The organism is Litoreibacter meonggei (assembly GCF_003663885.1).
GTDB classification, from domain to species: Bacteria; Pseudomonadota; Alphaproteobacteria; order Rhodobacterales; family Rhodobacteraceae; genus Litoreibacter; species Litoreibacter meonggei.
Genome location: NZ_RCCE01000005.1, coordinates 54,400 through 110,138 on the forward strand (window position 1 = coordinate 54,400; position 55,739 = coordinate 110,138).

A 55,739-nucleotide genomic window follows, 5' to 3' on the forward strand; every position below is an offset into this window, starting at 1 on the left:
ACAGGCCACTCGGATACGACCGGCAGTGATTTCATCAACTTTGACCTCAGCTGGAAACGTGCGGATAGCACCTTGAATGCCATCGCGCAGCTAGGGTTGAACACCGCACAATTCGAACCCGTGGGCTTTGGCGCACGCACGCCGCTCTCTCAGGGCGACGCCTCTGACGATGACCGCAATCGTCGCGTGGAATTCGTGGTTTTGCGCAACGAGTTAGACAACTAGGAAAGGGAGACCGCATGCTGAACTTCCTGATCCTTCTTTTCGCCATGAGCGCCAGCGGCGCAATCGGCTTCTATCTGGCTCGCGACCGCTACTTGGACCAAAGAAACAAGCAATTGCATGTGCTGGGATCGGAAATCCTGCGGATGCGCCGCCGCACACGCGATGCGGAGGCCCAGAGCGCCCGCTTCAAATCAGAGCGTGACCGGATACGCAAATCCAGCACACGGCGCTGAGGCGCGGCTAAACAGAAATCGTCAACTTGGTCGGCGTTTCCATCATCATATCTTGCAGTGCATCAAGCAGCGTATCGACGTTCACAGTCTCGGGGTTGACCATATCCGTCGAGAAGTAGCGCAGGAACGCTTTGCGTGTTTGCGCATTCATGCCTTGATGTAGCGCCATGGACCAAGTTGGGAACATGCGCTCGCGGACATCAGTGCAGGACAGCAGGATAATGTTGGCGTGACGTGGGTCGCGGGCGATGCGGTGATACAGTTCCGACACGTCGATCCGCCCACCTTCAATCACCTGAATAAAGTGATCGCCATTGTAATGGAGAAGGCCTGTCAGGTGCAGGCGCGCGTTGTTGCGTTTGCACGTTTCGATCAGGGACTTGGTGTCCAATTCCTCGGACGGGTTCCGCTGACTGTAATACACAAGGCGGGTGAGGTTCATGCTGGCCTCCCAGGTAATCGTTAAACAACATTTAGTATGTGTTGCGAGTAGCATACGGAATATCAAGTGAAACATGCCCGTTTGACCTGCTTATCCACAGATAAACCAGCCAAGCCCACTCAACAGAAAACGCCGCCCCAGTTTCCCGGAGCGGCGCATACGCATCTGTTTTTCAGATGGTATAGATTTTAGGCCAGCGCAGCCTTGGCTTTTTCGACCACTGCCGCAAATGCGTCAGGCTCGTTTACGGCCAAGTCAGCCAGAACTTTGCGGTCAACTTCGATGCCAGCCAAAGACAGGCCGTTGATGAAGCGCGAGTATGTCATCGCTTCGTCGATGGCACGGCAGCCAGCGTTGATCCGTTGGATCCACAGCGCGCGGAAGTTACGCTTGCGGTTCTTACGGTCACGTGTCGCGTATTGGTTCGCCTTGTCCACGGCTTGGCTAGCAACGCGGAACGTGTTCTTGCGGCGACCTTGGTAGCCTTTAGCGGCTTTGATGATTTTCTTGTGGCGTGCGTGGGTTACGACGCCGGATGTAACTCTGGACATATCAAATTCTCCTTAGCGCGCGTATGGCATATATTTTTTAACGATTTTCTCATCTGCTGCGCAGAGAAGAGTCGTACCGCGCGCGTTGCGGATAAACTTGGTAGAACGCTTGATCATGCCGTGGCGTTTGCCCGCTTGACCAGCTTTGACGCGGCCCGAGGCCGTCATCGAAAAGCGCTTTTTAGCGCCTGATTTTGTCTTCATCTTCGGCATTTCCATCTCCTCAAAGATACGAGTGGTAAAACGCGCGACTCGGCATGCCATTCGCCGGACGCACGGGTTGAGTGCGCTTCGTAGGACCAAAGCGCCGGCATTGCAAGCTATGGAATCGTGCTTGTGGCCTGTTTAGCGCACAAACCCCGCGACAACCCCGGTGAACACTTCGGGAAGGTCCGCAAATGTGTAGCCGCCCGGTGCATTATAAGCGGCATAGATGATCATCCCGCCAGACACGACAGCCGCGATGGTTGCGACCCTAGGTGCGCTCCCGTCTAAAAAAGCCGAAAGCATGGCCGGAACCGTCAGCACGCCAATAACAATACCAAGTACAAGGATCAGGTCGTAGTCCAAATTCGCCTCCTAAAGCAGGAATGAGACGATTTACTCAGGGTCGGAGCTGTAAATCAACCTTTCCTCGCACGGAGCCACACGAAGAATGTTGGTTGTGCCCGGTTGGTTGAACGGAACGCCGGCGGTGACCACGATCTGGTCTTTCTCGGTTGCAAAGCCATCTTCGCGCGCAGCGCGGGCAGCGCTTACCACAGCGGTCTTAAACCGCTCCACCACGCCTGCGGTCACGACACAATGGGTGCCCCAACTTAGAGAAAGGCGCCGCGCAGTGCCCACCAAAGGCGTAAGAGCAATGATCGGCACATGCGGCCGCTCCCGCGAGACCAGCAGCGCAGTCGTACCGGACTGGGTAAAACAGCAGATCGCTTTGATATTGGTAGTCTCCGCAATTTCGCGGGCCGCAACAACAATACCGTCGGCAATCGTCGTTTTCTTGCCTCCGCGCTGCGACGCAATTATTTCGAGGTAGTTCGGATCGCTTTCCACCTCGATGGCCACGTTGTTCATGGTGGTCACAGCTTCGATAGGGAAGCTGCCAGCGGCAGATTCAGCGGACAGCATGATGGCGTCTGTGCCTTCATAGATTGCGGTGGCCACGTCAGAAACCTCGGCGCGGGTGGGCATCGGGCTGTCGATCATCGACTCAAGCATTTGCGTCGCAACGATCACCGGTTTGGCAACGATACGGCAACGGCGGATCAGGCGCTTCTGGATCGGCGGCACGTTTTGCACCGGCAATTCGACACCCAAGTCACCACGGGCAACCATGATGCCGTCAGAGACAGCAAGGATTTCGTCAAACGCCGTCACGGCGGCAGGTTTCTCGATTTTGGACAAGATCGCCGCGCGACCATCGGCCAGCGCACGGGCTTCAAGCACATCTTCTGCACGCTGCACAAAGGACAGGGCAAGCCAATCGACACCCAGCTGGCAGACAAATTCCAGATCCTTGCGGTCTTTTTCAGACAAAGCAGCAAGAGGCAGCACCACATCCGGCACGTTCACACCCTTGCGGTTGGAGATAGTGCCGCCAACGACGACTTCGCAATTTGCGAAGTCCGCGCCGCAGTCTTTCACTTTCAGACGGATTTTGCCGTCATTCACCAGCAAGCTGGAGCCCGGTTCAAGGGCTGCGAAAATCTCTTTATGCGGCAGCTGTACGCGGGTCACATCACCCTCTGCGGCATCAAGGTCCAAGCGGAACGGCGACCCGACCATAAGTTCTTCTTCCTCGTTCGCAAAAACACCAACACGCAGTTTTGGCCCCTGAAGATCGGCCAAAATGGAAATCGGACGCCCCAGATCCTTCTCGATCTGCCGGATAATCTGGTGACGCACGCGAATTTCGCTGTGGTCGCCATGGGACATGTTCAGGCGGAACACATCGGCACCAGCTTCAAACAAGGCGCGGATCATATCGTAGTCATTTGACGCCGGACCAAGGGTGGCCACGATTTTCACTTTGCGTAGTCGTCTGCTCATAATTGTCCCTCGGGTGATAAATGTTAGCGGTATCATATGACGTATTCCGCACCATCCCGCAACTGGCGCTTTGCCACATTCAAGGCTATTCTACGGAAAATTGTAACAGGCAAAATACCCGGTGAGTGCTGAAAGCTATGAAATAGTGGGCGAAGCCCGCCCCTCGCGCATGATTTGCCTCTGTGACCATGCGACAAATACCGTACCCGCAGGTCTTCCGGCGCGCCTTGGCCTTCCTCAGGAAGATATGGCCCGCCACATCGCCTACGACATCGGTGCAGAGGGCGTGACACGCGCCTTAGCAGATGCGTTCAACGGGCCAGCGCTGATGTCGCGGTTCTCCCGGCTGGTCATCGACCCGAACCGTGGCGAGGACGACCCGACGCTTTTGATGCGCCTCTATGACGGCTCGATCATTCCAGCCAATCGCACCGCCTGCCAACTGGAGCGCGAGCGCAGGCTCGACGCCTATCATCGACCCTATCACAACGCCGCCGCCGCCCTTGTTGCCCAACGAGAGACGCCAGTGATCGTGTCCATCCACAGCTTCACGCCACAATTAGCAGGCCGCCCACCGCGCCCTTGGCATGTGGGTGTCCTTTATGCCCATGACGAAAGGCTGGCTGCACCGCTGCTGCTACGGTTACGCGCCGAAAGCGATTTATGTGTCGGCGACAACGAACCCTATACTGGCCGCCTGCCCGGCGACACGATGGAGCGCCACGCTTTGACGCACGGGCACCTGCATGTCTTGATTGAATTGCGCAACGACCTCATCTCTACTGAGACACAACAACAGGCATGGGCGGCGCGACTTGCACCGATCATTACAACCGCCGTCGCGGATGCCGAAACTTGAAGGAGCTTTGATCATGGACGCCCAAACCAAACTGGAAGTGGAAGCCGCTGCCTTTCGCACCTTGCAAGCCCACCTGCAAAAACGCACCGACGTGCAAAACATCGACATGATGAACCTTGCGGGATTTTGCCGGAATTGCCTGAGCCGCTGGTATCAGGAAGCCGCCGCCGAGCGCGGCATCGAGATAAGCAAAGACGAGGCGCGGGAAGACTATTACGGGATGCCATATGGGGAATGGCGCGAGAAGTATCAGACGGAAGCCAATGACGCCCAGAAAGCAGCGTTCGAGATTTCGCATAAAGACGCCACTTAAACGACGCCACGTAACTGTGAATTGGGCCTCTGCGCGCTTATGTGCTAGGATATCGCCCAAAGGAGACCAAGATGAAACGCCTGACCCTGATCGCCATTCTGGCCGCTTTGGCCCTGCCCGCAGCCGCCAGCCAAGCGCCCATGCGCGAGCACCTGAAGCAAGAGCTGCCCACATGGGGCTACTCCGACGTGAATGTAGATGGGCTGACCCGCGCGCAGGTCGTGCATATCAACCACCTGCTGCATAGCAACAAATCACCCTCGCAAATTCGCGGCAATATCGGAGCTATCTTGGGAGACAGTCTATTGAAGACGCTGTTCGGACGCCAATGATCCGCGCAGGCCTCATCGCCACGCTGCTGGCGCTGGCCTCACCTGTGAGTGCCGCACCGAACGAGCAATTGCTGCGCTCTATCGAGCATCGGTTGGCGTTTTGGAACGTCGGCCCTGTGGACTACAACGCGCTGACGACCTCACAGGCGGCAGCTTTGCACATGAAGCTAACCAACGCCCCGTCGCGCTTCTCCGGGCGGTCACATATGTTCCGCCAGGAGTTGCTGACGATCCTAAGTTGGGACGGCAGCGAGAAGAACTACTCGCTCAACAAGTCAGACTAAAGCGCCTGCTTCATGCTTTCCTCAAGGTAGATTTCGCGCAGGCGCAGGGCTGACTTGCCCGGCTTTCCGTCACCCAAAGCAACCCCGTCAATTTCCACCACCGGCATAACGAAGGTCGAGGCCGAGGTGATAAACGCCTCGTCCGCATTCTTGGCCTCTTCAATGGTGAAGGGCCGTTCTTCGATCTGCATCTGCGCCGCTTCGGCGTAGGCCAACACGGCAGCGCGGGTGATACCGTGCAGGATTTCGTGACCCAGATTGCGGGTGATGATCTTGCCATCCTTCACGATATAAGCGTTGTTGGAGCTACCCTCGGTGACGTGCCCGTCTTCGACCATCCACGCATCATCGACCCCAGCAGCCTTGGCCATCATCTTGGCCATGGACGGAAACAGAAGCTGCGTCGTCTTGATGTCGCGGCGCGCCCAGCGTTGGTCTTCAACCGAAATCACCTTCATGCCGGTCGCAACCTTGGGGTTGTTTAGCAGGTTGGCCGTCTGGGTGAACAGCACCACCGTCGGCGTCACGTCCTCGGACGGGAATGCGAAGTCACGGTCGCCGGGATTGCCCCGCGAGATTTGCAGATAGATCATGCCTTCGGTCAATTCGTTGCGCTTGACCAGTTGGTGATGCACCTCCAGCAGATCCTCGGTCGAGATCGGGTTCTGCATCTGCAACTCATCCAGCGAGCGTTTCAGGCGTTTGGCGTGACCGTCAAAGGCGATGATCTTGCCGTCAAGGATCGACGTCACCTCATAGACCGCATCGGCAAACAGGAAGCCGCGATCAAAGACGGAGACCTTGGCCTCTTCTTCCGGCAGGTAGTCTCCGTTCACGTAAACGATGCGGCTCATGTATTTATCCCCATAGTTCGGGCTTGGGCGCGTGGACCCCAGCCTTGTCAAAAATCAAAGGTTCATCGCGGTCTTCTGCCAGAAGCAGCGGGCCGTCAAGGTCGGTAAACGCCACGCCCTGCGCCAAAATGGTCGCCGGAGCCATCGCCAGCGACGATCCGACCATGCAGCCGACCATCACGCCATAGCCCTGCGCCAGCCCCGCGTCCTTCAAGGCGAGCGCTTCTGTCAGGCCGCCGGTTTTGTCGAGCTTGATGTTGATGACATCGTATTTTCCCTTGAGGGACGGCAGCGACGCGCGGTCGTGGCAAGCCTCGTCGGCGCAGACAGGCAGCGGGCGATCGATCTCGGCGAGCATGTCGTCTTTGCCTGCGGGCAAGGGTTGCTCCACCAGCTTCACCCCAAGGCGCACCAGATGGGGGGCGAGGTCGGAATAGACCTCCGCCGTCCAACCTTCGTTGGCATCGATGATGATCGGCGTGTCGGGCGCGCCGCGACGCACGGCCTCTAGGCGGGGCATGTCGTCGGGGGTGCCGAGTTTGATTTTGAGCAGCGGGCGGTGACTGTGCTTGCGCGCGCTGGCTTCCATCGCGTCCGGCGCGGCCAGTGACAAGGTGTAGGCGGTGATTTCCGGCTTCGGCGCAGGCAAACCCAGCAAGTCCCAAACGCGGACGCCAGCTTTCTTGGCCTCCAAATCCCACAACGCACAATCGACCGCATTGCGCGCCGCCCCTGCGGGCAACGCACCTTGTAAGGCAGTGCGCGTGATCTCGGACGGCAGCGACAGAATTTCCGCGATCACGGAATCCAGTGTCTCGCCGTAGCGGGCGTAGGGCACACATTCCCCCTGCCCGACCACGCCGTCGCGCTCCACGCGGACGGTCAGCACCTGCGCCTCGGTGCGGGAGCCGCGCGAGATGGTGAACACCTCCGCCAGTTGGAACACGTCCTTGGTGACTGTGATGCTCATAGCCGCCTCCCTTACAGTGCTTCCAGCGCATCCACGAGACGCTCCGCCCCGAAGCGGAACGGGTCGGTGGTGGGCAAGCCCATCCGGTCCTCGACTTGCTTGATGTAGGCGCGGGCTTCGTCCTCGGGCATGTGCTGCGTGTTAATGGAAATGCCGGTGACCTGACAGGCAGGATTGGCCACCCGCGCCATGGTCAACGCGGTTTCGCGTAGGGTTTCCAGCGAGGGTTGTTGATAGTCAGGCAGACCGCGCATGTGCTTGCGGGTCGGCTCGTGGCACAACACCAGCGCGTCGGGCTGGCCGCCATGGATCAGCGCCATGGTCACGCCGGAATAGGACACATGGTAGAGCGAGCCTTGGCCCTCGATATGATCCCAGTGGTCGTCGTCATTGTCGGGCGTCAGGTATTCCACAGCGCCCGCCATGAAGTCTGCGATCACCGCGTCCAGCGGCACGCCGCCACCGGTAATCAGGATGCCGGTTTGACCTGTTGGGCGGAAGGTGGATTTCATCCCGCGCTTGAGCATTTCGGCGTCCATGCACAGGCCGGTATACATTTTGCCGACCGAGCAATCGGTGCCGACAGCAAGGCAACGCTTGCCGGTACGCTTCACACCATTGGCGATGGGGTAGGCCACAGATGGAATACGCACGTCGTGCAACGTGCCGCCATGGACCTTCGCCGCACGCTGGATTTCGTTCTCGTCACGCAGCAGGTTGTGCAGGCCGGAGGCGATATCGTAGCCCATTTCCAGCGCCTGAACGAGCACCTCTTTCCATGCGTCGGAGATATAGCCGCCGCGATTTGCCACGCCGATCACCAGCGTTTTGGCCCCTGCATCCAGACCCTCTTGCAAGGTCATGTCGGTCAGACCCACGGTGGTGCCGCAGCCTTCCATGCGAAACTGGCCGACGGCGTTTTCGGGGCGCCAGTCCTTGATGCCTTGAGCGACTTTTGCGGACAGGGCGTCAGGTGCGTCGCCGAGGAACAGGAGGTATGGGGTCTGGATCATGGCAGGTCTCCGTATGCGTGCTGATTTGCAGGCAGCATAGGAGGGCCTGCTTCGAAATTTGTCCGTGATATCCTGACTTGTGGTGTGGACGTAGAAGAAACCGCCGTTTGTGCGCCAGTTTGTCGAAGATTATTCGTCGCCACCCAAGTCGGACCAGATATCTTCGACCCAGCCTTTGATTATCAGCGATTCTTCCCAGCGGTTGGACAGCTCTTTACCGTCCGGCCCCGTCATCGCGTATTCGGGCGGGCCAAGCTCGCACAGGAAGATGCAGTCGCCTGTTGCGTTGCGGTCGCGCCAGCTTGTCATGCCCTCGCGCCACCAGCCCTTGAACAGCTCCACCCATTTCTGGTGCTGCGGGAAGTCCAGCGGCAGTTGGACTTGCTGGCGCGACGCGACGCGACCCTGAAAGCTGTCGGAGCGTTCCAACACGCGGCTGATCAAGCCAAGGTCGTGGTCGGACAGCGGATACCAGAATTCGCGGTCGACAACATAGTGGCTGAGGTCGGCACAGACCCGCATCTCGGGGATGCGGTCCAGAAGTTGCAGCATGGTGTAGAGGTCGTTGGTGATGCAGTTGCGGTGCGTCTCGAACTGGATCGGCATGCCGATTTTGTCGGACATTTCCATCCACGTCTCGATCACCGGCACCATGTCATCAAGTGCAATCGGCATCACCTGCCCGATCACGTCCACAAACGGCGCGCCGAAGTCCTTGGCCATTTTTAGCGTGTCTTCGAGGCTTTCCACCGTCTTGGGGAAGGCGACGATCAGCGGCGTCAGATCGTTGCGCTCCATATGCGGGCGGACGGCGTGGGCAACGGCCACATCGGACGCGCCCAGATCAATCGCCATGCCGTCGAAGCCCGCGCCCGCGACCATTTCGCAGACCTGATCGTAGGGCAGTTTCACCCCCGACTGGTCATGCGGCTGCATCGCCCAGAGGGAGGTGTAGGTCTGGAGCCGCCTCATTCCGCGGGTATCCGCGCAGCGCGGCCGCCGGACATGGGCACGACCCAGACCTCGTCCATCGGGTATTGGCTTTCGTCTTTTGCCATCAGCTTACGGATCACTTCGATCTGGAACTCGATCCAACCCATGCGGTGAACCTCGCCCGCTTGCGCTTCGATCTTTTCGTTCAGATCCCGCAGCTTCCAGAACGGCACGGCGGGGAAAACATGGTGCGCGGTGTGGTAAGGCATCTGCCAGCACAGCCAGCGGATCAGTGCGTTGGTGCGGGTAGATCGGGTGTTCTCCAGAATGTCGTCCTCGTGGCTGAGGCCCAGATGCTCGATGGTATTTTGCAACTGGTGGATGGGCTTGGTCAGCACCATTGGCAGCAGCCAGAAGGTGACGGCAACCCACGAACCTGCGGCGATGGAAAGGACGGCGATCAGGCCATAGAGGACGACGTGAATACGCGCCTCGCGGATGATCTTGGCCTCTTCCTCGGCACGAATGAACGGCTCCAGAATGATGCCGCGGGCGCGACGGATATTGCCGAAAACGCGGTTGCGCCAATAGGTGATGCCGCTGAGCCAAAGCAGGTAGCTGGTGAGCGTGTAGGGCTCGCGCACCAGTTCGCCGTCGCGTTCCCAATCTTGGGTGTAGGTGTGGTGGGCGAAGTGCATCACCTGATCGAAGTCGCGGGGGAACAATTGGATGAAGCCGATGATGCGCCCGAAAACCTCGTTCGCCTTGCGGGTTTTGAACACGGTGGCGTGGCTAAGCTCGTGCTGCGCGGCGTAGAGGAAGTTCAACAAAATGCCGAGCGCCGCGCCGGTGATCCACACCCACGATGTTCCCATGGCTTGCGCGTGGAGGATGACCACAAAAGCGATCGCACCGACATGGCTGGCCATCTGCATGGCACCTTTCAGGTCGGAGCGTTCATTCAACGCGCGCAGTTCCTGCGGCGTCACGAGTTTGCGGCGTGAAAAGCTGGCTTCCATGGATTGCTCCCCATCTAAAAGTAAGACGGCAGTTTGACCTGTATTTTTTCTCATGTCATACGATTATTATTCACCTATTGCATGAATTGGATTCATATGCCGATCCCCTCGACCTCTGCCCTACGCGCCTTGGTGACGCTGTCTCGTACCGGCTCCATCACCGGCACGGCGGAGGCTTTGTCAGTGACGCAATCCGCGATCAGCCATAAGCTGAAGGCGCTGGAGGAACAGCTTGGCTTCCCGCTGATCCGCCGCGAAGGGCGCGGGGTGCGGCTGACGGAGCGCGCGCGGCACTATGTGGCGGAGATCGGCCCTGCTCTTGAGATCCTCGCGCGCGCGTCTGAAACGCAGGCTTTGTCGGGGTCGTTAACGCTAAACGTCGCCTCCGGCTTCGCCGCAAGCTGGCTTGCCACGCGCATCGGCAGTTTTCTGGCCAAGCATCCCGGCGTTGCGCTGCGGATCAACACCCCGCGTGGCTATGGTGACTTGGGCGCGCGGCGAAACGATCTGTATATCAGCTTTCTGCTTCCAGACGAGGTGCCCGCAGCGTCGACCAAACTTATGGATGTCGGGTTCTTTCCAGTCGCCGCCCCGTCCATGGTCGGTGGACAAATGGTGCATGACGCCACTGCCTTAACCCGATTTCCCATGCTGCATCTCGACAACCGACAGGACTGGCAACGCTGGATCAGCGCGGCAGGTAGCACTAACACACCCGATGCCGGTGTGGTGTTTCAGGATTTGCAGATCATGGAGATGGCCGCGAAGGCTGGACAGGGTGTGTCGCTGGGCGATCACCTGACCAGCCGCGCAGCGATGGAGCGGGGGGAGTTGATGCAGGTGCATCCGTTCGAATTGCCGTCGCCCCGCGCCTACTGGCTGGTGCATGGCCATGCACTGCCCAGCGAAAGTGCGCGGGCGTTCGAAGCGTGGTTGCTGGCGGAGCTTTAGTGGCTCGGCAAAAGAGCGACCGGCGCGTCCTCTTCCTGCACGAAGTCCAGCGCGGGGCCTTTGGCAGTTGCGGTATTGCGCTTGAATTCGAACACAACGGCTTCGCCGTCGAATGACGTGGCGACAACCAGAGCCTGATACAAATGACGCGACCCATCGTAGATGTCGACAAGACCACGCAAGCGCGGCGCAAGCTCCCGCTCGATCGCGAAATGACTGTCAGTCAGGCGCACCAAGGGGATCATATCTTCCCCCGATTGCACGCGAAGGCGGATCTTTTTGGAGGCGGCTTTCAATCGCGCACGGGCAAGCCCATCGGCAACTTCTTTGGGTAAAAACTCGATCACAACACTGATTCCTTTTACTTTCCCCAAGGGAATAGTGAGCATGGAAGACGTTAACATCAAGTTTTTAAGACAGTTTTATGAAGCCTTCACCTTAGGGCGCAGCACATGGGGTGTCTCAGGATCGTATAAAGCGCTGTCGCGAAAATCCTTAACTTCGGCCAAGGCGGGGCCGACGAGAATCAACGCGGTGCGGGTAATTTTCTCGGCCCGGACCTTCTCGCGGATGTCTTTGAGCGTGCCACGCAAGTAAAGCTCGTCGGGCCAAGAGGCGCGGTAGGCGACGATCACGGGACAGTCCTCGCCGTAATGGGGGATCAACTGGCGCTCGATCTCGCGCAGGGCGCGGATGCCCAAGTGGATCGCCAAAGTAGCCCCTGTGCGGGCGAAATTTTCCAGCGTTTCATTTGCGGGCATGGAGGTCGATTTCATCGACATGCGGGTCAGCACGATGGATTGCGCGATTTCCGGCACGGTCAATTCCTGCCCCAAAGCGGCGGCGGCAGCCGCATAGGCGGGGACACCGGGGATGATCTCGTAAGGGATGCCCTCGGTTTTCAAGCGGCGGATTTGCTCGGCGATGGCACCATAAAGCGACGGGTCGCCGGAATGGACGCGGGCCACGTCTTGGCCTTTGGCGTGGGCGGCAACAATTTCCGCATGGGTATCGTCCAGCGTCATGGGCGCGGTGTCCATGACCTTTGCGCCGTCGGGAGCGCCCGCGACGACCTGTTCCGGAACCAGCGAACCTGCGTAGAGGCAGACAGGGCAGCGGGCGATGGTTTTCTGCGCTTTGATGGTCAGCAGCTCGGGATCACCGGGACCTGCGCCAATGAAGTATACGGTCATAGGTCAGTTCCTGTTTTGGCGAGGTCGCCGTCAATCTTTCGCGCATAGCCGCGCGGGGTATACATGCGCGGGCCTTCACCCAATTGCGCCAGTTTTGAGTGGCTGGAGCCGATCAGCACGACGGTCAGCATGTCGACCTCGTCGACTTCAAGCTCGTCCAAACGGCGGTAGCGGACGTGTTCTTCGGGGCGGCCCAGCGACGACGCCAGCATGACCGGCGTATCGGCGGGGCGGTGTTGCAACAGAATGTCGCGCGCCTCGGCCAAAAGCGTGCGGCGGCGCATGGAGACCGGGTTGTAGAAGGCGATGACGAAGTCGCCCTCCGCTGCCGCATGCAGGCGTTTGATGATGTCCTCACGCGGGGTCAGCAGGTCTGACAGCGAGATGGCGCAAAAGTCGTGACCCAAAGGTGCGCCCGCGCGGGCGGCAGCGCCTTGCAGGGCGGAGACGCCGGGGGTGGAGACGACTTCGACACGGCGGGCGGCGTCGGTGACGCCGAGGTCGTAGGGGCTGCGGTCGAGCAGTTCGAATACCAGTGCACCCATGGCGTAAATGCCCGCGTCGCCGGAGCAGATCAGGGCCACATTGCGCCCCTCGCCCGCGCGTTCCAGCGCGTAGCGGCAGCGGTCTTCCTCGCCCCCCAACGGGAAGTCGGAGCGTTGTTTTCCGTAAGCAAGCGGGCCAAGCAGGTCGATATAGAGGCCGTAACCAACGAGTTCTTCGGCCTCGTTCACCAGTTGCGAGGCTTCGGGCGTGCGCCATGAATGCTGACCCGGGCCGATGCCGATGATCGACAGTTTGCCGCGCGCGCGGCCATGCAGTTCGGTGATTGGCTGGGGGGCCAATGCGATGGCGCAGGTGGCGTTTTTTGTTTTCTGTTTGGGGGCGATTAGGGTGGCTGTGTCGCCCGCCCCTGCCAGTGCTGCCGCCTCAGACACGCCATGCGTGCCGACCTCGGCGAAGACCACATCGGACGGGTTTTGCAGGCGCGGGGTTTCGGCCTCCAGCGTCGCGGCATCAAAGACCCGCACAGGGATGTCGAGGGCGCGGGACAGGGCGTGAACTGCGGGCTCGTCGGCTTTCAGGTCCAGCGTGTAGATCGCCTTAAGTGCGGCTGGTGCGATGTCGGCCTCTGTTAGGGTTTTCATAACGAGATCGTGCAATTCTTCCGGTGCGCAATTGCGGGCGCAGCCTACGCCAAGGGTGGCCTGCTGCGGGTGGAACACGAGGTCTGCCGTGGCGGGTGCGGTGGTGCAAGCGATGGTGACGGCGTCGCCTTTAGGCAGGTCTGCCAGCCATGGGGCGTTGCCTTCTATGGTTGCACCTGCGCCGGAGAGCAGTTTGGCCATGACCTCCTTGGCGTTTTCGGGGTTGGCGAGACGGTAGCCTGCTGGTGGCTCGTCCAGCGCCACGCCAAGTGCCACGTCGCCAGCGGTCGTGACAGCGGCAATGGCGTCTAAGGCTTCGGCGATTTGCGCGGCCAGACGGTTTGCGCCACGGTGGCCACCCAAGAGCGGGACCACCACCGCGCCGTCGTCCGAGACGGACAGCACAGGCGGCTCTTTGGTTTTATCAGCCAGCACTGGGGCGACGGCGCGGATCAGAATGCCGGAGGCGCAGACGCCGATGACGGGCGTGCCCGCTTGGAACAACATCCGCGTGTGGTCGAGCGCGTTGGCGAAGAACACATCCGCTTGGTCGACGCGGGTTTCGCGGCCATGCACGGGGGCGTCCAGCAGCTTGGCGATACGCTGCGCGGTGGCCTCGCCCGCGCGGTTGAGGCACAGGATGACGGGTTTTACAGCCATGGATCGGCCCCTTTGGTCAGCAGAATGATTGAGAAATACGGCGCTTTTTCAGGCGCTTGGGAGAGCGGCAGAACCACCTCTTCCGGTAGCGTGGCGCGTTCGACATACATGGCTTGGTCTGTCAGCCCGAGATCGTCGATCACGGCGCGGATTTTGGGCAGATGGCGACCGACCTTCATGATGACGACGCTTTCCGCCCCGTCGATGCGCAGACGCAATTCGGCTTCGGGCAAGGGGCCCGGCAGGATCGTGAGGCGCTCGTTGCGGGCAGCCAAGGGCATTGCGGCGCGGGCGGCGCAGGCGGTGACGGAAGTGACACCGGGGATGATTTGCGTGTCAAAACGACTAGAGAGGCGCGCGAAGAGGTACATGAAGGAGCCGTAGAAGAACGGGTCACCTTCGCAGAGGCAGACGACGTCCTCGCCGGTTTCCAGAACCTTGGCGATCTCTGCCGCGCCAGTGTCGTAGGCGTCCTGGGCGGGCTGGCGTTCGGTGCTCATCGGCACGTCCATGCGGATTTCTCGGATGCCTTTTGCAATGAGGTTCGTCGCGATTGAGCGGGCGAAGCTGTCGCCGCCTGCCAGCGTCGGATAGGCGATGGTAGTCGCATTTTCGATTAGGCGCGCGGCTTTGAGGGTGATCAACTCGGGATCACCGGGGCCGAGGCCCACGCCATAGAGCGTGCCGCTCATCGTTTTACGAGGCTCCATTGGGTGACGGTCATCGACGGGCGCCAGCCTGTCAGGCGGCCCACGGGTTCGGCGCGTTGCACGCTGATTTTAACCAGATCGCCGCCGTGTTTCTTGTGCAGGTCGATCAGAATCGCCTCGCTTTCCAGCGTCACGGCGTTGGCGACCAAACGGCCCAAGGGACGCAGGTTGTCCCAAGCAATGTCGAAGGTCTCGTGGCTGAGGCCACCGCCGATGAAAATCGCGTCAGGGGCGTCGAGGCCGTTCAACGCGGCGGGCACCTCTCCGTCGATGAGTTCCAGCTTGGGTGCACCGAGGGCCAGCGCGTTTTCGGCGGCCATGGCGCGGCGGTCGGCACGCGGCTCAATCCCCAGCGCGCGGGCGTAGCGGGCAGCGCGCATCCATTCGATGGCGACGGAGCCGGAGCCTGTGCCGATATCCCAGAGCAGCGCCCCGCGCATGGGCATCAGCTTGGCGACGGTGGCGGCGCGGACCTCTTGCTTGGTCATGGTGCCGTCCGACTGGAACAAGCTGTCATCAAGGCCCGGCACACGCGGCAGAAGCGCCGCGTCAGGGGCGGCGACGCAGTGCACGGCGAGAGTGTTGAAAGCGGGAACTTCATGGAACCAGTCGGCGGCGGTGCCGTCGAAACGCTGTTCCTTTTCGCCCCCCATGGAGGCGAGCACTGTCATCTGCGATTTGCCGAAACCGCGCTCTGTCAGAAACTTGGCGATTTGCGCAGGGGTCTCCGCACCAGTGGTCAGGATGATCAACCGCTGATCGGGCTGGATAAACGCCACCATCTGCTGCACGGGGCGGCCATGCACGGTGAGGGTCTCGACATCGGCGAGGCTCCAGCCCATGCGGGCGGCGGTGAGCTGGAAAGCCGACAATTGCGGGTGGTAGACAATTTCAGACGGGTCGATAGACCGCCCGATGCGTGCGCCAATGGAAAACCACAGCGGGTCGCCGGTAGCGAGGACCACGACGCGCTTGCCCTTGTAGCTTTGTAGCGTTTCGATCAGCGCGTCGAAGGGTGAAGGCCACGCCACGCGGATGGCGGTGATGTTGTCGGACAGCTGGTGGTGACGGTCGCCGCCGATGATCACCTCGGCGGCTTCGACAACGGTGCGGGTGACGGGGGTGAGGCCGTCCATGCCGTCTTCGCCTATGCCGACGATATGAAGCCATTTGTTACTCATGAGCGGTCCTCCGGCAGGCCAGCGGCCAAGGCGTTTACGGCTGCGGCCGCAAGGGCGGAGCCGCCTTTGCGGCCCCTGAGGGCGACGAATTCGCAGCCGCGTGGGTTGGCGGCAAGCTCTGCCTTGGACTCCGCTGCGCCGACGAAGCCCACGGGGAAACCGAGGATCACGGCGGGCTTGGGGAAGCCTTGGTCAATGAGATCCAAGAGGTGAAACAAGGCGGTCGGCGCGTTCCCGATGGCGACGACCGCGCCTGCGATATGCGGCTCCCACAACTCGACCGCCGCGGCCGACCTTGTGTTGCGCATCGCGGTAGCGCGGTCGGGGGTGGAGGGGTCGTTCAGGGTCACGATGACCTCGTTTTCCGCGGGCAGGTAGCGGCGGATGATGCCTGCGCCGACCATTTCGCAATCACACAGGATGGGCTTGCCTGCGGCGAGCGCATGGTGACCAACGGTGTAGGCGTCTTCCGAGAATGCCAGACGATCCGCGATTTCGACCATGCCACAGGCGTGGATCACCCGTGTGGCAAGGCGGTCGAGGCCGTTCGGGAAACGGTCGAGATTGGCCTCGGCGCGGACCGTGGCGAAGCTTTGGGCGTAGATTGCCGAAGGGTCTTTTTCGTAGGGTCTCACGGGCAGCCTTTGGTTGCGAAGGGTGGAGCCTCCGGCGGGAATATTTTCGCCAAGATGAAACAGTTAGACCTTGGCCTTGCGCGCACTTTCCGGCCCGTGCGGGTGTTTGGCATGGGGGTAGGGTGCGTGATGGTGGTGGTCGTGATCATGATGATGGTGATCGTGGCCATGCGCATGGTCGTCATGATGATGATGGTGGTGGTGACCTGCATCCTGAAGGCGGCACATGCCGGTGCAGAAGGTATCGCACAGCGCGCAATCTGCGACGTTAGAGCCGGGGGCGTTAGCGCCCTGGCCTTCGACATGGTGATGGTGCGATTCCTGCACTGCGCCGACTTCGCCTTCGAAGCCCAGCACCTGCACGCGGTACTTGCACAAAACGCAGGTCGGCGGCGGGGTGTCGGAGAAGGCCGGGTGGCCTTGACGTGCCTCGGCGGGGATGGTCACGGACGCACCGTCCTCACCTGCGAGAATTTGGGTGCGATAGGCGCATATTCCGCAATTTGGCGGCGGGTTGGCGCCCATCTGTTCGGTGATACGTTCTGCAAAAGTGGCCAGCACGGAGGCATGGTCGTTCAGGTAGCCCGCCTTGACGAACGCGATGTCGGGATGCTGTGCCGCGACTTGATCGGTGAAGCCGTAGATGCGGTCAATCAGGATGCCGGTGAACAGGAAGTAAGGGAACACCACGATGCGCTTGTAGCCGAGCTTGGCGGCGTGGGTCAGGCAGGGCTCGACCAACGGGAAAGTGACGCCGGAATAGCCGACCTCGACCCAGCCGAAGCCCATGCCTTCATGCAGCATACGGGCGATTTTGGCGACGTTGCCATTGGCGTCAGGATCGGAGGCTCCACGCCCGATGACGACGAGGCAGGTTTCCTCGTTCGGCACATGCTTTACCGCGTTGGCAGCATCGACGGCCTCTTGAATGCGTGCGCCGGCGGCGGCGATCATTTTGGGGTCAACGCCCAATTCGCGACCATAGCTGACTTCGATGTCATGCTTGGCGGCATAGGTATTCAGCACGGTGGGAATGTCGTTCTTGGAGTGCATCGCGGCGAACAGCATGCCCGGCACGGCCAGAATTTTGTCGCAGCCTTGTTCGCGCAGCTTGTCAAGCCCGTCGCGGATCACGGGGTTGGCGAATTCTAGATAGCCGTATTCCACCGGCCAGTCCGGCGGCAGGTAGGATGGCAGCTTTTCTGCGAGGACGGAAAACTGGTCCACCGCTGCCTGAGAGCGCGAGCCGTGGCCGCAGATCATGACGCCAATCTTGCTCATGCTGCTTCCTCTTCTGCGTCGTCGGACGTGTCCGCCTCTGCTTCGTCGGCGTCTTTCTTGCCCTTCAAGGCCCCCCAGATGGACACCGCCAAGGCGGCCCCCAAAGCGGCACCGGCGACCCAGTGATCGTGACCGGCAAACTCGCCCACATGGCCCACATGGGCTGAGGCGGCGGACCCCGACAGCATTAGAATTGAGGTGAAAATCAGTCGGGTCATTGCGGCGCCTTTCATCCAAACTTCCATAGGGGAGAGATCGGGGCACGCACCCGCATCGTGACGATGCAACCGTTGGACCCCCTATCTGGGTCGATCCGAAGGCCGCCAACCTCTCTGGGCTTCACGCCCTCGTCTTTCGAGTCGAAGGTATATGGGGCAAGACCGCCCGCCGCAATGGGGCAGAGCGGCGGGCGACGTTCCAAAACCGGCGTAACGCGCAGTTTCTGTGCATTCACGCGAGGTGACGGGTGCGGCGGCGCGGGCTAGCGTGCGGGTCGAAAGCGGAGGGAATTTTTTTGGGACAGCTCGTAGACGGCGTTTGGCACGACACTTGGTATGACACGAAATCGACGGGCGGGGCGTTCAAGCGCTCGACAGCCAGCTTTCGCAACTGGATCACCGCGGACGGCGGTGCAGGCCCATCCGGCGGGGACGGTTTCGAGGCGGAGGCCGGTCGCTACCATCTTTATGTGTCCCATGCGTGCCCTTGGGCGCACCGCACGCTGATCTTTCGCAAGCTCAAAGGGCTGGAAGAGCTGATCGACGTGTCGGTCGTTCATCCTGACATGATGCGTGACGGCTGGACCTTTGAGAGTGACAGCCATGGTGCGACGGGTGACAGGCTCTACGGGCTACCCTTTGCCCGCGATATCTACCTAAAAGCGGACCCGCAGGTGTCTGGCCGCGTCACTGTGCCGATCTTGTGGGACAAACAGCGCGAGACGATTGTCAGCAACGAATCCTCCGAGATTATTCGGATGTTCAATTCGGCCTTCGACGGGATTACCGGCAATACGCTGGACTTCTGGCCCGACGCGCTGCGCGACGGCATCGAAGAGGTTAACGATCGCGTCTACAGCACGGTGAATAACGGGGTCTACAAATCCGGGTTTGCGACCACCCAAAGTGCCTATGACGAGGCTGTCGGCCCGCTCTTTGACAGTCTTGGCTGGCTGGAGAACCGGCTGAGGGGAAACCGCTATCTGATGGGCGATGTAATCACCGAAGCGGATTGGCGGCTGTTCACCACGCTGGCGCGGTTCGATCTGGTGTATCACCTGCATTTCAAATGCAACCGCAAGCGGCTGATCGATTATCCCAACCTGTGGGCCTACACGCGCGAATTGTATCAATGGGAAGGGGTGGCCGAGACGGTGAACTTCAATCACATCGTGCGCCATTACCACTACAGCCACGACACGATTAACCCCAACCGCATCATTCCCATCAATCCGGTTCTGGATTGGCAGGCACCACACGGTCGGGGCTAGGGCCTAGCGGCCATGATATTCCACCAGCGCCGCCAGATCAGACGGCAACGTGCTGGTCGGGACCATCGCACACGCATTTGGCATGTAGCGGAAAATTGACCCGTCGGAAAAGAAGCTGTTGCTGGTCACAAAGACCACCTTGGCTTCCGGCCGCCGGAAATTTGCATAATCCGCGATGGCTGACGCATCACCCGCACGCGGGTGAAGGTTGAGATTTATGACGAGAACATCGAACGACTGCTTTCGCAAAAGCGCCTCTGCTTCCGTTTGGGTGTGGACCAAGGACACTTCGCAGCCGAGCCGACCAACATGATCAGCCCAGAGTTGTCCAAGACCATCCCCATTTTCGACAATGAGAACTTCCATATAATACTCCGACCGTAGGCGAGGATTGGCCGGTACGCTTCCCGCAAAAAATTGTTTTTATTGGTCACCGTGCTGGGTGACGGCCCATACTGTCCTGTAATTCCCTAACGAATGATTAATAACCGGTCCGTCGGAACATAAAGCCGTGAGCTTCTTGCGTCTTTGGCAATTTTCCGCTTCATGGTCGCCTGAACCGACCTGCAATACGAGACCCGCGATGACAACTTGGATCACCATCTGCGACACCTGCAAACGTGACGATTGGGAAGCTCGCGCGCCCGGCGTGACCGATGGCGAAACATTCGCGGACCTAATCGAAGCCGCCGCCACGAGGACCGCAGGCGTCCGCACCCGTCGCCATTCCTGCCTGATGGGCTGCACCCGCGGGTGTAATGTCGCGATCCAGGGATCGGGCAAGTTGAACTACACCGTCGGTGAGTTCGAGCCGTCGCAAGAAGCGGCTGAAGCCGTCGTGGGATATGCCGCCCTGCATGCGATAAGCGAGAGCGGACAGGTGCCTTACAAGCAGTGGCCTCAGGCCATTAAAGGCCATTTCGTAACCCGCCACCCACCTTTGCCGACCGATGAGTAACGCCCACCGCGACCACGGTGGCGGGCTAGACGCCGCCGTTGCACATTATGGTGGATCACGGGCGCAATGGCTGGATCTGTCGACGGGCATCAACCCCGTTCCCTACCCGATAGGCACCATTCAACCCGACGCTTGGACCGCCCTGCCCGACCGCGCTGCGCAAGACCGGATCATTCTGGCCGCACGCAGGTTTTGGGGCGTGCCGGACGAGGCGGAAATTATCGCGGCCGCAGGGGCCTCGGCCCTGATCGCACGCGCACCGCATCTGTTTCAGGGCGCGACCGCCACCATCCCGACGCCAACCTATAACGAGCACGCCGCCGCCTTTCGCGCCGCCTCTTGGAGGGTTCAGGATCGCGACGCGTCAGACGTGACGGTCTTGGTGCATCCCAACAATCCCGATGGACGGGTTTGGGGTGCCGAGGACATCACCGGCAACACCATCATCGACGAAAGCTTTTGCGACATCATGCCAGAGGTGAGCCATGTCGCCGACAGTTGGCGCAGCGACAGGGTTGTGCTGAAAAGCTTCGGCAAATTCTGGGGGCTGGCAGGGTTGCGCCTTGGCTTTGCGATTGCGCAGCCCGCGACCATCGAACGCTTGGGCGATCTGCTGGGGCCTTGGGCCGTCTCGGGGCCTGCCTTGGACATCGGCGCACGGGCGCTGGAGGATCCGGCTTGGGTAGACGCCACGCGGGCGCGTCTTAGTAAAGATTCGGCGCGGCTGGATACGCTGATGGCCAAGACCGGCGCCAAGCTGGAAGGCGGCACCACGCTGTTCCGCCTCTATGATGTGGGCGATGCGGCGGCGTGGCAGGACAAGCTTGCGCAAGGTCACGTCTGGTCGCGCATCTTCCCGTACTCCGACCGCTGGCTGCGGCTAGGACTGCCCGCGCCGGATCACTGGGACCAACTGGAGGGCGCATTGTGACTGTCGTATTTGCGATGCTTCTCGACGCGCTTTTGGGCGAGCCGAAATGGCTTTGGGACCGCGTGCCGCACCCTGCCGTGCTGATGGGTCAGGGGATTTCATGGCTGGAGACCCGGCTGAATACCGGCAAGGACCGTCGCGCGAAGGGCATCCTTTTGGTGATCGTTCTGGTCGCCAGCGCGCTGATTGCGGGCTCGGTCTTGTCCACATTCGGGCCACTCGTTGAAATCATCATTGGCGCCGTTCTGCTCGCGCAGCGGTCACTGGCCGACCATGTCTCCGACGTCGCGCGCGCCTTGCGCCTGAGCCTTGGCGACGGGCGCATGATGGTTGCCCGCATCGTCGGGCGGGATGTAAACGCATTGGATCGCTCGGGCGTGGCGAGGGGCGCGATTGAAAGCGCCGCGGAGAACCTGAGCGACGGGGTGATCGCGCCGGTCTTTTGGTTTGCGCTACTCGGCCTCCCCGGCCTGCTGGCCTATAAAATCATTAACACAGCTGACAGCATGGTCGGCTATCGCAACGACCGGTACGAGGAATTCGGCTGGGCCGCCGCGCGTCTGGATGATCTGGTGAACTGGCCTGCCGCGCGCCTGACGGCGGTCCTGATCACGCTGGCCCATTTCCGCCCCGAAAACATGAAAGCTGTGCTGCGTGATGCAGGGCTGCACCGCTCCCCTAATGCGGGTTGGCCGGAGGCCGCGATGGCGTCGGTGCTGGGCATCTCCCTTTCCGGCCCACGCAGTTACGACGGAACCCTGCGCGACGAGCCTTATGTAAATCCCGAAGGCCGACGTGATCTTGGACCCGATGACATAGATGCGTCGGTATCTGTGCTTTGGCGGACATGGGGCCTCACGCTTGTGTTCGTTGCCCTCTGGTGGGTGATTGCATAGGCTGCGCCGATATCATTTTCGGAGCTTTCAATGCGTCACCTGTTTCTTGCCCTTGCCCTATCCCTGATCGCACCCGCTGCCTTTGCCGCGTGTGGCGGAAGTTGGAATTCCTTCGTTAGCGAAATGAAAAACGAAGCCATCGCCAAGGGGCATTCGAAATCCAGCGTCGACCGTTTCTTTTCCTTTGCACGCCAGGACCCGAAAGTTCTGAAAGCTGACCGCGCGCAAGGTGTGTTTAAACGCGATTTTATCGACTTTTCACGACGCGTCATTTCTCAGTCTCGAATTAACAAAGGCCGCGCAAATGCAAAAAAATACGCCTCCGTTTTCAAACGAGCCGAACGCGAATACGGCGTTCCTGCCGGCGTTCTTTTGGCATTCTGGGCGCTAGAGACCGACTACGGTGCGGTGCAGGGCAACTTCAACACGTTCAACGCGCTGATGACCCTAAGCCACGACTGCCGCCGCCCAGAATTGTTCCGCCCGCAGGTTTTCGCAGCTCTGGAATTGTTTGAACGCGGCAATTTCGACCCAAAAACCACCAAAGGCGCTTGGGCCGGCGAGATCGGGATGGTCCAGATGCTGCCGGAAGATATTATCGAAAACGGCGTCGATGCGGATGGTGATGGAAAAGTCAGCCTGAAAACTTCGGCACCAGACGCATTATTATCCGGCGCAAAAATGCTGCGTTCTCTGGGATGGCAGCAGGGCCAAGCATGGCTGCAAGAGGTGCAAGTTCCCGCCCGAATGGATTGGTCAAAAACCGGATTGAACAGCACGCTAAGCGTAGATGAATGGGCCATGATGGGTGTGAAACCCAGATCGGGGAAATTCCAAGGCGGCACCGGCTCCATTCTTTTGCCCATGGGTCGCAAAGGTCCCGCGTTTATCGCCTACCCGAATTTTCGCGTTTATTTCGAGTGGAACCAAAGCTTTGTCTACGTGACGACTGCCGCTTACTTCGCGACCCGCCTTTCTGGCGCGCCTGTCTATAATCCCGGCAACCCTGATCCCAGCCTGTCCGACGCCAATATGAAATCACTGCAAAAGAAATTGGCATCCCGTGGATATGATGTTGGAAAAATCGATGGAATATTGGGGTCCGGCACGCGCGCAGCGGTGCAGGCAGAGCAAAGGCGTCTTGGCCTTCCGGCAGACGCTTGGCCGACCATTGAACTTCTCCGAAAGCTGTAAATCACGAAGCGCTTGGTTTTATGTTAATTCTGCGTTAATGCCTTTGCTATTCGAAAAAAGCTGGGGAACTAAATAGAAAAAATGGCAAAAATAGATCTGAAATCACTGTCTCTGACAGAACTAAAAGCCCTGAATGCCCGTGTCGAAAAGGCTATCGAGCGTCATGGTAAAAAGCAAAAGGGCAAGGCCCTGGCGCTGGTCAAGGCAAAAGCAAAAGAGCTGGGTTTTTCGCTGGACGAGTTAACTGGTGGTGCACCCGCTAAGAAAACCACTGCGAAAAAACCCGCGAAAGCCGCCTATCGTCATCCTGACGATGCGAGCAAAACCTGGGCTGGCCGCGGCGCGCGCCCGCTTTGGTTGAAGGATGCCTTGAATTCCGGAAAATCATTGGAAGACTTCAAAGTTTAATTTCAATGATATCAGGGGCGTCTGACTCACTTTCAGATACCCCTGATGAAGCCTTCCAAACGCCTAACCTGCATTAAAGTTCCGCAAATAATTTGCGCATTTGTCGGGAACAAGCAGCGCCCATTCACGTTCTTCTATCAGACACGCTTCAAGCGTCGAAACTGACAAAGGAGAACAGACTGATGAAAAAATTTCTCATTACAACCGCCCTCGCTACTGGCCTTGCTCTGCCTGCGCTTTCCGATGCCCACTCTGGCAACACGGTGTTCCTTGATAGCGCCCACGAAAGCACCATGAGTGCCGCCGAGCTTCGCGTTTCAGACCTGATCGGCAAACGTATTTATACAGCCGAAGCCGATGTCGACACTGTCGCGAATGACGTCTCGACCGAATGGGATGACATTGGTGAGATCAACGATGTCATCATGTCCCGCGACGGCGAAACCCGCGCAATCTTACTAGATATTGGCGGCTTCCTTGGCATTGGCGAGAAAACCGTCGCTGTGAATATGGACGAGCTGAAGCTCGTCGCCGACGGTAATGATGCTGGCGACTACTTCGTCGTGTTCACGTCTAACCGCGCTGCGCTGGAAGGCGCCCCTGCGTTTGACAGCGATACCATCGGCGGCTGGACAGACGCCAAGATGGACATGGAAACCGATACCGCTGGCCCTCGAATTGGTATGGAGCGTGAAGGGTATGAAACCTATGACACATCCAAACTGACCACAGAAATGGTCACCGGTGCAGCCGTATATGATCAGAACGATGAACATATCGGCGAAGTATCTAAGCTCATTTTGAGCGACGCTGGTGAGATCACGGAAGCTGTGATCGACGTAGGCGGGTTCATTGGGCTAGGCGAAAAACCAGTTGCACTGAAGATGCAGGAACTGGACATTCTTCGCCAGACCGATGGCGATGATCTACGCGTCTATGTGAGCCAATCCAAAGAGGCTTTGGAAGCCTTGCCGGAATGGAAGAACGAAGGATAACTTAACCACACTCTAGCATGGGGCGCGCAGCATGGCTGCGCGCCTTTTTCGTCTCAGGCGACCAGCTGCTCTGCTTTTTTCAGATCAACCGACACCAGTTGAGACACACCCAGCTCCGCCATGGTTACCCCGAACAACCGATCCATCCGCGCCATCGTCACCGCATGGTGGGTGATGATCAGGAAGCGCGTGTCGGTACGGCGGGCCATTTCGTCCAACAGGTCGCAGAACCGCGTCACGTTGGCGTCGTCCAGCGGCGCGTCGACCTCGTCAAGCACACAAATCGGTGCTGGATTCGCAAGGAACACTGCGAAGATAAGCGCCAGAGCCGTCAGAGTTTGCTCGCCCCCGGACAGCAGCGACAGGGTCGACAGCTTCTTGCCGGGTGGTTGGCACATGATCTCCAGACCGGCCTCCAGCGGGTCGTCACTTTCGACCATGACCAGCTTCGCCTCGCCACCGCCAAACAGGTGCTTGAACAAGGTCGAGAAACTTGAGTTCACTTCTTCAAACGCTGTCAGCAGACGCTCACGACCCTCTTTGTTGAGCGAGGCGATACCGGTGCGCAGGGCAGAAATTGCCGCTTCCAGATCGGTCTTTTCACCGAGCAGGTTGTCGTGCTCTTCCGAGACCTCTTTGGCGTCTTCTTCCGCACGCAGGTTCACGGCACCCAACGCATCCCGTTGGCGTTTCAGACGGTTCACGTCGGCCTCGACCCGCTCCGCCGGGGGCATGTCATCCGGGTTAGTGTCCAAGGTTTCGAGCAACGCCTGCGGCGTGGTTTCCATGTCCTCACGAATACGCTCCACCGCGTAGGTCACCGTTTCTTTGGCGGCCTCGGCACGGGCATCCGCGCGGGCGCGGGCTTCGCGGGACTCGGAGGCTTCGCGTTCGGCATCGCGTTCTGTTTGCACACCTTCACGCAGGGCCGTTTCGGCCTCGGCCAAGTTGTCAGCGGCGGTTCTCCGGCGCGTCTCAGCCTCGTCAATCGCAGAAGTCAGCTCATCACGTTTGGCGGCCAGCTCAGACGGCGCGGCAGAGGCTTCTTTCAACTCGGCCTCGGAGGTTACCTTGCGCTCCTCCAACTCGCCGATCCGTTTGCCAGCGGTTTCCAGACGATGCTTCCAGCCGCTGACTTCGGTGGTGATTTCTTGGCTGCGCTTGGTCCGCGCCTCGCCCTCGCGGCGCAATTCGTCATGCGAGGACCGCTTCGCCAGCATGGTCATGCGCGACGCCTCGACGGTCATTTTGACGTCTTCGACTTCGGCACGCGCCGCGTCCAGATCGCCCAGATCAGCCACGCCTTTATCGGCTTCTCGCAGACGTTCGCGGGCGGCCATCGCCTCTTCTTCGTAGCGGGTCACGGCCAGTTCAAGGCTTTCGACGCGACCAGCCGCAATCGACTTTTCACCTTCGGCACGGGATACGGCGCGTGACGCATCAGCCATCGCACGATCAGCATTTTTGCGGGCCTCACGCGCGTCCCGATCCGCTTGCGCCGCCTCCGCCAACTCTTTGGTGAGCATCTCATGCGCCTGACGTGCACCATCGGCACGTGCCGTCGCGCCCTCCAGCGCTTGCTTCAGCTCTTCCAAACGGTTGAGCTGTTGCAGACGCATCGCAGCCGCGGATGGCGCGTCATCGGCCCCCGTGCGGAACCCGTCCCAGCGCCAGACGTCACCCTCCACCGAGACCAAACGCTGCCCCGGCAACAGGGATTCTTGCAGGCGGTTGCCGTCATTCGCGTCGACCAATCCCACCTGCGACATCCGGCGGGCCAGCACGTCCGGGATCGTCACATAGGTGGTCAGTGGGTTGACGCCCTCTGGCAGGCGTTGTGGCTGCGGATAGGCCGCAAGGCGCGCCCAGCCGGTGACTTCATCGTCGTCAATTTGCGGCGCCCGCAGGTCGTCGGCCAAGGCCGCGCCGAGCGCTTTCTCGTAGCCGGATTTCACCTGAACCACGTCCAGCAGCTGACCTTGCTCCGAGGTATCGCGGTCCACCAAACGCGACAGCGCGGTGGCCTCCGCACGCAGGGCGTTTGCTTCGCCCTCAGCCTCAGAGCGTTGCGAGCGGGCGTCGCTTTCGCGGTTCTGCGCTTCGGAACGCGCCGCTTCGGCGGCGGTCAAATCGGTGTCGGATTTTTCAGCCTGAACCGAGGCTTGGGACAACGCCGTTTGCGCCGCGATCAGCGAGGTATCCGCGTTGGTCGCAGCGGCCTGCGCGTGATCAACCGAGGCGCGGGCTTTGTTCGCCTCGTCCTCGTAGCGCTGCAATGTCTTGGCGGCGTCTTCGCGTAAGCGGTGAGCGGATTGGTGGCGCGCGGCAAGGCGGGCGACGTCTTCGGTATGCTCGGCCAGTTGCGTTTCGCGATCCTGCAACACGGTCGCGGCTTCGCGGGCCTCCGTCGCGGCGGCGTCCAGCTTGGCGACATGCCCCTCAGACGCTTTGGCGATCTCGCGGGCTTCCCATTCCAGCCGTTCAATCGTCTCGCCCGCATCGCGGTTCAGCGCGGTTTCGCGTTCGATATCGCGGGCCAATTGGTCAATCCGCGCGGTCAGCGTCTCGATGGTCTGTTGCGCCTGACGTTCCTGATCCGTCAGCGTGTCGCGCTGGACTTGCAAGCGTTGTAGCACGGCGGCGGCGATTGCCTCTTCCTCGCGCAATGGCGGCAAGGTGTCTTCCATCGCTTGGCGCGACTTGGCAACCTCACGCACCTGCGCTTCGGACAGAGCGGCCTGTTTCGTGCGTTCCGTCAGGATTTGGCTGGCGGTCAGGTTCGCGTCTTCGGCCTCTTTCCAACGACGGTAGAGCAGCGTGCCTTCCGATTTGCGCAACTCTTCACCGATCTCCCGATACCGCGCGGCTTGGCGCGCTTGGCGGGCAAGTTGTGCCAGTTGCGCGGCGAGCTGTTCGATCACGTCATCGACACGGGACAGGTTGGTCTCCGCCCCGTTCAACTTCAACTCCGCCTCGTGGCGACGTTGATACAGCCCCGAGATGCCTGCCGCTTCCTCAAGGATACGGCGGCGGGCCTTGGGCCGTGCGTTGATCAGTTCCGATATCTGCCCCTGACGCACCAATGCAGGCGAATGCGCACCGGTGGACGCATCGGCGAACAGCATCTGCACATCCCGCGCCCGCACGTCTTTGCCGTTGGTCTTGTAGGCGGACCCTGCGTCGCGGGTGATCCGGCGGATAATTTCCAGCGTATCGAGGTCGTTAAACCCCGCAGGCGCCAGACGCTCCGAGTTATCAATATGCAGGGACACTTCCGCGAAGTTCCGCGCCGGACGCGACGACGCCCCTGCGAAGATCACATCTTCCATGCCAGAGCCGCGCATCGACTTGGCGCGATTCTCGCCCATCACCCAGCGCAGCGCTTCCAGCAGGTTGGACTTTCCGCAGCCATTTGGCCCCACAACGCCCGTCAGCCCGTCAGCAATCACCAGCTCCGTGGGGTCCACGAAGCTTTTGAAGCCGTTCAGTCTGAGTTTAGAGAAGCGCAATGCGGGCCTCGCGGGGGAATCGGTGTGTAGTGGGTCATTGTTTGAACCTAACCCTCATGAGTCAACGTAAAACCACTGCATATGGCCGGCTACTCAGGGTTATCCCCAAGATGTTGCGAATTTCCGCTTAAGCCAGTGTGCCGCGAAATGCATGTGGGCTGTCGGAATCGACCTTGACCCGCACAGCGCCCCTGACGCATTGTGCCCACGCATGGTTCCCCGCGACGTGCAAAGCACAGTGGGGAAAAATGGGAATTCGGTAGGCGTGACCCAATTAGGGACGCAACTCCGGAGCCGCCCCCGCGACTGTATGCGGTGAGCACCCTGCCAACTTAGCCACTGGAGCAATCTGGGAAGGCGGCAGGATGCATCGACCCGCGAGCCAGGAGACCAGCCATGCGCAATGAAACCCCTCCCGTCGGGTGTGACGGGGCAAGGAGATTAGAGAATGAACAACGAAGTTAAAGCAGCCACGCTGAACGCAACCACCATCCAGACCGCCGACATGAGCCTTGTCAGCATCCTTGGTGCCGCTGCTCTGGGTCTGGCCCTGCTGTTCGCAGCCGGTTTCGCACAAGCCTCCGTGATGCATGACACCGCGCATGACCAGCGTCACGCGATGGCGTTCCCCTGCCACTAATCACCTACCAAAAACATGTTTAAAAATTTGTTGACCAGCGCTGTGTTCGCTGGCGTAGCCGTCGGCGTGATTGCCGCCGTTCTACAATTCTGGTTGGTGACACCCTTGCTGCTAGAGGGTGAGCTTTATGAATCCGGCGCTCGTGTGCACTTCGCGGTCGACGGCTCCACCCAAAGCGACGCGGGGCATCCTGCGTTGTTTACCGACCCCATGCGTGACCTGATGACCATCGGCTTCAACATGGTGACCTTCACAGCCTTTGCCCTGTTCCTTGCGATCGGCTTCGCCCTGACGGAACGCGGCGGCCATGAGGTGACCGCTCGCAAAGGTCTGATCTGGGGCATCGCAGCCTTCATCGCCGTGCAGCTTGCCCCTGCCATGGGCCTCCCACCCGAGCTTCCGGGGACCGTTGCGGCAGATGTAGAACTGCGCCAAATCTGGTGGATTTGTACTGTGCTTGCCACCGCAGTCGGGCTTGGCCTGATCGCCTTTGGCCCAACTCTGGCTGGTATTGGCGGGGCAGCCCTCATCGCCCTGCCACACATCGTCGGCGCGCCGCATCTGGATACCTATTTCGGCGTGGCAGCTCCCGAGCTGTCCGCGCATTTTGCCACGGCCTCTTTGGGGACTTCGGCGGTCGCTTGGGCCTTGTTGGGCCTGTTCACCGCTACCCTCTGGGTCAAATTCAAGGACGCCTGACATGCAAGCAAAGATCCCCGCCACCGTCGTCACCGGCTTCCTTGGGGCCGGCAAAACCACCCTCATCCGGCACATGCTGGAGAACGCCAACGGCAAACGCATTGCCCTGATCATCAACGAGTTTGGCGATCTGGGCGTGGACGGCGACATCCTCAAAGGCTGCGGCGACGAAACCTGCACCGAGGATGACATCATGGAGCTGTCCAACGGCTGCATCTGCTGCACCGTGGCCGACGACTTCATCCCGACGATGGAAAAGCTACTGGCCCGCGAGAACCGCCCCGATCACATCGTGATCGAAACCTCCGGTCTGGCCCTGCCGCAACCCCTGATCCGCGCTTTCAATTGGCCGGAAATCTCGACCAAGGTCACCGTCGATGGCGTGGTGACCGTGGTGGACGGCAAAGCCGTCTCCGAAGGTCGCTTTGCCCATAATGTCGCCGCCGTGGACGCACAGCGCAAGCTGGACGAAAACCTTGATCACGAAACGCCGCTGTCGGAGCTGTTCGAGGACCAAATCGCCTGCGCCGACATGATCGTGGTCAACAAGTCCGACCTGTTGGGCGACACCGAAACCGACGCGCTGGTCGCGACCTTGAAGGCAGACAGCCGCGATGGCGTCCAGGTCGTGCGCACATCCATGGGCAAGCTGCCTGTCGATGTGTTGCTCGGCCAAGGCATCGGGGCTGAAGGTGACTTGGACGCCCGCCACGAGGTGCATCACCACCACCATGATCACGACGACGATGACCACCACGACGACCATCATCACGAACACAGCCACGATGAATTCCAATCTTTCGTCGTCACCCGTGGCGAAATCACAGACCCGAAAGCGTTCGCCGAACAAGTGGCCAACGTGATCCGCACCCATGACATATTGCGCCTGAAAGGCTTCGCCGCCGTCGAGGGCAAACCTATGCGCCTGACGCTTCAGGCCGTCGGCCCGCGGGTAGACACCTATTTCGACCGTCCCTTCGGCAGCGTCGCCCGCGAAACGCGGCTGGTGGTTATCGGCCAAGCTGGTCTGGACCACGCGACCATAGAGGCCGCGTTGCAAGCATGATCATAGAGCGCGGAGATCCCCGTGACCCGCAGGTCACCGCGCTTTTGCAAGCCAGCCACGCGCTGATGGAAAGCCTGTTTCCGCCCGAAGAAAACAACTACCTCTCCATCGATGCTCTCTGCGCGCCGGAGGTGCATTTCTTCGTGGCCCGTTACGGTGAAACGCTCTTGGGCTGCGGTGCGATCAAGCACATGGGCACCTATGGGGAGCTGAAATCGATGTTCACCGCCAAGGCCGCCCGTGGCAAAGGCGCGGCATCCGCAATCCTCGATCACATCGTCAAACACACCCGCGCACTGGGCTTAACCGCACTCAAGCTCGAAACCGGCAAGGGCCTCGACGCCGCACACCGGCTGTACTCCAAGCACGGCTTTACACCCTGCGGGCCTTTTGGCGACTATGAGGCCAACGAGACCAGCCTGTTCATGGAGAAGCCGCTCTAGGTTTCATCTTGGCCTAAATATTCCCGCCGGAGGCATCCTCCGCCAGCCATAAGGCGCTGACATGCACCTACTCGCCGCGACCCCCGGAAACATAGACAACGGCCAAGAGCCGGTTGATTTGGGCCAAACGCCTGCCGAAATCGTGGTGATCTCCGCCGCCGATACCGAGCTGGCTGCCCTCTCCGCCGCGCGCGGCGAAATGGCGGCCCCACCCAGCCTGCGCCTCGCCTCCATGATGCACCTGATTCACCCGATGTCGGTGGATCTGCATATCGAGGCCTGCGCGACCAAATCCAAGCTGGTGATTGCCCGCGTTCTGGGTGGTGTCGGCTATTGGAAATACGGCGCGGAGCAATATGCGGCGCATGTGCACGATGCAGGCGTCCCCTTGGCGCTGCTGCCGGGCGACGACAAGCCCGACGCCGAGTTGCGCGGATTATCCACGGTTTCAGACGAGGACTATGACGCGCTCTGGGCCTATCTGGTCGAAGGCGGACCCGCCAATGCGGAAAACTTCCTCGGCTATGCCCAAGCGATGGTCGCCGGAACCGAGCGGCCCTCCCCCGCCTCCCCCTTGTTGCGGGCAGGGGTCTATTGGCCGGGGTCGGGAATCTCAGATCTCGCCGCCGCGCAGGAGGCATGGACCGACGGCGCGCCTGTCGTGCCATTGATCTTCTACCGCGCCCTCGTCCAAGGCGCGGGCCTGAACCCCGTCAACCGCTTGGTGAAGTCGCTCTTGCGCGCGCGCCTGAACCCGTTGCCGATCTTCGTGGCCTCCCTCAAAGACCCGATCAGTCTGGCCACGCTGGAGCACCTGCTGACGCAAGCCCCGCCCGAGGTTATCCTGAACGCGACCTCCTTTGCCACCGGCTCCCCGCATCAGGGCGACGCCGAGGCGTTCAACCCGCTGGCAGCACATTTTACGAACAAGGCCCCCGTCTTTCAGGTCATCTTCTCCAGCTCGACCGAGGTCGCGTGGGCGGACGGGCTCACTGGCCTGTCCGGCCGCGACATCGCGATGAACGTGGCCCTACCCGAGGTCGACGGCCGCATCCTGTCACGCGCCGTCAGCTTCAAGGACGAGGCCTATTTCGACGAGGCCACCGAATGCCCCATCGCCACCTATCGCGCTCGCGGCGACCGCATCCAGTTCGTGGCGGACCTTGCCGCCAATTGGGCCAAGCTCCGCCGCGCCAAAACGTCGGACCGCAAGGTCGCGCTGATCCTCGCCAACTATCCCAACAAGGACGGGCGGCTGGCCAACGGCGTGGGCCTCGATACCCCTGCCGCGACCACCCATGTGCTGAAGTTGTTAGCAGATGAAGGCTACCACGTCGCCAACCCGCCCCCCGACAGCGACGCCCTGATGAAGGCGATGATGGCCGGCCCCACCAACTGGCTGACCGACCGCCATGTGCGCACGGGCGGCGTTGACTTGTCACTGGCCGATTATCACCGCGACTACGCGCAACTGCCCTACGCGCTACGCCAGCAGATCGAGGACCGCTGGGGCGCGCCGGAAACCGACCCGTTCTATACCGCAGGCGAGGTCGATTGCGGGCGCTTCGCCCTGTCGGTGCTACACTACGGAAATGTGGTCGTCGGGTTGCAACCTGCCCGTGGCTACAACATTGACCCGACCGACACCTACCACTCGCCCGACCTCGTGCCCCCGCATAACTACCTCGCCTTCTACTTCTGGCTGCGTCACGAATTCGGCGCGCACGCGATCGTCCACATGGGCAAGCATGGCAACCTCGAATGGCTGCCCGGCAAGGCGCTCGCCCTGTCCGAGGAATGCTGGCCGGAGGCGGTTCTCGGCCCAATGCCGCACGTGTACCCGTTCATCGTCAATGACCCCGGCGAAGGCACCCAAGCCAAGCGCCGCGCGCAGGCAGTGATCATCGACCACCTGACCCCGCCCATGACGCGGGCGGAAACCTACGGGCCACTAAAAGATCTCGAGGCACTAGTCGACGAGTACTACGAGGCCGCAGGCGTGGACCCCCGCCGCATCGAGCATCTGCGCCGCGAAATCCTGTCCATGACCTCGGCCACGGGGCTGTCCGAAGATGTCGGCTTTTCCGGCGATGAGGATGGCGATCTGGCCAAGCTCGATTCCTATCTCTGCGAATTGAAAGAGGCGCAAATCCGCGACGGGTTGCACATTTTCGGGGTCTCGCCAGAGGGCGTGCAGGCCCGCGATCTGACAATCGCCCTTACCCGCGTTGCACGCGGCGATGGCACAGGCGCGGACGCCTCGCTAATCCGTGCGCTGGCTGACGATCTGGCACTGGACTTCGACCCGCTGTCGGCTGATCTGGCAGCGCCTTGGACAGGCCCTCGCCCAGAGGTTTTACCGGGTGATAAATGGCGCAGCACCGGTGATACCGTGGAACGCTTGGAAGAGTTGGCAATCCGCCTAATGGAAGGCGAAACGCCTCCCGGCCCTGCCAGCGCCACCGTGATGGAGCATATCCGCAGCCATGTGCAACCAACGGTCGCCGCCTGTGGACCCATGGAAGGGGCGGGCCTTCTCAGCGCCCTCAAGGGGCACTTCGTCGCCCCGGCGCCCTCCGGCGCCCCGACCCGCGGGCGGATGGATGTGTTGCCGACGGGGCGCAACTTTTTCTCCGTCGACAGCCGCGCGGTCCCGACACCAACCGCTTGGACCTTGGGTTGGAAATCCGCCAACCTGCTGATCGAAAAACATCTGCAAACCCACGGCGACTGGCCCCGCGCCTTGCTGCTGAACGCGTGGGGCACGGCCAATATGCGCACCGGCGGGGACGACATCGCGCAGGCGCTAGCCCTGATGGGGTGCAAGCCGAAATGGGACGCTGCCAACCGCCGCGTCACCGGCTTCGAAATCCTGCCGATGGGCGTGCTGGGCCGCCCCCGCGTCGACGTCACCCTGCGCGTGTCGGGCTTCTTCCGCGACGCCTTCCCGCAGCTTATCGCCTTGGTCGACAGCGCCGCCCGCGCGGTCATGGAATTGGACGAGCCGGAAGCCGACAACCCCGCCGCCGCCCGCTTCCTTGCAGAAGGCACATCACACCGCGTCTTCGGCTCCAAACCGGGGGCTTACGGGGCAGGTTTGCAGGCGATGATCGACGAGCGCCTTTGGGCCGACAAATCCGATCTGGCCGAGGCCTATCTGGAATGGGGCAGCTATGCCTATGGCAAGGACGCCGAAGGCACCCGTGATCGCGCAAGCTTTGAGGCCCGACTAAGCCAAGCCGAAGCCGTGGTGCAAAATCAGGACAACCGCGAGCACGATTTGCTCGACAGCGACGACTACTACCAGTTCGAGGGCGGCGCGGCGGCGGCTATCGAAACCCTCCAAGGTCGCGCGCGACCCGTCTACCACAACGACCACTCGCGCCCGGAACGCCCCGTGATCCGCACGCTTGAGGACGAGATCGGCCGCGTCGTGCGCTCCCGCGTGGTGAACCCTAAATGGATCGAGGGCGTTAAACGCCACGGCTACAAAGGCGCGTTCGAGATGGCCGCGACGCTAGACTACCTGTTCGCCTTTGCGGCCGCCACGGGGGCCGCAAAGTCCCATCATTTCGACTTGGTGCATCAGGCCTATCTGGAGGATGACGACACGCGCGACTTCATCGCAGAGCATAACCCAGCAGCCCTGCGCGAAATGGCGGAGCGGTTGAACGAAGCTATCGAACGGGGGCTGTGGACGCCCAAATCAAACTCTGCACGTGCCTTGATTGACCGTTTGCTGTGAAAAACCACCGCCTAGCACAGGATATCCGCTTGAATGACAGCAACATCGCCCCGCACGGAACTCCGGACGACATGGCAGCCGGTGACACGCTCTATGGCAGTGGTCCCGGCTGCGAACACATCACGGGCCATGGGTCTAAGGGCAATATTGGAGCGATACGCCTCGGCATGCCCGCCCCTGAATTTCACATCAAAAGAATACGCCCCGACGGTCGCAGAACCCTTGGAGCCACCCATGGCGCCGACACCGGGCGCCGCACAGGCCGAAAGAAGCGGCAAAAGAACACAAAGCAACAAGCGCATGGCCAAGTCCCGTTATTGGCAGAGAGAGACCATTTTAGGCCCTGCATGATTAACAATCCCTTACCGCCTTTAGGCTTGCATCAGGCAGGCCAGTCCAACAGGCTACCCGCAACCCAATTCCGGAGCGCATCATGACCAACGAGACCCCAGACGATCTAACCCGCCACGCCACGAAAATGGCCAAGAAGAAGGCCGCACGCGACAAGATCATGGCGACCAAAACCGACAAGCGCGGGTTGATCATCGTGCACACCGGCAAGGGAAAGGGCAAAAGCTCCGCCGCCTTCGGGATGATTTTCCGCTGCATCGCGCATGACATGAAATGCGCCGTGGTGCAGTTCATTAAGGGCGGCATGAGCACCGGCGAGCGCGATCTGATTCTGGGAAAATTCTCCGACATCTGCGAGTTCCACACCATGGGCGAAGGCTTCACTTGGGAAACGCAGGACAAATCCCGCGACATCGAAATGGCACAAGCGGCTTGGGCGAAAGCCAAAGAGCTGATCCGCGATCCATCGAACCACATGGTGTTGCTGGACGAGATCAACATCGCACTGCGCTATGACTACATAGACATCAATGAGGTGGTCACCTTCCTCGCGGAAGAAAAACCCGACATGACCCATGTGGTTCTGACCGGCCGCAACGCGAAGGACGAGTTGATCGAAGTTGCCGATCTGGTCACCGAAATGGAGCTGGTCAAGCATCCCTTCCGCTCCGGCATCAAGGCACAGATCGGCGTGGAATACTAACCGGTTATTAAGGTTAACACGCGCGGCGCATGGCAGCAGTTGTGTTTCATCTTGGCCCAAATATTCCCGCCGGAGGCATCCGGGCTTTCAAACGACACCTTGGCTGATAGGGTAGAGCCTCCGGCGGGAATATTTTAACCAAGATGAAACCAGAAACGCGCTCACTGTCGGGGCGGTACAGAGTGGAAACCCGATGGCTGTCCAAGGTGAAGCCTCCGATCGAGTGTCTTCGACTGCTTCAGGGGGACCACGTGCGCCCCCTGAAGGACATTCATTTACTGTGTTGCTCGCCCATAGCGCGGGTCTCTGACAGAGTCATGCCAGTCGACAGAACCTCGTCATCCAGTTGCACCTCGATCACAGACAGCACTCCGGCATTCTGTGCCACCGCAAACGCCGCTGCAAAATCTTCGGTGCGGGTCACTGTCTGCCCCGTTCCACCATAAGCGCGGGCCAAGGCGGCGAAGTCAGGATTGGCGATCATCGTGCCGGACACCCGCCCCGGATAGGTCTTTTCCTGATGCATGCGGATCGTGCCGTATTTGCCGTTATTGACCACGATGACAATTACCGCTGCGCCGTGCTGGATAGCGGTCGACATCTCGTTGCAGGTCATCTGGAAACAACCATCTCCGGCAAAGCAAATCACCGTGCGGTCGGGATGTTCCAGCTTCGCGGCAATTGACGCTGGAAAACCATAACCCATCGAGCCGGAGGTCGGGGCAACTTGCGTCTTGTAGCTCCGGAACCGGTGATAGCGGTGGACAAAAGCCGCGTAATTTCCAGCCCCGTTGGTCAAAATTGCGTCCTGCGGCAAGTGTTCTGCCAACCATGAGACGACCTGCTCCATTTTCACAGGGCCGGGCGTTGGCTTGGGTTCCTGCCATGCTTCATAATCAGCCCGTGCCTGCGCACGCCATTCGACCCAATCGCCCGCCTGAGATTCGGCATCCGCAAGCGCTGCGATCAGCGCCGCACTGTCGCAAGCCAGCGCGAGGTCCGGCGCGTAGACATGGCCTGGTTCGTCCGGGCTGGGATGGGAATGGATCAGGGTCTTGCCCAGATCAGACGGATCCAGCAGCGCGTATCCGTTTGTCAGAATGTCGCCGACCCGGGCGCCAATTACCAATAGCAGGTCAGTGTCTTGTAGGCGTTTGGCCAGTGCGGGATTCATCCCGACCCCAAGATCCCCAACATAATGCGGGCTGTCATTGTTCAGGTAATCCTGCCGCCGGAAAGGTACCGCCACGGGCAGATCCAAGCGTTCGGCAAAGCGCTCGAGATCTGACGCCGCTTGTGCCGACCACCCCGGCCCTCCCGCGATCACCAAAGGGCGCTTTGCGCGTCCCAGCATGTCCTCAATACGTGCTACATCATCGGGTGCAGGCATCGCGCGGGCCACTTGAACCGCAGGCCGGTCCGCAATTTCAGCCGCCGCTGACAACATATCCTCGGGCAGCGCCAGAACCACCGGCCCCGGACGGCCCGACTGCGCAATCTGGAAAGCGCGGGATATAAATTCGGGCAACCGTTCGGTTTGATCGACCTCGGCGACCCATTTGACCAAGCCGCCAAAGAACTGGCGGTAATCGACCTCTTGGAACGCCTCTCGGTCCCGGTGTCCGCGCGCGATTTGTCCCACGAACAACACCATCGGTGTGCTGTCCTGCATCGCCACGTGCAATCCTGAAGACGCATTTGTCGCCCCCGGTCCACGGGTCACGAAGGCGACGCCGGGCCGACCGGTCAGCTTGCCATGCGCCTCGGCCATCATCGAGGCTCCGCCCTCCTGCCTGCACACCACATTCTGGATACCGCTCTCGAAAAGTCCGTCCAAGGCCGCCAAAAAGCTTTCCCCCGGCACCGAGAACACCCGCGTCACACCCTGAATTTTCAACTGCTCCGCGAGAATTGCGCCGCCATGCCTGATAGCCATTAGAACCTCCGTGTCATTCGGGCTTAGTCTTTGGTCAGGCCCACGGCATTTGCAACGTCAATCATGCATCAAACGATTAACCTTGCGCGGCACCAACTGAAATTTCGACCAAATTTCGGTCCGGGTCGCGAATGTAGATCGATCGTATCGGCCCCCGCGCGCCGCTCCGCATCACGGGCCCCTCTTCGATCTCGACACTGCGCCCATCAAAATGCGAGACCCAAACTTCCAACGGCATTTCCGTCAGAAAACACAGATCGGCGCTGCCCGGAGTCGGGACATGACTATGCGGGCGATACTCGGCACCCGCCGCGTGCAAGTTGATCTTCTGCTTACCGAAATACAGGGCCGTTCGCACAGAGCCATCTTCGGGCTGAAATTCCCGCACCTGCATTCCCAAAACATCCGTATAAAATGCAACGGTCGCACTCATGTCGCGGACGGTCAGCACAAAGTGATCCAGCGCGGTTAATGTTGGCGTCATAACGGGCTTGCCTTTCATGGATTTGGCGAACGATGATACGCATATGACACAAGATCAAGCCTGCGCCACCCGCGTTGATAGTCTCGACCCCGCCCGCATCTCGGCTCTTGCCGCGGCCCTTGGTGTGCCGGATGACCGCGCCCGCCCGTTTTGGCACCAAATATACTTCTGGGATGCCAGACCCGCGACCTCCCTTGGCCTTGATGGTCATCCTAAAATCGGTGCGTTGATCCCGGATATGGGCCTACCCCGACGCATGTGGGCGGGCGGCAGGCTGCACTTCCACGCGCCCCCAACACCCGGACAAGCTGCTCAAAAATCGACTACGCTTCTACGTGCGGACCGCAAGCACGGCCGGACCGGAGCACTTGGTCTCGTCACGTTGCAGCACGAGATCAGCCAAGACGGCAAGCTTCTGGTCTCCGAGCAGCAAGACTTGATCTACCGCGCAGCGGACGCCCGCTCCGGCACGCCCCCAGAAGCGGCAACCGACGAAACCGCGTCCAAAACCCACAGGTTCACCACCACGGAGTTATTTCGCTACTCAGCACTGACCTTCAACGGCCACCGCATCCATTATGACCGCGACTACGCGCTAAACGTGGAAGGCTATGACGGCCTTGTTGTCCACGGCCCATTGCTGGCGCAATATCTGATGCTCATGGCTGAGGATCTGCTCGGCAGCCTCTCAAAGTTCGATTTCCGCGCGACCGCGCCGTTGATGGACCACCAATCCGTAACCTTTTGTGCCAAGCCTTCAGAGGACGGCCTTATGCTATGGGCAAGGGCCGATGACGGGCGTCAATGTATGTCCGCTACGGCTACTTCATAGGCACCGCGCAGCCTGAAAATCGGGCGGTATCCGGTCCATACCATCCAGCACCAAATCCGCCATTACCTCCGCAACTTTCGGGGCCATGCCAAATCCAATCTTGAACCCGCCATTAGCGACAAACGCCCCGCCTTCAAACGGATGCACACCCAACATCGGTGCTCGGGTACGGGCACGGGGGCGCACGCCGGCCCAGCGCGCGATGACCTTCGCCCCGCCAAGCAGTGGCAGGCCCGCAACCGCCCGCGCGAGAACGTCATCAAGTTGCGCATCAGTCGACGCGGGCGCCTCGAAGTATCGCTCCGACGTTGACCCCACCGCCACCGTCCCATCCGCATGGGGCACCACATGCACCCCGTCGAAAAACAGCTGCGGCAAGCCGCGCGCATCATACTCAAGCAGTGCTGCTTGACCCTTCACACCGTTGCCAACCTCGCGCGTATGCTGCGCGGTCATCGCCAACAGCCCCTCGTAACCGGTCGCATACACCACCGCGCCTTCATGCGCGCCGTCGCGCACGATCTCGCCGCCAGACGCCTCAATCGCGCCCGCCAGTGCCAGGCACGCCTGACGCGGATGCAACCGCCCTGACAACGTATCAAAGATCACTTGGCCGGTTGGCGTGGTCGGACACCAGTCCCCCGACGCCTGCTCCACCCGCCACTCGGCTTCGCCGCGCCACAACTCTTGCGCTGCGATCACTCGCTCCTCAGCCAAGGCCAGCCCTGCCGTATCCAAAATCGGCTGAATGCGTCCCAGCCGCCCGTACCCTGATGTCAGCCCGGACGCCTCCTCGATCTCGTGCCAAAAATGCGCCGCCATCAACAAACTCTCGAGCTGGAACTGCTTCTTGTCCTCCCACCGCTCGGGCGTATGCGGGGCCAGTGCCCCCACGATCCCGCCCGATGATCCAGTGGCGACCCCGTTCGGATCAATCACCCGAACCCGCGCGCCACGTCGCACGCATTCCCACGCCACGGACAGACCAAATGCGCCTGCGCCTAGCACCGTTACTTCTGCTCTGGACAAGATTGCCCCCTTTGCTCAGTGTCGCTCAGTGGTTACCTAGGGCAAAGCGGCATGAGCGACCAGACAGCACAACTCGAATGGCGCGATGGCGTGATCCCGGTCTCAACGAAGTTCGACGATCCCTACTTCTCGCTCGGCGGCGGCTTGGACGAAACACGCCACGTCTTCCTCGCGGGAAACGATTTGCCAAACCGCTACCGCGACGGCTTCCACATCGCGGAGCTTGGTTTTGGCACCGGCCTGTCCATGCTGACCGCATTGCAGGCATTTGCAGGCAACGGCACGCTGCATTTCACCAGCTTTGAAGCCTACCCGATGACCCGCGCCGACATGGAAACCGCGCTAAATGCCTTCCCCGATCTTGACCCAGCGCCACTGCTGGACCACTGGCCCGCAACCACAATCCGCACCGATCAATTGCACGCAGACATCATCATAGGCGACGCGAGGCAGACGCTTCCCCAATGGGACGGCACCGCAGATGCGTGGTTCCTTGACGGCTTCTCCCCGGCGAAAAACCCCGAACTCTGGGCGCCCGAACTGATGCACGAGGTGGGCAAGCACACGGCCCCAAAAGGCACCTTCGCAACCTACACCGCCGCAGGCCACGTGCGTCGCAGCCTCACCGATGCGGGCTTTGACGTGGAGCGCGTCCAAGGCTTCGGCCGCAAGCGTCACATGAGCGTCGGCCGCTTGAGATGAGCGGCAACGACACCAAACGCGGCATCCTACTAATGTCGCTGACCATGCTGATCTTCGCCTCGCAGGACGGCATATCGCGCTATTTAGCGGGCGAGTACAACGTGATGATGGTGGTGATGATCCGCTACTGGTTCTTCGCCGCCTTTGTGCTGACAGTCTCCGCCAAACGGGCAGGCTCCATCGCCAATGCGGCCCGCACACAGCAACCCCTGTTGCAGATATTCCGCGGCGTGCTTCTTGCGTTGGAGGTTTGCATCCTCGTTGCCGCCTTCACTTTATTGGGCCTGATCGAAAGCATGGCGATCTTCATCTCCTACCCGCTGATCGTGGCCGCCTTGTCTGGCCCCATTCTTGGCGAGCAGGTTGGCCTGTATCGTTGGACAGCCATCGGCATAGGCTTCATCGGCGTCTTGATCATCCTGCAACCCGGCGGGGGCGTCTTCAGCCCCTACGCACTCCTCGCGGTCGTGTCCGCCCTGATGTTCGCGCTCTACACCTTGCTCACGCGCTATGCCGCACGCAAGGACACCGCCGCCACCAGCTTCTTTTGGACAGGCCTGGCGGGCGCGGCGGCGATAACCGTGATCGGCGTTTGGTTCTGGGAACCAATGGCAGCAGGCGACTGGCTCTGGATGCTGGCGCTATGCGTATCAGGCGCCAGCGGCCATTACCTGCTGATCAAAACATATGAGGTCGCCGAAGCCTCCGCCGTGCAGCCCTTCGCCTACCTGCAACTGGTGTTCGTGTCGGTGATCGGTCTGTTCGTCTTCGGTGAGGACTTGCGCATCAACGTCGTAATCGGCGCAGGACTGGTGATCAGCGCAGGCGTGTTCGCCCTGTGGCGCGCGCGGCGCGCTACTGCTTAAGCTGGTCGCTTAACCTGATATCATCCACCTTGCCGTTCAACCGCGCACGATACGGCGCAAAGCTCTCGGTCACCCGCATCACGTAGTTGCGGGTTTCGCGGAACGGAATACCCTCGATCCAGTCTACCACATCAACATCCGCGCCCCGTGGGTCGCCAAACAATCCCGGCCAACGCTCCGCGCGGCTGGGACCTGCGTTATAGCCAATCGACATCAGCACAGGGTTCGCTCCGAACCGTTCCGACAGCGATCGCAAATAGGCCGTCCCAAGACGCGCGTTGTAGTCAGGGTCTTCGGTCAGGCGCGCGCGCTCGTAGTCTTCGCCGATCTCGCCAGCAACTTCCTTGGCGGTGCCCGGCATCAACTGCATCAACCCCCGCGCACCTGCGCCGCTGACCACTACCGGGTCAAACTCGCTCTCGCGGCGTGCAATCGACAACGCGAACTCCTCCGGTATCTCCATTTTGATACCTTGCGGCACCGAGAGCGGGAAATAGCCGTGGTAAATCTCGAACCCCTGCCGCGCCGCCTGTTTGGCAAGCATCAAGGCTATATGCGGCTCGTCCCATTCCAGCGCCATGTCGATCATTTGGCCGATGCCCTCGCGCGGTTGGCTTTCCGCCAGATGCACCAAGAACCGTTCCGCCAGACTATGCTGCTCCGCCAAGTACAAACTCACCGCCGCGTCATAAACCGAGGATTTTGTGAACGCCGCCCCGCGCCAGTCAGGAAACACTTCCGCACCGTTCATTTTGGGATCACGCGGAACACCACCCCGTTCCGCGGCCAGTTGGCCGTAAAACGACGACTGGTAAAGTGCGCCGAACTCATACGCCGCCTTGGCAATTTCAGCGCTGCCGTCGGCCTCATAGGCACGCCCCAACCAATAGCCCGCGCGACCTAAAGAAATTGGTGTTTCAACCGCCGCCTGAAAGCTGTCGAAATGTGCGAGCGCTTGCTTTGGCGCATTCAACTTCCGCAGCGCAATAAATCCCGACAGCCATTCAAGGTCCGCATACGCTGACCCCGCTGTCAGAAAATGTTGCGAAGCGACCGCGTAAGCTTCGACATGTTTCCCCTCACGCATAAGTTGACGCGCAATGGAGCGGCGGCGATCTGCCCATTCAATAGGTCGCCCAAGGTCCTGCACGGACAATGACCGCTCCAAAAGCACCTCGACAGCGCCCTCGGCTCTACCCTTGCGGGCGCGCCATAAAAATCGCTCATAGGCCAGACCTGCATCTTCAGCCAGTGACGCGGGCACGGCCTCGATCATGGTATCCACGCCGCGATCCATTCCCCGCAAGCCAAGACGCGCAACTGCCAGCTTCGCCCAGTCCTCTGGCACCAGATTAAACATCCGCCGCGCGGCTTTCTCCTCACCGCGCCACAACAGCATATCCAGCCGTACACTGTGCAGGTCTTTAAGATCATCGCCGTGACGGCCGACGAAGGCGTCATGCTCAACTTGGGCAAGGTTGAACACTTGCCATGCCCGGCGCGCCTCTTGAACGGCGTCGTTGTTACGACCCACAGTTTTCAGGGCTTCTATCAACCGCAGTGATCCCGTGCCGGTTTGCGGGACCGTATCAGCGAAAAACCCCAACACAAGCTGCGGGGCAACGCCGATCTTCGGGATCGAATACTCGCACCGCAGTCTCAGAAGCGGAAGTCCCGGCCAGTCGCCATTGCGATTTAGGAAATCGACACATTCGCTAAAGCTGCCCTGCCGCCCGCGCATCCGCATCCAGTCCAAAACCTCGCGCGCGACAGAATCAGAGAGACCAGCGCGCAGTTCTCGAACCCTTTCCCAATCCCGTGCACCAGCTGCTGCTGCGGCTTTGGACAAAGGAGGTTTTTCCTGCGCCGCCACGCCGCCCACACAGCCTATCCAGACCGCTAAAACAGCACCGCAAATCCTTGTAATCACAGCCAACCCTTCACCCGACTCGTTCCCATTAGGTAGGCGGGTATCCGTACCATGCAACACACATCCATGGCATCAACCCCCTTGCAGCGACGTTCCGCCAACGGTATCGGAGCAATAGAACACTATAACCAAAGGAGAACGTGTCATGTTCAAAGGCTCAATGCCCGCGCTGATTACGCCGTTTAACAACGGCGCAGTGGATTTTGACGCGCTCAAACATCTGGTTGAGTGGCATATCGAGCAAGGCTCGCACGGGCTCGTCCCTATGGGCACAACAGGCGAAAGCCCGACAGTCAGCCATGACGAGCACGACGCGGTTGTCGAAGCCGTAGTGAAAACCGTGGCGGGCCGCGTTCCGGTTATCGCGGGCGCTGGTTCCAATAACACGGCCGAAACAGTTCGCCTTGTGCAGCACGCCAAACAGGTCGGCGCAGACGCCGCCCTCGTGGTCACGCCATATTACAACAAACCCACCCAACGCGGGTTGATGGCACATTTCACCGCCGCGGCTGACTGTGGCCTGCCGATCATCATCTATAACATCCCGCCCCGCTCGGTCATCGACATGACGCCAGCGACCATGGGCGAGTTGGCCAAGCATCCGATGATTATCGGCGTCAAAGACTCGACCGCCGACATCACACGGGTATCCCAGCAGCGCATCACCTGCGGCAACGACTTCCTGCAATTCTCCGCGGAAGACGGATCAGCCTTGGGCGCACATGCGCATGGCAGCGTCGGGTGCATTTCGGTCACCGCCAATGTGGCCCCGAAGCTATGCGCCGAGTTCCAGAATGCGATGACGGCAGGCGACTATAAAACGGCCCTCACCTATCAGGACCGCTTGATGCCATTGCACAACGCGATCTTTACAGAGCCGGGCCTTGTGGGTGCCAAATACGGCGTGTCCCTGCTCGGCAAATGCTCCGAGACCGTGCGCTCGCCGCTGACGACGCTGGAAGACAGCACCAAGGCCGCCATCAAGGACGCCATGCGTCATGCGGGTCTGCTGAACTAAGCACCGCTTTCCATTGAACGTAACATCTGGGAAGGTGAGCATATGAAATTGCTCACCTTTTCCGACCTGCATCGTGACGTCCAAGCCGCGCGTGCTATTGCTGACGCCAGTGCAGAGGCCGACATCGTAATCGGCGCTGGCGATTTCGCGACACATGGCCTTGGCATGACGGACACGATGGACGTCCTGATGCAATGCCAAGCCCCGCTCATCCTTGTCCACGGAAACCACGACAACCCCTCCGAACTGGTGCAGCTTTGTGCCGACAGGCGCGATGTGCATTACCTCCACGGGCAAACGCTGGACATCGCAGGCGTCGTGTTCTTCGGCTTTGGCGGCGAAACCCACGCCAACGGCACCGAAGGCCGGCTCCATTCTGTCTCCGAGGCAGATGCCGCGCGTTTTCTTGCCCCTTGCCCGGATGGCGTTGTCTTGGTCACCCATGCGCCCCCGTTTGGCACAGCTGACCTCTATAAAGACGGCACGCATGGCGGCAGCACAGCCATTCATGATGCAATCAAGCTGAAACAACCACGATTGGCGCTCTGCGGTCACATCCACAACGCTTGGGGGACCGAGGGCACCATTGGGGCGACGAAAATCAGGAACCTTGGCCCCGCCCCTGTCTGGTTTGAAATCTAGCTTGGGATTGACCCCGGACTAGACCCTCCCTACCTAGAGCAGACCATGGCAAATAAACCCAAATCAGCTGAAGAGCGGAACTACAAAGTCGTGTCTGAAAACCGGCGCGCCCGCTTTGACTATGCAATCGAGGATGACCTCGAGTGCGGCCTTCTGCTGGAAGGCTCCGAGGTCAAATCCCTGCGCACAGGCCAAGCCCAGATCGCCGAAAGCTATGCGGCCGTGGAAGATGGAGAGCTGTGGTTGGTGAACAGCTACTTCCCGCCTTACGCACAGGCCAAAACCTTCCAGCACGAAGAACGCCGCCGCCGCAAACTGTTGGTGAAGCAAAAAGAGCTGGCCAAGCTTTGGAACGCCACCCAGCGCGAGGGCATGACGCTGGTCCCGATGGTGCTCTACTTCAACCACAAGGGCCGCGCGAAGATCAAAATAGGCATCGCCAAGGGCAAAAAGCTGCACGACAAGCGCGAGACTTCAGCCAAACGCGACTGGCAACGCTCAAAAGCGCGGTTGATGAAAGAAAACCGCTAGAGCGGAATTCGGGATGCTGGTCAGCATTGAGGGCAGAGTTACAAACCAACTGGTCTTGTTGAATGCACTAGCGTGTTTGAGCCAACTCACCTTAATCGGAAACACGAGTTAACAAGCGCTCAATAGAATTTGCTGCCCATGAGAGCGGTTTTTCGTACACTGGGGGAAATCATCAATGATTGGAGCAAGCTATGGCGGATCAAGGCAAGATAGCGGAGGTGGCGCAGTTAGTATCTGCAGTCGGAGGACTAGCGTGGCCTGCTATTGTGGTGACCGCACTTTATTTAGCACGTGGGCGATTGCTAGAACTTCTAAACTCTCTAATCGACAAAATTAAGAGTTCTACGGAGCTAAAATTCGGCTCAGTTGAGCTAAAAGGCCCTCTGCTTAATTCCCACGGCGATGTTATCAAGGGGGGCGACGAAAGCTTTGATGTCATACCAGCAGCGGCGATTGATGTCGAAGATAGGAAGAGCATATATGCGGATTTACAAGGATTTATGCTTGTACACACGATCAAGCCAGTAAGGCCGATACAGTATGTTAATGAGAAAGTGATTTTTGATGTTTCGATTTACTTGCATTCCCACTCCGGGAAAGGGCGGCTAAATGATATCAAAAGCGTTTCATATTTTTTAGGTGATCATTTTGGTAAGTCAGAACACGGCTCAAAATGGAAAGTTTCAAGCGCCAATCACCAATTCGCGTTGTCTGTTCAGGCGTATGGCACTTTTTTATGTGTTGCCGAAATCGAATTTCAAGATGAGTCCAAGTCCCGAACTTACCGCTACATAGATACAGAAATGATGCCTGTTTATGGAGAACTCAAGAGTCTTGAAGGTTGATTTTTGGACCGATCCGTCTCGCGCAGTTCACACAACTGTTGCTCGCTAACAGCCAGTGTTGTCGACCACAGCACCGAACGGCGGGTTCGTCTGCCAAGCCGCCTCTCATACCTCCGATGCCGAGCTTTCAACCTCCCCACTCCATGCACAACGCTCGCCTGTTTTGACGCCGTAATGTGCCCCCACTTGCCTCTGAACGATCACAGGTCTACCAAAAGGCAATTCCGCTCGGAGGCTGCGCCATGACAGACGACCCCAAAACCCTCGTTTCCACCAAATGGCTGGAGGATCACCTGAACGATCCCGACCTGAGGATCATCGACGCCTCTTGGTACATGCCCGATATGAACCGCGACGGCCGCTCCGAGTATGACCGCGGCCACATCCCGAACGCGCGCTTCTTCGACATCGACGAAATCTCCGACACGCGGTCGTCGCTGCCGCACATGGCCCCGCCGGTGGAAAAATTCATGTCCCGCTCCCGCGCCCTTGGCGTCGGCGACGGGCATCAGATCGTGGTCTATGACGGCGCGGGCCTGTTCTCGGCCGCACGGGTCTGGTGGCTCTACCGCCTCATGGGCAAGAACGACGTGGCCGTGCTGGATGGTGGCTATCCCAAATGGCTGGCCGAGGGCCGCCCGACCGAAGACCTGCCCCCCATTCACAAGGACCGCCACATCACCATCCACCGCCAAGCAGCACTTGTCCGTGACGTCACCCAAGTCGCCGCCGCCTCCAAACTCGGCGATCACACCATTCTGGATGCCCGCGGTGCCCCACGCTTCAAGGGCCAAGAGCCGGAGCCCCGCGAAGGCCTGCGCTCGGGCCACATCCCGAATTCGCAAAACATTCCATACAAATCGGTTCTAAACGCCGACGGAACGATGAAGTCGCCCTCCGACCTGCGAGAAGTGTTCCATGACGCAAAAGTCGATCTGACCAAGCCGGTCATCACCACCTGCGGCTCCGGCGTCACCGCCGCAATCCTCAGCCTCGCGCTGGAGCGCATCGGCAACCGCAACCACTCGCTCTATGACGGCTCGTGGAGCGAATGGGGCCAGTTCGACCAACTCAGCGTGGAGACCGGATAATGTTCGAAGCCCTCGAAGCCCAACCCGCCGACAAAATTCTGTCCCTGATGGCCGCCTACCGCGAAGACCCGCGCGAGGACAAGGTCGACCTCGGCGTCGGCGTCTACAAGAACGCCGAAGGCCAGACCCCGATCATGCGCGCCGTCAAAGCCGCCGAGCAAAAGCTCTGGCAGGTCGAGGACACCAAAAGCTACACCGGCCTCGCGGGTGATGCGGGCTATCACGACGCGCTGCGCAGTTTGATCCTGAACGATACCGTCTCCAAGGATCAGGTCGCCGCAGCCGCCACCCCCGGTGGCACGGGTGCGATCCGTCAGGGGCTGGAGCTGATCCGCATGGCCGCGCCCAAGGCAACCGTCTGGCTGTCCGCCCCCACATGGCCCAACCACCCGTCCATCATCAAATATCTCGGCATGCCGATGGCCGAATACCGCTATTTCGACGCAGAAACCCGCGGCGTGGACTTTGGCGGGATGCTCACCGATCTGGACACAGCCAAGCCCGGCGACGTGGTGCTGCTGCACGGCTGCTGCCATAATCCGACCGGCGCAAACCTGACCGCCAGCCAGTGGCAGGAGGTCGCGGATTTCCTCAAGTCCAAGCAGCTGATCCCCTTCGTCGATATCGCTTACCAAGGCTTCGGCGACGGCCTCGACGCCGACGCTTTCGGCCCCCGTCACTTGGCGAAAACCCAGCCGGAAATGCTGATCGCCGCCAGTTGCTCCAAAAACTTCGGCGTCTACCGCGAACGCGCGGGCCTGCTGATGGCGGTCTCCCAAGACCCTGCCAAGACCCCGCTGAACCAAGGCACGGTGGCGTTCCTGAACCGCCAGAACTACTCCTTCCCGCCCGATCACGGCGCGCGGTTGGTAACGATGGTCTTGAACGACGAGGCCCTGCGCGCCGACTGGCTGACCGAGCTGGAGGGCATCCGCACCGGCATGCTCACCCTGCGCCAGACCCTTGCGGACGCCTTGCGCCAGCGCACCAATTCCGACCGCTTCGACTTTATCGCCCAGCACCGCGGCATGTTCTCGCGCCTTGGTGCGACCGAGGCGCAGGTCGAGCAAATGCGCCAGAGCCACGGCATCTACATGGTCTCCGATAGCCGCCTGAACATCGCAGGCCTGAACGCGCAATCGGTGCCGATCCTAGCGGATGCGATTGTGGCGGCGGGGGTTTAGGGGAGATCGGATAGCATTGTCCGCTATGCGGGACTTTGCGGCCATTACCCTTCCTCGTGTTTGCTGACGCAGCATCCGCTTGCAGGCGCAGCACACTTATCGCTGCAGCGCAGTTGATGTCGCCAGACCGGTCATTGAAAGCCAGTCTGAGGCGTGAAATTCAAACTGTCCTTTCGCCGCAACCGGAACCGACCATCGAGGAGCGGACTTAGTGAGTTTTCGCTGCGCTTGCGCCAACGTCTGCTTGGGAAAAGTTATTGTCAGATGCCCTTAACGGCATTTCCGATAATTGCGTTGGGGCGATGCATTGCAAGTTGCCTACGCGCTTCGTCATGACGCCCCAACCGCAGCAGGACACCGACTGACGCATATTCTATCAAATCACGCTGCGCGCGACTGCCACCAAGCCGCGCGTGATCCCAAAGCGCTTTTGTCAAAAGGTCATTCGCATCCGACCAGTTCTGATCAGCGATGGCACCGAATGCCTCAGCCAGATATCGCACTAGGTCGGCTGCCGGTCCCTTGGCACCTACAATGATCCGTTGAAGTTCCTCGAATCTTCCTGCCATCGCATATCCAAGTGCTGCATGTGCATCCGCAAAACCCAAGCCGGGGTTCGGAAACTTCTCTGCGGCATAGTCGCAAACGATCTGCCACCGTTTTTGAGGAACCTCTACACCCGAAAGCTCCGCCCGATATAGAACCGCCGCCAGATCAACCATAACATTTAGCGGAGGCCCCCATGCCCCGCGCGGATCGATATCCCGGTCGACAATGCGCCACATCTCATTCGTATCGCCTCGCGCCAATGCCCAGAGCGCAATATGCCAAGCGATATGGCAATGCATTTGGCCCTCTTTTTGATAGGAACGTTGCCAGTCCGTGATGAACGCATAACCCGCTTCTGTCTGGCCTGTTTCATAATAGAGATGTGATCGAAAATGCGCACCATGCGCATTCCGCGGATTGGCCGTTAGTGATTTATCAATGCTCTTTTCGGCACGGTGGAATTGGCCGACCTCGACTTGCGCAAACCCCAACAGACCTTGGAGCCACCAGTCATCGCCATAATGGGGTTCTAGAATCTCAGCCAACGCAAGGTTCTCGGCTTCGCGTCCCGGCTCGCCACTGAATCCGATCAGACTCAGGACGCCCAGACAGGCTTGCGCGATAATCACATCACGGGGATAATCTTGCAATTGATCACGCGCGGCCTGATATCCAGCGGCGTTTTTGCCTTCGATCAAAAGGCCGATGATCTTGATCTGCCGCGCTTCCCGTTCCGTCAGCGGCCCGTCGCATTGTTTGGCGAGATGAAGTGATTGTTGCGCACCAGTTCTATCTCCGACGAGCTGCCGATAACGCGCCAATACGACATGTGGGAGGGCGAAGCCTTCGTCTTCTTGGGTCGCCAGTTTGAGCGCGGCTTCAACGCCGATCTCGGCACCTAGGAACCGATCAAGGCCAAGAATATACGCATCTCTGGCCTTTTGCGAGTTCGTCGAAAGCGAATATCCGTATCTGTCTTTCATCCCCAACACCATGTTTGAGCCAATGCTACAACAAACCGCACGAAAAGTCAGTGACTTCGCAAAAGCGGTCGCTGATCAGTCGCACAGCATTCAGAACAATGGGCTCTGCACCCGCTTTCGAGGCGTTTTGCCCGAACGCTGGCTATGGAAGCGCCAAAGTCAGCGAATCGAATGAAGCCGCAGAGTCTCAGTTACATAGCTTGCGAGGCGAGCGGCAGGTTCCAATCCGCCCTCAACCTCGATCACGCCGCACTGGCATTGGGCGGCTCAGAGCCGAGGCTGTGTGAAAACAAAGCGAAGTAATATCTCTCGCCGAGTTCGTTTCTAACTTTCCTTTAATTTAGCTCTCAGCCTGACGAGAAAGCGCATATATCTCAGTTATTTGGCCCGAAGTGTCAGTCCGCCAGTGTTTTCACACAGCCTCAGCCCTAAGGAGACATAAACCAACATCACCGATTAGCTATGCAGTTATTGACGGTGCGGGTCCTTTGCCGGAAGTGCATCGCGCAAGTCCTCGGCGTTTTTCCATTCTGGTTTGGCGCTCGCCCCGGTCTCGTCCGGTATGAAGGAGGAAGCAGCAGCTTTGTTCAAATCGGGGATATAGCGCGGACAGTTTGGGAAGATTTCGTCGGCATCGACACGCACGGTCATCTTGTGGCCTTCCTTCGTTGGGCCGTCGACAAGAGTGCAATTGCCATTGACGCGCAGTCGCTTTGGCTGAGCGCCAAATTCAATGAATAGAAGTCCGATTCGCGGTGATTTCAATACATTACCGAGGCTGCGATACATCGAGTTTCCATCAAAATCCGCCCACTCCAATCGCGTCGGATTTGTGACACGCACAAATCCGGGCGCACCGCCCCGAAAGGAACAGTCGACGCTTTGTCCGTGTGCCGTAGCAATGAAAAAGAACTCTGCATTTTCTATGAAGTTGACGTCTTGCTCACGAAACTCGGAAAACCGCCGATGCTTTTCCAATGCATCTGCCATTCGGCGGCCATCAAACCTGTCCTGCAACTCGCGGTGACCATCGTGAAACATGCTGGTTGATTGCTCTGACATCTTCGACCCTCCCAGTAGGCTGACGCCAGACTACCATACTTTCATGCATTCTGAGTGTCGGCTCCGTCCGCGACCTTTAAATTCGACCTCTGATCTTCGCTGCGGTCTGCATGAATGGCCGCGCTTTCCGCTGCACAACGGTACCGGGTTTTCCGCTCGCGCGGCATTTCCGGCGCGGCGAGCGCACGCAGCGAAAAAACCCAAGGAACAGGTGGGCTCAGCGCTACCGCAGGAAGTGTCAAACGATCAAGACCGCTTCGCAATGACGAACGGCTTCAGCCGTTCATTAGAATTCTCAGATATCAATCCTTTCTGCTATGCTCAGCGCGTCTTCGAGCTCAACCCCCAGATATCTGACGGTGCTATCAACCTTTGTGTGGCCAAGCAGAAGCTGAACAGCACGCAGGTTACCTGTCTTGCGATAGATTTCCGCCACCTTCGTTCGGCGCATAGAATGGGTGCCGTAACCACTGGGTTCCAAACCAATCGAAACAACCCAATTCCGAACCAAGCGCCCATACTGGCGTGTTGATATGTGCGGCCGATCATGAAATCGGCTCGGAAACAAGAACTGGCATCCGATCATTTCCGGAGACTTGATCCAGTTAGTCACAGTTTCTCGCGTATTTTTAGCCAGTTCAAACTGGACAGGCTTGTTCGTTTTACTTTGAACGACGGACACTCTTTCACGAATTCTGTCGTCCCTGAGTAGATCAATGACCTTTAGTGACACCAAGTCGCAACCGCGTAACTTGCTATCTATTGCGACGTTGAACAATGCGAGATCACGGAGATTACCCGCTAGTTCGAGGCGAGCGCGGATGGCCCAGACCTGTTTGGGAAGTAGCGGGCGCTTTTGCCCGACGAGGCGGGCCTTATTCCAGGCTCTTCGTTTTGGGGTGACTGCGGGAAGTTGAACTCTTGGCATGATTTGCCCTCCATCCAACCCTCCTGCCCAAACATCAACACAGCGCTGACGACGTACTATAGCCTAAAAACTAATGACGGCTTCGCCGCTGGCGCGTCATTAAGTGTTTCTGCGGAAGCAAAAGACGGCTTCGACCTTGGAACAGACATTGCGTCAAGAACCAGAGGCTCGTCGATTGAATGAAAAGTGATTTTCAGCTACTTTCCAGATGTAAACCTTCAGGAGGTTTGGCATGTCCAACATATTTGATGTGATCGTGGTTGGGGCAGGAAGTGCTGGCTGCGTGCTCGCTTCGCGTCTGACTGAGGACAAGAACCGCCGTGTTTTACTTTTAGAAGCCGGAGGCCCCAGTGAAGACCCGCGCATCAACACTCCGGCCAAATTTGGCGCACTAACCAACACAAGATTTGACTGGGCTTTTCGCACGGCCCCTCAAGGTGCGCTCTCGGGGCGACAGATAGCTTACCCGCGCGGACGTTGCATTGGCGGCACAGGCTCTATCAATTACATGATCTACTTGCGAGGGCACCCAACAGATTACAACATGTGGCAACAAATGGGCGCGAGCGGTTGGGGTTGGGAAGAAGTCTTGCCTTACTTCAAAAAAGCGGAAAATTGGCAGGTCGAAGGAGAGTCTTCGATCCACGGATATAGCGGACCGCTGACAGTAACTAAGCCCGGCGAGCGGTCGCCCCTGACAGAAGTTTTCATCGAAGCCTGCCAGCAGGCGGAGGTGCCGTTCAATCCTGATTTGAACGGCACAGACATAGACGGCTGCGGTTACTTTCCCGCGACGTTGCAGGACAGCCGAAGAGGTAGCACTGCCCAAATATATCTTGCTGCGGCGATGGAGCGATCCAACCTAACTGTCGTGACCGGTGCAACGGTTTTGTCGCTGCAATTGCAGGGCACCCGAGTGGAAGGTGTGAACTATCTTGCTGGCGGGAAAACGCAACAAGCCACAGCGCAAGAAACTGTATTGTGTGCGGGAGCCATCGGCTCACCCCAGATTCTGCAACTTTCCGGAATTGGACCGGCAAATCTGTTAAATGAAGTGGGCGTTTTGGTGAAACACGACATGCCTGGCGTGGGTGAGAATTTGCAGGACCACTTTCACTATCGGGCTCGCTGGGAGATCGACCAACCCCTAACGTTCTACGGCCGAACTGCGGAGCAAACAGCAGAAGTTGAACGCCAATACATAGAAGAACGCCGAGGACCGTTGACCACTAACCACTTTGAATCCGGTGCTTTTCTTAGATCAGGACCTCATGTCGAAGTACCCGACATTGAATTGCTAATGATCCCATTTTTCATCAGCATGGGTGCGCCAGAGTATCGCCCACCGGACCGGCACGGATTTACGATTTCAGGCTTTCCCACCCGCCCATGGAGCCGTGGGCGGGTGACAATTAATTCAGCTGACCCTCTGGATAGACCTGTCATTGATCCCAGCTATCTCAGCGATCCGGCAGATATTGACCTGATGCGTGCGATTATTCGCGAAGCGCGCAAGATCGTGTCGCAGGACGCCTTCGCAAAACTGAATCCGGTGGAGAAATCTCCTGGCCTCGACTGTCAAAGCGATGCTGAAATTTTAGATGCTATTCGCGAAGTCTCGTCTACGTCATTCCATCCGGTTGGCACTTGCAGGATGGGTCAGGGTGATGATTGTGTGGTTGCACCCGATCTGCGCGTGCACGGACTTCAAGGTCTGTCCATTGCTGATGCATCTGTGATGCCGCAAATGAACACGGGCCACCCTAACGCACCTGTCATCATGATTGCGGAGAAAGCTGCAGATTTGATTGCTCGGCGGGCCTGAGGCCCGGAATATGGTTTTACTCCCGAAACAGTCGTCTCTGATGTGAGTTCAAATGGCGGTTTCGTCCGCTGTCGGCAGCGTCAAGCAAGGTTCATGGCCGTCGCTCGCTTCTTAGTTGTGAGCAGAATTTCGGGCAAATACGACCGTTTTCGCCGATGACAGAAACGTATGAGTTTTGGCAATATCAGCGATATCGAAGGACGTTGGGCTGGCCGCCAATCTGACAGAAAAAATCCCGTCAGACGTACCTCTATTTGAACCCAACCGCCACGTGAACAGCGTCCGGGTAAACCAGCCGATCCCCTTGAACGTATCCCGAGAGTGCTTCCGCGACCTCGTCGATCAGTGCTTTCTGGGCCGCTTCGGCAAGTCCTGCAAATGCACCAGCAATAGGCATAGAGCCTAAATGCAAGGGCACAAACTCCGGCGCAAGCGGCACATCGATCATGAGCTCTTGTCGGTGGACAACTACATTGGCGAACCCGTGGGCGCTCACCTGATCTCTGAGATCGTCTAGTGACGGAGTTTGTCGTTGGGAGCGTTGCTTCTTCGCGATCTCAGGAGAAATGTGATGCTCCACCGCAGCGCAGAGGGCGTTTGTATATGGGCTATGCCCGTCCCAGATTGAGAACGCCAAACGTCCGCCAGGAACAAGTAGCCGCAAAAACTCTTTGAGAGCTCTGGTTTTGTCGGGGAAGTAGTGGTAACCGTGTTGCGACAGGATGACATCATAGGTCTCCGACGGTAGACCGCAGTCGCAGACATCGCTCTCGATCCAGTCGATGTCGAGGCCATCCGCCAGTTCTTTTGCTGCTGCAAGCATTGGCGCGTTAATATCGAGGCCGGCGACCCTTCCATTTGGACCGACGTTTACCTTCGCCATCCTAGTCGTCACACCCGTTCCGCAAGCAACATCCAGCACACGTTCCGAGGTTTGAAGCGCAGCCAGCTCAACAAGCGATTCCGCCCACCGACCGAACCAAAGCGGCACCATGACTTCCTCGTAGATTTTCGGGCCATTTCCCACCAACTGGAATGTCATGGTGATTATCCTGTTTCGCCGTTCGATTGGAAAGTAGAGTACGCGCCTGTCCACCAACGGGTCAATCACGGGTTAAACTTTCGACAAAAAACACAATGACAGAACTCTTGCGCCAAAAAACGATCGATTCTGACACACGAGTTTTGCAGTGACACAACTCAAGCGGGTTTTCGTCAGATGTGCCGAATGGCGGCACCGAGCCCAAACCTACATCAAATGGCCACCATAATTGGCGCGTATTCAAGAAGATGGAATGAAGTTATAGTGAAGGTATTTAGAGGGCAACATTTGAGGGGCAGTGATGTCAGGAATGGAGTACGACGAGGCCGCTACCGAGCGGCTAGAAGCAGTCTACCTTGGGCCAGATGTCGTTGCTCAGCGGCAAGATAGCCTT

At 59.5% G+C, this 55,739-nt stretch carries 60 protein-coding genes and 1 riboswitch (2 of these 61 only partly in view); of the genes, 31 read left to right on the forward strand and 29 right to left on the reverse strand.

Annotated elements, in window-relative coordinates; genetic code table 11:
- Window positions 1-225 carry the end of an OmpA family protein gene (locus BCF46_RS14225; RefSeq protein ID WP_121025604.1) on the forward strand. It extends 573 nt beyond the left edge of the window, so only the last 225 of its 798 coding nucleotides appear in the window; its start codon lies off the left edge, out of view; it ends in the stop codon at window positions 223-225.
- A 14-nt stretch (window positions 226-239) separates the two neighbouring features.
- A complete protein-coding gene (locus BCF46_RS14230; protein WP_121025607.1) occupies window positions 240-458 on the forward strand; it encodes a hypothetical protein in 219 nt (72 codons plus the stop codon).
- A gap of 7 nt (window positions 459-465) precedes the next feature.
- On the opposite strand, the gene BCF46_RS14235 is transcribed toward BCF46_RS14230, so the two are convergent.
- The 5 genes from BCF46_RS14235 to pyk form a co-directional block, all read right to left on the reverse strand.
- On the reverse strand, window positions 466-900 hold the full coding sequence (locus tag BCF46_RS14235) for a BLUF domain-containing protein (protein WP_170157942.1): 435 nt from the start codon (window positions 898-900) through the stop codon (window positions 466-468).
- Between the two features lie 188 nt (window positions 901-1,088).
- Window positions 1,089-1,451, reverse strand: coding sequence for a 50S ribosomal protein L20 (gene rplT / locus BCF46_RS14240; RefSeq protein ID WP_121025612.1), 363 nt, complete (start codon window positions 1,449-1,451; stop codon window positions 1,089-1,091).
- Between the two features lie 12 nt (window positions 1,452-1,463).
- Window positions 1,464-1,664, reverse strand: coding sequence for a 50S ribosomal protein L35 (rpmI, locus tag BCF46_RS14245; RefSeq protein WP_121025615.1), 201 nt, complete (start codon window positions 1,662-1,664; stop codon window positions 1,464-1,466).
- Between the two features lie 132 nt (window positions 1,665-1,796).
- Complete coding sequence (locus BCF46_RS14250; RefSeq protein WP_121025618.1) at window positions 1,797-2,021, reverse strand: hypothetical protein; 225 nt, start codon at window positions 2,019-2,021, stop codon at window positions 1,797-1,799.
- 30 nt (window positions 2,022-2,051) lie between these two features.
- Window positions 2,052-3,503, reverse strand: a complete 1,452-nt coding sequence (gene pyk / locus BCF46_RS14255) for a pyruvate kinase (RefSeq protein WP_121025621.1) — start codon at window positions 3,501-3,503, stop codon at window positions 2,052-2,054.
- A 169-nt stretch (window positions 3,504-3,672) separates the two neighbouring features.
- On the opposite strand from pyk, the gene BCF46_RS14260 reads away from it, so the two are divergent.
- The 4 genes from BCF46_RS14260 to BCF46_RS14275 all read left to right on the forward strand — a co-directional run bounded on the left by BCF46_RS14260 (window position 3,673) and on the right by BCF46_RS14275 (window position 5,291).
- On the forward strand, window positions 3,673-4,362 hold the full coding sequence (locus tag BCF46_RS14260) for an N-formylglutamate amidohydrolase (protein ID WP_121026553.1): 690 nt from the start codon (window positions 3,673-3,675) through the stop codon (window positions 4,360-4,362).
- Window positions 4,363-4,375: 13 nt separating this feature from the next.
- Window positions 4,376-4,675 carry a DUF1244 domain-containing protein gene (locus BCF46_RS14265; protein WP_121025624.1) on the forward strand — a complete coding sequence of 100 codons (300 nt, stop codon included), beginning with the start codon at window positions 4,376-4,378 and terminating at the stop codon, window positions 4,673-4,675.
- Window positions 4,676-4,746: 71 nt separating this feature from the next.
- Entirely contained in the window at window positions 4,747-5,007 is a 261-nt protein-coding gene (locus BCF46_RS14270; RefSeq protein WP_121025627.1) for a hypothetical protein, read from the forward strand.
- Complete coding sequence (locus BCF46_RS14275) at window positions 5,004-5,291, forward strand: hypothetical protein (protein ID WP_121025630.1); 288 nt, start codon at window positions 5,004-5,006, stop codon at window positions 5,289-5,291. Before BCF46_RS14270 ends, BCF46_RS14275 begins: the two co-directional genes overlap by 4 nt.
- On the opposite strand, the gene BCF46_RS14280 is transcribed toward BCF46_RS14275, so the two are convergent.
- The 5 genes from BCF46_RS14280 to BCF46_RS14300 form a co-directional block, all read right to left on the reverse strand.
- Window positions 5,288-6,145 (reverse strand): D-amino-acid transaminase, encoded by an 858-nt coding sequence (locus BCF46_RS14280; RefSeq protein WP_121025633.1) that lies wholly within the window; start codon window positions 6,143-6,145, stop codon window positions 5,288-5,290. The two genes, BCF46_RS14275 and BCF46_RS14280, sit on opposite strands and share 4 nt — an antisense overlap.
- 4 nt (window positions 6,146-6,149) lie before the next feature.
- Entirely contained in the window at window positions 6,150-7,115 is a 966-nt protein-coding gene (dgcA, locus tag BCF46_RS14285) for an N-acetyl-D-Glu racemase DgcA (protein ID WP_121025636.1), read from the reverse strand.
- 11 nt (window positions 7,116-7,126) lie between these two features.
- Window positions 7,127-8,128 carry an N-acetyltransferase DgcN gene (dgcN, locus tag BCF46_RS14290; protein ID WP_121025639.1) on the reverse strand — a complete coding sequence of 334 codons (1,002 nt, stop codon included), beginning with the start codon at window positions 8,126-8,128 and terminating at the stop codon, window positions 7,127-7,129.
- A gap of 129 nt (window positions 8,129-8,257) precedes the next feature.
- Window positions 8,258-9,100: a sugar phosphate isomerase/epimerase family protein gene (locus tag BCF46_RS14295; protein ID WP_121025641.1), complete on the reverse strand. Its 843-nt coding sequence runs from the start codon at window positions 9,098-9,100 to the stop codon at window positions 8,258-8,260.
- Entirely contained in the window at window positions 9,097-10,080 is a 984-nt protein-coding gene (locus BCF46_RS14300; RefSeq protein ID WP_121025644.1) for a fatty acid desaturase, read from the reverse strand. Before BCF46_RS14300 ends, BCF46_RS14295 begins: the two co-directional genes overlap by 4 nt.
- An 81-nt stretch (window positions 10,081-10,161) precedes the next feature.
- Between BCF46_RS14300 and BCF46_RS14305 the strand changes: the two genes are divergently transcribed.
- Window positions 10,162-11,031, forward strand: coding sequence for a LysR substrate-binding domain-containing protein (locus tag BCF46_RS14305; protein ID WP_121025647.1), 870 nt, complete (start codon window positions 10,162-10,164; stop codon window positions 11,029-11,031).
- Here the strand turns inward: BCF46_RS14305 and BCF46_RS14310 are convergent.
- From BCF46_RS14310 to BCF46_RS14345, 8 genes are all read right to left on the reverse strand, one after another.
- Window positions 11,028-11,378, reverse strand: coding sequence for a hypothetical protein (locus BCF46_RS14310; protein WP_121025650.1), 351 nt, complete (start codon window positions 11,376-11,378; stop codon window positions 11,028-11,030). The genes BCF46_RS14305 and BCF46_RS14310 overlap by 4 nt on opposite strands.
- A gap of 75 nt (window positions 11,379-11,453) precedes the next feature.
- On the reverse strand, window positions 11,454-12,224 hold the full coding sequence (gene cobM, locus BCF46_RS14315) for a precorrin-4 C(11)-methyltransferase (RefSeq protein ID WP_121025653.1): 771 nt from the start codon (window positions 12,222-12,224) through the stop codon (window positions 11,454-11,456).
- Window positions 12,221-14,032, reverse strand: a complete 1,812-nt coding sequence (gene cobJ, locus BCF46_RS14320) for a precorrin-3B C(17)-methyltransferase (RefSeq protein WP_121025656.1) — start codon at window positions 14,030-14,032, stop codon at window positions 12,221-12,223. Before cobJ ends, cobM begins: the two co-directional genes overlap by 4 nt.
- Complete coding sequence (gene cobI / locus BCF46_RS14325; RefSeq protein ID WP_121025659.1) at window positions 14,023-14,724, reverse strand: precorrin-2 C(20)-methyltransferase; 702 nt, start codon at window positions 14,722-14,724, stop codon at window positions 14,023-14,025. The genes cobJ and cobI overlap by 10 nt, the downstream gene beginning before the upstream one ends.
- Complete coding sequence (gene cbiE, locus BCF46_RS14330; protein ID WP_121025662.1) at window positions 14,721-15,923, reverse strand: precorrin-6y C5,15-methyltransferase (decarboxylating) subunit CbiE; 1,203 nt, start codon at window positions 15,921-15,923, stop codon at window positions 14,721-14,723. Before cbiE ends, cobI begins: the two co-directional genes overlap by 4 nt.
- A complete protein-coding gene (locus BCF46_RS14335) occupies window positions 15,920-16,558 on the reverse strand; it encodes a precorrin-8X methylmutase (RefSeq protein WP_211332824.1) in 639 nt (212 codons plus the stop codon). Before BCF46_RS14335 ends, cbiE begins: the two co-directional genes overlap by 4 nt.
- A gap of 63 nt (window positions 16,559-16,621) precedes the next feature.
- Window positions 16,622-17,839 carry a sirohydrochlorin chelatase gene (locus tag BCF46_RS14340; protein ID WP_121025668.1) on the reverse strand — a complete coding sequence of 406 codons (1,218 nt, stop codon included), beginning with the start codon at window positions 17,837-17,839 and terminating at the stop codon, window positions 16,622-16,624.
- On the reverse strand, window positions 17,836-18,057 hold the full coding sequence (locus BCF46_RS14345) for a DUF6732 family protein (RefSeq protein ID WP_121026556.1): 222 nt from the start codon (window positions 18,055-18,057) through the stop codon (window positions 17,836-17,838). Before BCF46_RS14345 ends, BCF46_RS14340 begins: the two co-directional genes overlap by 4 nt.
- Window positions 18,058-18,353: 296 nt before the next feature.
- Here BCF46_RS14345 and BCF46_RS14350 point away from each other — a divergent pair, with 296 nt between their 5' ends.
- Window positions 18,354-19,328, forward strand: a complete 975-nt coding sequence (locus BCF46_RS14350; RefSeq protein WP_121025671.1) for a glutathione S-transferase family protein — start codon at window positions 18,354-18,356, stop codon at window positions 19,326-19,328.
- 3 nt (window positions 19,329-19,331) lie between these two features.
- Here BCF46_RS14350 and BCF46_RS14355 read toward each other — a convergent pair whose 3' ends face one another.
- Window positions 19,332-19,694, reverse strand: coding sequence for a response regulator (locus BCF46_RS14355; protein WP_121025674.1), 363 nt, complete (start codon window positions 19,692-19,694; stop codon window positions 19,332-19,334).
- Between the two features lie 217 nt (window positions 19,695-19,911).
- Between BCF46_RS14355 and BCF46_RS14360 the strand changes: the two genes are divergently transcribed.
- The 6 genes from BCF46_RS14360 (at window position 19,912) to BCF46_RS14385 (ending at window position 24,710) form a co-directional block, all read left to right on the forward strand.
- Window positions 19,912-20,286 carry a DUF1636 family protein gene (locus BCF46_RS14360; RefSeq protein WP_121025676.1) on the forward strand — a complete coding sequence of 125 codons (375 nt, stop codon included), beginning with the start codon at window positions 19,912-19,914 and terminating at the stop codon, window positions 20,284-20,286.
- Window positions 20,279-21,217, forward strand: a complete 939-nt coding sequence (locus tag BCF46_RS14365) for a threonine-phosphate decarboxylase (protein ID WP_121025679.1) — start codon at window positions 20,279-20,281, stop codon at window positions 21,215-21,217. The genes BCF46_RS14360 and BCF46_RS14365 overlap by 8 nt, the downstream gene beginning before the upstream one ends.
- The gene (gene cbiB, locus BCF46_RS14370; RefSeq protein ID WP_121025682.1) at window positions 21,214-22,113 is read left to right on the forward strand and encodes an adenosylcobinamide-phosphate synthase CbiB; all 900 of its coding nucleotides are present in this window, start codon (window positions 21,214-21,216) and stop codon (window positions 22,111-22,113) included. The genes BCF46_RS14365 and cbiB overlap by 4 nt, the downstream gene beginning before the upstream one ends.
- A 30-nt stretch (window positions 22,114-22,143) precedes the next feature.
- Entirely contained in the window at window positions 22,144-23,307 is a 1,164-nt protein-coding gene (locus BCF46_RS14375) for a lytic murein transglycosylase (protein ID WP_121025685.1), read from the forward strand.
- Between the two features lie 81 nt (window positions 23,308-23,388).
- On the forward strand, window positions 23,389-23,715 hold the full coding sequence (locus tag BCF46_RS14380) for an H-NS histone family protein (protein WP_121025688.1): 327 nt from the start codon (window positions 23,389-23,391) through the stop codon (window positions 23,713-23,715).
- Between the two features lie 182 nt (window positions 23,716-23,897).
- Window positions 23,898-24,710 (forward strand): PRC-barrel domain-containing protein, encoded by an 813-nt coding sequence (locus BCF46_RS14385; protein WP_121025691.1) that lies wholly within the window; start codon window positions 23,898-23,900, stop codon window positions 24,708-24,710.
- A 53-nt stretch (window positions 24,711-24,763) separates the two neighbouring features.
- Here BCF46_RS14385 and smc read toward each other — a convergent pair whose 3' ends face one another.
- Window positions 24,764-28,219, reverse strand: a complete 3,456-nt coding sequence (gene smc, locus BCF46_RS14390; RefSeq protein ID WP_121025694.1) for a chromosome segregation protein SMC — start codon at window positions 28,217-28,219, stop codon at window positions 24,764-24,766.
- Between the two features lie 195 nt (window positions 28,220-28,414).
- Window positions 28,415-28,632, forward strand: a riboswitch (cobalamin riboswitch).
- Between the two features lie 35 nt (window positions 28,633-28,667).
- Between smc and BCF46_RS14395 the strand changes: the two genes are divergently transcribed.
- The 5 genes from BCF46_RS14395 (at window position 28,668) to cobN (ending at window position 34,812) form a co-directional block, all read left to right on the forward strand.
- The gene (locus BCF46_RS14395; protein WP_211332825.1) at window positions 28,668-28,859 is read left to right on the forward strand and encodes a CbtB domain-containing protein; all 192 of its coding nucleotides are present in this window, start codon (window positions 28,668-28,670) and stop codon (window positions 28,857-28,859) included.
- A 15-nt stretch (window positions 28,860-28,874) separates the two neighbouring features.
- On the forward strand, window positions 28,875-29,558 hold the full coding sequence (locus BCF46_RS14400; protein WP_121025697.1) for a CbtA family protein: 684 nt from the start codon (window positions 28,875-28,877) through the stop codon (window positions 29,556-29,558).
- Between the two features lies 1 nt (window position 29,559).
- On the forward strand, window positions 29,560-30,624 hold the full coding sequence (gene cobW, locus BCF46_RS14405) for a cobalamin biosynthesis protein CobW (RefSeq protein ID WP_121025700.1): 1,065 nt from the start codon (window positions 29,560-29,562) through the stop codon (window positions 30,622-30,624).
- Window positions 30,621-31,067: a GNAT family N-acetyltransferase gene (locus BCF46_RS14410; RefSeq protein WP_121025703.1), complete on the forward strand. Its 447-nt coding sequence runs from the start codon at window positions 30,621-30,623 to the stop codon at window positions 31,065-31,067. Before cobW ends, BCF46_RS14410 begins: the two co-directional genes overlap by 4 nt.
- 61 nt (window positions 31,068-31,128) lie before the next feature.
- Window positions 31,129-34,812, forward strand: a complete 3,684-nt coding sequence (gene cobN / locus BCF46_RS14415) for a cobaltochelatase subunit CobN (protein WP_121025706.1) — start codon at window positions 31,129-31,131, stop codon at window positions 34,810-34,812.
- Window positions 34,813-34,823: 11 nt separating this feature from the next.
- Here the strand turns inward: cobN and BCF46_RS14420 are convergent, their stop codons facing one another.
- Window positions 34,824-35,114 (reverse strand): hypothetical protein, encoded by a 291-nt coding sequence (locus tag BCF46_RS14420; RefSeq protein ID WP_121025709.1) that lies wholly within the window; start codon window positions 35,112-35,114, stop codon window positions 34,824-34,826.
- A 131-nt stretch (window positions 35,115-35,245) separates the two neighbouring features.
- On the opposite strand from BCF46_RS14420, the gene cobO reads away from it, so the two are divergent.
- Complete coding sequence (cobO, locus tag BCF46_RS14425; RefSeq protein WP_121025711.1) at window positions 35,246-35,866, forward strand: cob(I)yrinic acid a,c-diamide adenosyltransferase; 621 nt, start codon at window positions 35,246-35,248, stop codon at window positions 35,864-35,866.
- Between the two features lie 271 nt (window positions 35,867-36,137).
- On the opposite strand, the gene BCF46_RS14430 is transcribed toward cobO, so the two are convergent.
- A complete protein-coding gene (locus BCF46_RS14430; RefSeq protein WP_170157943.1) occupies window positions 36,138-37,802 on the reverse strand; it encodes a thiamine pyrophosphate-binding protein in 1,665 nt (554 codons plus the stop codon).
- Between the two features lie 76 nt (window positions 37,803-37,878).
- The gene (locus BCF46_RS14435; protein WP_121026565.1) at window positions 37,879-38,286 is read right to left on the reverse strand and encodes a VOC family protein; all 408 of its coding nucleotides are present in this window, start codon (window positions 38,284-38,286) and stop codon (window positions 37,879-37,881) included.
- 16 nt (window positions 38,287-38,302) lie between these two features.
- On the opposite strand from BCF46_RS14435, the gene BCF46_RS14440 reads away from it, so the two are divergent.
- Window positions 38,303-39,118, forward strand: coding sequence for an HTD2 family dehydratase (locus BCF46_RS14440; protein WP_245990157.1), 816 nt, complete (start codon window positions 38,303-38,305; stop codon window positions 39,116-39,118).
- On the opposite strand, the gene BCF46_RS14445 is transcribed toward BCF46_RS14440, so the two are convergent.
- Window positions 39,113-40,147, reverse strand: a complete 1,035-nt coding sequence (locus BCF46_RS14445; protein WP_121025714.1) for an NAD(P)/FAD-dependent oxidoreductase — start codon at window positions 40,145-40,147, stop codon at window positions 39,113-39,115. The two genes, BCF46_RS14440 and BCF46_RS14445, sit on opposite strands and share 6 nt — an antisense overlap.
- 51 nt (window positions 40,148-40,198) lie before the next feature.
- Between BCF46_RS14445 and mnmC2 the strand changes: the two genes are divergently transcribed.
- The gene (gene mnmC2 / locus BCF46_RS14450) at window positions 40,199-40,849 is read left to right on the forward strand and encodes a tRNA (5-methylaminomethyl-2-thiouridine)(34)-methyltransferase MnmC2 (protein ID WP_121025717.1); all 651 of its coding nucleotides are present in this window, start codon (window positions 40,199-40,201) and stop codon (window positions 40,847-40,849) included.
- Window positions 40,846-41,715: a DMT family transporter gene (locus tag BCF46_RS14455; RefSeq protein ID WP_121025720.1), complete on the forward strand. Its 870-nt coding sequence runs from the start codon at window positions 40,846-40,848 to the stop codon at window positions 41,713-41,715. Before mnmC2 ends, BCF46_RS14455 begins: the two co-directional genes overlap by 4 nt.
- Here BCF46_RS14455 and BCF46_RS14460 read toward each other — a convergent pair.
- Window positions 41,705-43,645 carry a lytic transglycosylase domain-containing protein gene (locus BCF46_RS14460; RefSeq protein ID WP_147436001.1) on the reverse strand — a complete coding sequence of 647 codons (1,941 nt, stop codon included), beginning with the start codon at window positions 43,643-43,645 and terminating at the stop codon, window positions 41,705-41,707. The two genes, BCF46_RS14455 and BCF46_RS14460, sit on opposite strands and share 11 nt — an antisense overlap.
- Before the next feature lie 145 nt (window positions 43,646-43,790).
- Here BCF46_RS14460 and dapA point away from each other — a divergent pair, with 145 nt between their 5' ends.
- From dapA to BCF46_RS14490, 6 genes are all read left to right on the forward strand, one after another.
- Window positions 43,791-44,663, forward strand: a complete 873-nt coding sequence (gene dapA, locus BCF46_RS14465) for a 4-hydroxy-tetrahydrodipicolinate synthase (protein ID WP_121025727.1) — start codon at window positions 43,791-43,793, stop codon at window positions 44,661-44,663.
- Window positions 44,664-44,705: 42 nt separating this feature from the next.
- Entirely contained in the window at window positions 44,706-45,305 is a 600-nt protein-coding gene (locus BCF46_RS14470; protein WP_121025730.1) for a metallophosphoesterase family protein, read from the forward strand.
- A gap of 45 nt (window positions 45,306-45,350) precedes the next feature.
- A complete protein-coding gene (smpB, locus tag BCF46_RS14475) occupies window positions 45,351-45,836 on the forward strand; it encodes an SsrA-binding protein SmpB (protein ID WP_121025733.1) in 486 nt (161 codons plus the stop codon).
- Window positions 45,837-46,027: 191 nt separating this feature from the next.
- Entirely contained in the window at window positions 46,028-46,681 is a 654-nt protein-coding gene (locus tag BCF46_RS14480; protein ID WP_121025736.1) for a pYEATS domain-containing protein, read from the forward strand.
- A 242-nt stretch (window positions 46,682-46,923) separates the two neighbouring features.
- A complete protein-coding gene (gene sseA / locus BCF46_RS14485; protein ID WP_121025739.1) occupies window positions 46,924-47,772 on the forward strand; it encodes a 3-mercaptopyruvate sulfurtransferase in 849 nt (282 codons plus the stop codon).
- Window positions 47,772-48,956: an amino acid aminotransferase gene (locus BCF46_RS14490; protein ID WP_121025742.1), complete on the forward strand. Its 1,185-nt coding sequence runs from the start codon at window positions 47,772-47,774 to the stop codon at window positions 48,954-48,956. Before sseA ends, BCF46_RS14490 begins: the two co-directional genes overlap by 1 nt.
- A 260-nt stretch (window positions 48,957-49,216) precedes the next feature.
- Here BCF46_RS14490 and BCF46_RS14495 read toward each other — a convergent pair whose 3' ends face one another.
- The 3 genes from BCF46_RS14495 to BCF46_RS14505 all read right to left on the reverse strand — a co-directional run bounded on the left by BCF46_RS14495 (window position 49,217) and on the right by BCF46_RS14505 (window position 52,478).
- On the reverse strand, window positions 49,217-50,488 hold the full coding sequence (locus tag BCF46_RS14495) for a tetratricopeptide repeat protein (protein WP_121026571.1): 1,272 nt from the start codon (window positions 50,486-50,488) through the stop codon (window positions 49,217-49,219).
- Window positions 50,489-50,956: 468 nt separating this feature from the next.
- On the reverse strand, window positions 50,957-51,478 hold the full coding sequence (locus BCF46_RS14500; protein ID WP_170157944.1) for a pyridoxamine 5'-phosphate oxidase family protein: 522 nt from the start codon (window positions 51,476-51,478) through the stop codon (window positions 50,957-50,959).
- Between the two features lie 367 nt (window positions 51,479-51,845).
- A complete protein-coding gene (locus BCF46_RS14505; protein ID WP_121025747.1) occupies window positions 51,846-52,478 on the reverse strand; it encodes a tyrosine-type recombinase/integrase in 633 nt (210 codons plus the stop codon).
- 232 nt (window positions 52,479-52,710) lie between these two features.
- On the opposite strand from BCF46_RS14505, the gene BCF46_RS14510 reads away from it, so the two are divergent.
- Window positions 52,711-54,303 (forward strand): GMC family oxidoreductase, encoded by a 1,593-nt coding sequence (locus BCF46_RS14510; RefSeq protein ID WP_121025750.1) that lies wholly within the window; start codon window positions 52,711-52,713, stop codon window positions 54,301-54,303.
- Between the two features lie 250 nt (window positions 54,304-54,553).
- Here the strand turns inward: BCF46_RS14510 and BCF46_RS14515 are convergent, their stop codons facing one another.
- On the reverse strand, window positions 54,554-55,345 hold the full coding sequence (locus tag BCF46_RS14515; RefSeq protein ID WP_121025753.1) for a class I SAM-dependent methyltransferase: 792 nt from the start codon (window positions 55,343-55,345) through the stop codon (window positions 54,554-54,556).
- Window positions 55,346-55,655: 310 nt separating this feature from the next.
- Here BCF46_RS14515 and BCF46_RS14520 point away from each other — a divergent pair, with 310 nt between their 5' ends.
- Window positions 55,656-55,739 carry the 5' portion of a methyltransferase domain-containing protein gene (locus tag BCF46_RS14520; protein WP_170157945.1) on the forward strand. Its footprint extends 687 nt past the window's final position, so the window shows 84 of its 771 coding nt (coding positions 1-84); the start codon lies at window positions 55,656-55,658; its stop codon lies beyond the right edge, outside the window.

Coding starts and splice junctions, on each gene's coding strand:
- BCF46_RS14230 (WP_121025607.1), top strand. CDS start 240: ATGCTGAACTTCCTGATCCTTCTTTTCGCCATGAGCGCCAGCGGCGCA.
- BCF46_RS14235 (WP_170157942.1), bottom strand. CDS start 900: ATGAACCTCACCCGCCTTGTGTATTACAGTCAGCGGAACCCGTCCGAG.
- rplT (WP_121025612.1), bottom strand. CDS start 1,451: ATGTCCAGAGTTACATCCGGCGTCGTAACCCACGCACGCCACAAGAAA.
- rpmI (WP_121025615.1), bottom strand. CDS start 1,664: ATGCCGAAGATGAAGACAAAATCAGGCGCTAAAAAGCGCTTTTCGATG.
- pyk (WP_121025621.1), bottom strand. CDS start 3,503: ATGAGCAGACGACTACGCAAAGTGAAAATCGTGGCCACCCTTGGTCCG.
- BCF46_RS14260 (WP_121026553.1), top strand. CDS start 3,673: ATGATTTGCCTCTGTGACCATGCGACAAATACCGTACCCGCAGGTCTT.
- BCF46_RS14265 (WP_121025624.1), top strand. CDS start 4,376: ATGGACGCCCAAACCAAACTGGAAGTGGAAGCCGCTGCCTTTCGCACC.
- BCF46_RS14270 (WP_121025627.1), top strand. CDS start 4,747: ATGAAACGCCTGACCCTGATCGCCATTCTGGCCGCTTTGGCCCTGCCC.
- BCF46_RS14275 (WP_121025630.1), top strand. CDS start 5,004: ATGATCCGCGCAGGCCTCATCGCCACGCTGCTGGCGCTGGCCTCACCT.
- BCF46_RS14280 (WP_121025633.1), bottom strand. CDS start 6,145: ATGAGCCGCATCGTTTACGTGAACGGAGACTACCTGCCGGAAGAAGAG.
- dgcA (WP_121025636.1), bottom strand. CDS start 7,115: ATGAGCATCACAGTCACCAAGGACGTGTTCCAACTGGCGGAGGTGTTC.
- dgcN (WP_121025639.1), bottom strand. CDS start 8,128: ATGATCCAGACCCCATACCTCCTGTTCCTCGGCGACGCACCTGACGCC.
- BCF46_RS14295 (WP_121025641.1), bottom strand. CDS start 9,100: ATGAGGCGGCTCCAGACCTACACCTCCCTCTGGGCGATGCAGCCGCAT.
- BCF46_RS14300 (WP_121025644.1), bottom strand. CDS start 10,080: ATGGAAGCCAGCTTTTCACGCCGCAAACTCGTGACGCCGCAGGAACTG.
- BCF46_RS14305 (WP_121025647.1), top strand. CDS start 10,162: ATGAATTGGATTCATATGCCGATCCCCTCGACCTCTGCCCTACGCGCC.
- cobM (WP_121025653.1), bottom strand. CDS start 12,224: ATGACCGTATACTTCATTGGCGCAGGTCCCGGTGATCCCGAGCTGCTG.
- cobJ (WP_121025656.1), bottom strand. CDS start 14,032: ATGGCTGTAAAACCCGTCATCCTGTGCCTCAACCGCGCGGGCGAGGCC.
- cobI (WP_121025659.1), bottom strand. CDS start 14,724: ATGAGCGGCACGCTCTATGGCGTGGGCCTCGGCCCCGGTGATCCCGAG.
- cbiE (WP_121025662.1), bottom strand. CDS start 15,923: ATGAGTAACAAATGGCTTCATATCGTCGGCATAGGCGAAGACGGCATG.
- BCF46_RS14340 (WP_121025668.1), bottom strand. CDS start 17,839: ATGAGCAAGATTGGCGTCATGATCTGCGGCCACGGCTCGCGCTCTCAG.
- BCF46_RS14345 (WP_121026556.1), bottom strand. CDS start 18,057: ATGACCCGACTGATTTTCACCTCAATTCTAATGCTGTCGGGGTCCGCC.
- BCF46_RS14355 (WP_121025674.1), bottom strand. CDS start 19,694: ATGGAAGTTCTCATTGTCGAAAATGGGGATGGTCTTGGACAACTCTGG.
- BCF46_RS14360 (WP_121025676.1), top strand. CDS start 19,912: ATGACAACTTGGATCACCATCTGCGACACCTGCAAACGTGACGATTGG.
- BCF46_RS14365 (WP_121025679.1), top strand. CDS start 20,279: ATGAGTAACGCCCACCGCGACCACGGTGGCGGGCTAGACGCCGCCGTT.
- BCF46_RS14375 (WP_121025685.1), top strand. CDS start 22,144: ATGCGTCACCTGTTTCTTGCCCTTGCCCTATCCCTGATCGCACCCGCT.
- BCF46_RS14380 (WP_121025688.1), top strand. CDS start 23,389: ATGGCAAAAATAGATCTGAAATCACTGTCTCTGACAGAACTAAAAGCC.
- BCF46_RS14385 (WP_121025691.1), top strand. CDS start 23,898: ATGAAAAAATTTCTCATTACAACCGCCCTCGCTACTGGCCTTGCTCTG.
- BCF46_RS14395 (WP_211332825.1), top strand. CDS start 28,668: ATGAACAACGAAGTTAAAGCAGCCACGCTGAACGCAACCACCATCCAG.
- BCF46_RS14400 (WP_121025697.1), top strand. CDS start 28,875: ATGTTTAAAAATTTGTTGACCAGCGCTGTGTTCGCTGGCGTAGCCGTC.
- cobW (WP_121025700.1), top strand. CDS start 29,560: ATGCAAGCAAAGATCCCCGCCACCGTCGTCACCGGCTTCCTTGGGGCC.
- BCF46_RS14410 (WP_121025703.1), top strand. CDS start 30,621: ATGATCATAGAGCGCGGAGATCCCCGTGACCCGCAGGTCACCGCGCTT.
- cobN (WP_121025706.1), top strand. CDS start 31,129: ATGCACCTACTCGCCGCGACCCCCGGAAACATAGACAACGGCCAAGAG.
- BCF46_RS14420 (WP_121025709.1), bottom strand. CDS start 35,114: ATGCGCTTGTTGCTTTGTGTTCTTTTGCCGCTTCTTTCGGCCTGTGCG.
- cobO (WP_121025711.1), top strand. CDS start 35,246: ATGACCAACGAGACCCCAGACGATCTAACCCGCCACGCCACGAAAATG.
- BCF46_RS14430 (WP_170157943.1), bottom strand. CDS start 37,802: ATGGCTATCAGGCATGGCGGCGCAATTCTCGCGGAGCAGTTGAAAATT.
- BCF46_RS14435 (WP_121026565.1), bottom strand. CDS start 38,286: ATGACGCCAACATTAACCGCGCTGGATCACTTTGTGCTGACCGTCCGC.
- BCF46_RS14440 (WP_245990157.1), top strand. CDS start 38,303: ATGGATTTGGCGAACGATGATACGCATATGACACAAGATCAAGCCTGC.
- mnmC2 (WP_121025717.1), top strand. CDS start 40,199: ATGAGCGACCAGACAGCACAACTCGAATGGCGCGATGGCGTGATCCCG.
- BCF46_RS14455 (WP_121025720.1), top strand. CDS start 40,846: ATGAGCGGCAACGACACCAAACGCGGCATCCTACTAATGTCGCTGACC.
- dapA (WP_121025727.1), top strand. CDS start 43,791: ATGTTCAAAGGCTCAATGCCCGCGCTGATTACGCCGTTTAACAACGGC.
- BCF46_RS14470 (WP_121025730.1), top strand. CDS start 44,706: ATGAAATTGCTCACCTTTTCCGACCTGCATCGTGACGTCCAAGCCGCG.
- smpB (WP_121025733.1), top strand. CDS start 45,351: ATGGCAAATAAACCCAAATCAGCTGAAGAGCGGAACTACAAAGTCGTG.
- BCF46_RS14480 (WP_121025736.1), top strand. CDS start 46,028: ATGGCGGATCAAGGCAAGATAGCGGAGGTGGCGCAGTTAGTATCTGCA.
- sseA (WP_121025739.1), top strand. CDS start 46,924: ATGACAGACGACCCCAAAACCCTCGTTTCCACCAAATGGCTGGAGGAT.
- BCF46_RS14490 (WP_121025742.1), top strand. CDS start 47,772: ATGTTCGAAGCCCTCGAAGCCCAACCCGCCGACAAAATTCTGTCCCTG.
- BCF46_RS14495 (WP_121026571.1), bottom strand. CDS start 50,488: ATGAAAGACAGATACGGATATTCGCTTTCGACGAACTCGCAAAAGGCC.
- BCF46_RS14500 (WP_170157944.1), bottom strand. CDS start 51,478: ATGGCAGATGCATTGGAAAAGCATCGGCGGTTTTCCGAGTTTCGTGAG.
- BCF46_RS14505 (WP_121025747.1), bottom strand. CDS start 52,478: ATGCCAAGAGTTCAACTTCCCGCAGTCACCCCAAAACGAAGAGCCTGG.
- BCF46_RS14510 (WP_121025750.1), top strand. CDS start 52,711: ATGTCCAACATATTTGATGTGATCGTGGTTGGGGCAGGAAGTGCTGGC.
- BCF46_RS14515 (WP_121025753.1), bottom strand. CDS start 55,345: ATGACATTCCAGTTGGTGGGAAATGGCCCGAAAATCTACGAGGAAGTC.